At 67.5% G+C, this 56,675-nt stretch carries 55 protein-coding genes and 2 riboswitches (1 of these 57 running past the window's edge); of the genes, 33 read left to right on the top strand and 22 right to left on the bottom strand.

Annotation, left to right across the window (positions count from 1 at the left end; all coding sequences use genetic code 11):
• From A5784_RS37695 to A5784_RS20845, 3 genes are all read left to right on the top strand, one after another.
• Positions 1-228: 4-hydroxy-2-oxovalerate aldolase family protein (locus tag A5784_RS37695; RefSeq protein WP_502687530.1), on the top strand; the 228-nt coding region annotated here is incomplete at its 5' end.
• A gap of 9 nt (positions 229-237) precedes the next feature.
• Positions 238-3,522: an error-prone DNA polymerase gene (locus A5784_RS20840; RefSeq protein ID WP_064946801.1), complete on the top strand. Its 3,285-nt coding sequence runs from the start codon at positions 238-240 to the stop codon at positions 3,520-3,522.
• Positions 3,523-3,688: 166 nt separating this feature from the next.
• Positions 3,689-3,919 carry a hypothetical protein gene (locus tag A5784_RS20845; RefSeq protein WP_064946802.1) on the top strand — a complete coding sequence of 77 codons (231 nt, stop codon included), beginning with the start codon at positions 3,689-3,691 and terminating at the stop codon, positions 3,917-3,919.
• Positions 3,920-3,927: 8 nt separating this feature from the next.
• On the opposite strand, the gene A5784_RS20850 is transcribed toward A5784_RS20845, so the two are convergent.
• Positions 3,928-4,341: a TIGR03667 family PPOX class F420-dependent oxidoreductase gene (locus A5784_RS20850; protein ID WP_064946803.1), complete on the bottom strand. Its 414-nt coding sequence runs from the start codon at positions 4,339-4,341 to the stop codon at positions 3,928-3,930.
• A gap of 22 nt (positions 4,342-4,363) precedes the next feature.
• Between A5784_RS20850 and A5784_RS20855 the strand changes: the two genes are divergently transcribed.
• Positions 4,364-5,017 (top strand): nitroreductase family protein, encoded by a 654-nt coding sequence (locus tag A5784_RS20855; protein ID WP_064946804.1) that lies wholly within the window; start codon positions 4,364-4,366, stop codon positions 5,015-5,017.
• A 30-nt stretch (positions 5,018-5,047) separates the two neighbouring features.
• Here A5784_RS20855 and A5784_RS20860 read toward each other — a convergent pair whose 3' ends face one another.
• A complete protein-coding gene (locus A5784_RS20860; protein ID WP_064946805.1) occupies positions 5,048-5,512 on the bottom strand; it encodes a tRNA (cytidine(34)-2'-O)-methyltransferase in 465 nt (154 codons plus the stop codon).
• 293 nt (positions 5,513-5,805) lie between these two features.
• On the opposite strand from A5784_RS20860, the gene A5784_RS20865 reads away from it, so the two are divergent.
• From A5784_RS20865 to A5784_RS20885, 5 genes are read left to right on the top strand one after another with little or no spacing between them, the layout of a single operon-like run.
• Complete coding sequence (locus A5784_RS20865) at positions 5,806-8,661, top strand: HAMP domain-containing sensor histidine kinase (protein ID WP_064946893.1); 2,856 nt, start codon at positions 5,806-5,808, stop codon at positions 8,659-8,661.
• Positions 8,658-9,068 (top strand): roadblock/LC7 domain-containing protein, encoded by a 411-nt coding sequence (locus A5784_RS20870; protein WP_064946806.1) that lies wholly within the window; start codon positions 8,658-8,660, stop codon positions 9,066-9,068. The genes A5784_RS20865 and A5784_RS20870 overlap by 4 nt, the downstream gene beginning before the upstream one ends.
• Positions 9,069-9,075: 7 nt before the next feature.
• Positions 9,076-9,444 (top strand): DUF742 domain-containing protein, encoded by a 369-nt coding sequence (locus A5784_RS20875; RefSeq protein ID WP_064946807.1) that lies wholly within the window; start codon positions 9,076-9,078, stop codon positions 9,442-9,444.
• A complete protein-coding gene (locus tag A5784_RS20880) occupies positions 9,425-10,024 on the top strand; it encodes a GTP-binding protein (protein WP_064946808.1) in 600 nt (199 codons plus the stop codon). Before A5784_RS20875 ends, A5784_RS20880 begins: the two co-directional genes overlap by 20 nt.
• Before the next feature lie 4 nt (positions 10,025-10,028).
• Positions 10,029-10,595: a pentapeptide repeat-containing protein gene (locus A5784_RS20885; protein WP_064946809.1), complete on the top strand. Its 567-nt coding sequence runs from the start codon at positions 10,029-10,031 to the stop codon at positions 10,593-10,595.
• Positions 10,596-10,673: 78 nt separating this feature from the next.
• On the opposite strand, the gene A5784_RS20890 is transcribed toward A5784_RS20885, so the two are convergent.
• Positions 10,674-13,343, bottom strand: coding sequence for an FHA domain-containing protein (locus tag A5784_RS20890; protein ID WP_064946810.1), 2,670 nt, complete (start codon positions 13,341-13,343; stop codon positions 10,674-10,676).
• A gap of 77 nt (positions 13,344-13,420) precedes the next feature.
• Between A5784_RS20890 and A5784_RS20895 the strand changes: the two genes are divergently transcribed.
• The gene (locus tag A5784_RS20895; RefSeq protein ID WP_064946894.1) at positions 13,421-15,184 is read left to right on the top strand and encodes an outer membrane protein assembly factor BamB family protein; all 1,764 of its coding nucleotides are present in this window, start codon (positions 13,421-13,423) and stop codon (positions 15,182-15,184) included.
• Here A5784_RS20895 and A5784_RS20900 read toward each other — a convergent pair.
• Positions 15,169-16,083 carry a hypothetical protein gene (locus tag A5784_RS20900; protein ID WP_064946811.1) on the bottom strand — a complete coding sequence of 305 codons (915 nt, stop codon included), beginning with the start codon at positions 16,081-16,083 and terminating at the stop codon, positions 15,169-15,171. The genes A5784_RS20895 and A5784_RS20900 overlap by 16 nt on opposite strands.
• Positions 16,084-16,088: 5 nt before the next feature.
• Positions 16,089-17,300 (bottom strand): NADH:flavin oxidoreductase, encoded by a 1,212-nt coding sequence (locus A5784_RS20905; RefSeq protein WP_064946812.1) that lies wholly within the window; start codon positions 17,298-17,300, stop codon positions 16,089-16,091.
• A gap of 37 nt (positions 17,301-17,337) precedes the next feature.
• Here A5784_RS20905 and A5784_RS20910 point away from each other — a divergent pair, with 37 nt between their 5' ends.
• The 5 genes from A5784_RS20910 (at position 17,338) to A5784_RS20930 (ending at position 22,202) form a co-directional block, all read left to right on the top strand.
• Positions 17,338-18,189, top strand: a complete 852-nt coding sequence (locus tag A5784_RS20910) for a bifunctional methylenetetrahydrofolate dehydrogenase/methenyltetrahydrofolate cyclohydrolase (RefSeq protein ID WP_064946813.1) — start codon at positions 17,338-17,340, stop codon at positions 18,187-18,189.
• A complete protein-coding gene (locus A5784_RS20915) occupies positions 18,186-18,479 on the top strand; it encodes a DUF3017 domain-containing protein (protein WP_064946814.1) in 294 nt (97 codons plus the stop codon). Before A5784_RS20910 ends, A5784_RS20915 begins: the two co-directional genes overlap by 4 nt.
• A gap of 93 nt (positions 18,480-18,572) precedes the next feature.
• Positions 18,573-19,190, top strand: coding sequence for a TetR/AcrR family transcriptional regulator (locus A5784_RS20920; protein WP_064946895.1), 618 nt, complete (start codon positions 18,573-18,575; stop codon positions 19,188-19,190).
• Positions 19,187-20,722, top strand: a complete 1,536-nt coding sequence (locus tag A5784_RS20925) for an FAD-dependent monooxygenase (RefSeq protein WP_064946815.1) — start codon at positions 19,187-19,189, stop codon at positions 20,720-20,722. Before A5784_RS20920 ends, A5784_RS20925 begins: the two co-directional genes overlap by 4 nt.
• Before the next feature lie 37 nt (positions 20,723-20,759).
• Entirely contained in the window at positions 20,760-22,202 is a 1,443-nt protein-coding gene (locus A5784_RS20930) for a CYTH and CHAD domain-containing protein (protein WP_502687531.1), read from the top strand.
• 11 nt (positions 22,203-22,213) lie between these two features.
• Here the strand turns inward: A5784_RS20930 and A5784_RS20935 are convergent, their stop codons facing one another.
• The 3 genes from A5784_RS20935 to A5784_RS20945 are packed head-to-tail and all read right to left on the bottom strand — an operon-like array spanning position 22,214 to position 25,426.
• Entirely contained in the window at positions 22,214-22,945 is a 732-nt protein-coding gene (locus tag A5784_RS20935) for a class I SAM-dependent methyltransferase (protein WP_064946817.1), read from the bottom strand.
• Entirely contained in the window at positions 22,942-24,060 is a 1,119-nt protein-coding gene (gene metX / locus A5784_RS20940) for a homoserine O-acetyltransferase MetX (protein WP_502687532.1), read from the bottom strand. Before metX ends, A5784_RS20935 begins: the two co-directional genes overlap by 4 nt.
• 43 nt (positions 24,061-24,103) lie before the next feature.
• Complete coding sequence (locus A5784_RS20945; protein WP_064946818.1) at positions 24,104-25,426, bottom strand: bifunctional o-acetylhomoserine/o-acetylserine sulfhydrylase; 1,323 nt, start codon at positions 25,424-25,426, stop codon at positions 24,104-24,106.
• 150 nt (positions 25,427-25,576) lie between these two features.
• Positions 25,577-25,696, bottom strand: a riboswitch (SAM riboswitch).
• 209 nt (positions 25,697-25,905) lie between these two features.
• Between A5784_RS20945 and A5784_RS20950 the strand changes: the two genes are divergently transcribed.
• On the top strand, positions 25,906-27,126 hold the full coding sequence (locus A5784_RS20950; RefSeq protein WP_064946819.1) for an NADP-dependent isocitrate dehydrogenase: 1,221 nt from the start codon (positions 25,906-25,908) through the stop codon (positions 27,124-27,126).
• An 81-nt stretch (positions 27,127-27,207) separates the two neighbouring features.
• Positions 27,208-28,050: a COG4705 family protein gene (locus A5784_RS20955; protein WP_232006169.1), complete on the top strand. Its 843-nt coding sequence runs from the start codon at positions 27,208-27,210 to the stop codon at positions 28,048-28,050.
• A gap of 3 nt (positions 28,051-28,053) precedes the next feature.
• Here the strand turns inward: A5784_RS20955 and ephH are convergent, their stop codons facing one another.
• Positions 28,054-28,887 carry an epoxide hydrolase EphH gene (gene ephH / locus A5784_RS20960; protein ID WP_064946820.1) on the bottom strand — a complete coding sequence of 278 codons (834 nt, stop codon included), beginning with the start codon at positions 28,885-28,887 and terminating at the stop codon, positions 28,054-28,056.
• 88 nt (positions 28,888-28,975) lie between these two features.
• Between ephH and A5784_RS20965 the strand changes: the two genes are divergently transcribed.
• Positions 28,976-29,773: an exodeoxyribonuclease III gene (locus tag A5784_RS20965; protein ID WP_064946898.1), complete on the top strand. Its 798-nt coding sequence runs from the start codon at positions 28,976-28,978 to the stop codon at positions 29,771-29,773.
• On the opposite strand, the gene A5784_RS20970 is transcribed toward A5784_RS20965, so the two are convergent.
• Positions 29,764-30,387, bottom strand: coding sequence for a TIGR03086 family metal-binding protein (locus tag A5784_RS20970; RefSeq protein WP_064946821.1), 624 nt, complete (start codon positions 30,385-30,387; stop codon positions 29,764-29,766). The two genes, A5784_RS20965 and A5784_RS20970, sit on opposite strands and share 10 nt — an antisense overlap.
• 72 nt (positions 30,388-30,459) lie before the next feature.
• Here A5784_RS20970 and A5784_RS20975 point away from each other — a divergent pair, with 72 nt between their 5' ends.
• From A5784_RS20975 to yhjD, 3 genes are read left to right on the top strand one after another with little or no spacing between them, the layout of a single operon-like run.
• Positions 30,460-30,846, top strand: coding sequence for a MarR family winged helix-turn-helix transcriptional regulator (locus A5784_RS20975; protein WP_064946899.1), 387 nt, complete (start codon positions 30,460-30,462; stop codon positions 30,844-30,846).
• A 34-nt stretch (positions 30,847-30,880) separates the two neighbouring features.
• Positions 30,881-31,897 carry a tryptophan--tRNA ligase gene (gene trpS, locus A5784_RS20980; RefSeq protein ID WP_064946822.1) on the top strand — a complete coding sequence of 339 codons (1,017 nt, stop codon included), beginning with the start codon at positions 30,881-30,883 and terminating at the stop codon, positions 31,895-31,897.
• A gap of 21 nt (positions 31,898-31,918) precedes the next feature.
• Positions 31,919-32,938 carry an inner membrane protein YhjD gene (yhjD, locus tag A5784_RS20985; RefSeq protein WP_064946823.1) on the top strand — a complete coding sequence of 340 codons (1,020 nt, stop codon included), beginning with the start codon at positions 31,919-31,921 and terminating at the stop codon, positions 32,936-32,938.
• Positions 32,939-32,944: 6 nt separating this feature from the next.
• Here the strand turns inward: yhjD and A5784_RS20990 are convergent, their stop codons facing one another.
• Positions 32,945-33,445: a VOC family protein gene (locus A5784_RS20990; protein WP_064946824.1), complete on the bottom strand. Its 501-nt coding sequence runs from the start codon at positions 33,443-33,445 to the stop codon at positions 32,945-32,947.
• Between the two features lie 54 nt (positions 33,446-33,499).
• Positions 33,500-33,817, bottom strand: coding sequence for a DMT family transporter (locus tag A5784_RS20995; RefSeq protein ID WP_064946825.1), 318 nt, complete (start codon positions 33,815-33,817; stop codon positions 33,500-33,502).
• 11 nt (positions 33,818-33,828) lie between these two features.
• Positions 33,829-33,893: riboswitch (guanidine-III (ykkC-III) riboswitch) on the bottom strand.
• A gap of 50 nt (positions 33,894-33,943) precedes the next feature.
• Between A5784_RS20995 and A5784_RS21000 the strand changes: the two genes are divergently transcribed.
• The gene (locus A5784_RS21000; protein WP_064946826.1) at positions 33,944-34,759 is read left to right on the top strand and encodes a nitronate monooxygenase; all 816 of its coding nucleotides are present in this window, start codon (positions 33,944-33,946) and stop codon (positions 34,757-34,759) included.
• Here A5784_RS21000 and nagA read toward each other — a convergent pair.
• Genes nagA through A5784_RS21020 form a run of 4 tightly spaced genes read right to left on the bottom strand, consistent with a single transcriptional unit; the run spans position 34,734 to position 39,266 of the window.
• Complete coding sequence (gene nagA / locus A5784_RS21005; protein ID WP_064946827.1) at positions 34,734-35,897, bottom strand: N-acetylglucosamine-6-phosphate deacetylase; 1,164 nt, start codon at positions 35,895-35,897, stop codon at positions 34,734-34,736. The two genes, A5784_RS21000 and nagA, sit on opposite strands and share 26 nt — an antisense overlap.
• Positions 35,894-36,904 carry an SIS domain-containing protein gene (locus A5784_RS21010; RefSeq protein ID WP_197514826.1) on the bottom strand — a complete coding sequence of 337 codons (1,011 nt, stop codon included), beginning with the start codon at positions 36,902-36,904 and terminating at the stop codon, positions 35,894-35,896. Before A5784_RS21010 ends, nagA begins: the two co-directional genes overlap by 4 nt.
• Positions 36,905-36,945: 41 nt before the next feature.
• Entirely contained in the window at positions 36,946-37,857 is a 912-nt protein-coding gene (locus tag A5784_RS21015) for an N-acetylglucosamine kinase (protein WP_064946900.1), read from the bottom strand.
• Positions 37,854-39,266 carry a sugar porter family MFS transporter gene (locus A5784_RS21020; protein ID WP_064946829.1) on the bottom strand — a complete coding sequence of 471 codons (1,413 nt, stop codon included), beginning with the start codon at positions 39,264-39,266 and terminating at the stop codon, positions 37,854-37,856. The genes A5784_RS21015 and A5784_RS21020 overlap by 4 nt, the downstream gene beginning before the upstream one ends.
• A gap of 112 nt (positions 39,267-39,378) precedes the next feature.
• On the opposite strand from A5784_RS21020, the gene A5784_RS21025 reads away from it, so the two are divergent.
• Positions 39,379-40,080 carry a GntR family transcriptional regulator gene (locus A5784_RS21025; protein ID WP_064946830.1) on the top strand — a complete coding sequence of 234 codons (702 nt, stop codon included), beginning with the start codon at positions 39,379-39,381 and terminating at the stop codon, positions 40,078-40,080.
• Positions 40,081-40,169: 89 nt separating this feature from the next.
• Here the strand turns inward: A5784_RS21025 and A5784_RS21030 are convergent, their stop codons facing one another.
• Complete coding sequence (locus A5784_RS21030) at positions 40,170-40,742, bottom strand: TetR/AcrR family transcriptional regulator (protein ID WP_064946831.1); 573 nt, start codon at positions 40,740-40,742, stop codon at positions 40,170-40,172.
• A gap of 114 nt (positions 40,743-40,856) precedes the next feature.
• Between A5784_RS21030 and A5784_RS21035 the strand changes: the two genes are divergently transcribed.
• Positions 40,857-41,702, top strand: coding sequence for an alpha/beta hydrolase (locus A5784_RS21035; RefSeq protein ID WP_064946832.1), 846 nt, complete (start codon positions 40,857-40,859; stop codon positions 41,700-41,702).
• Here the strand turns inward: A5784_RS21035 and A5784_RS21040 are convergent.
• The 4 genes from A5784_RS21040 to A5784_RS21055 all read right to left on the bottom strand — a co-directional run bounded on the left by A5784_RS21040 (position 41,699) and on the right by A5784_RS21055 (position 46,002).
• Positions 41,699-42,955, bottom strand: a complete 1,257-nt coding sequence (locus A5784_RS21040) for a D-alanyl-D-alanine carboxypeptidase family protein (RefSeq protein WP_082944977.1) — start codon at positions 42,953-42,955, stop codon at positions 41,699-41,701. The genes A5784_RS21035 and A5784_RS21040 overlap by 4 nt on opposite strands.
• A 68-nt stretch (positions 42,956-43,023) precedes the next feature.
• Positions 43,024-44,010 (bottom strand): SMP-30/gluconolactonase/LRE family protein, encoded by a 987-nt coding sequence (locus A5784_RS21045; protein ID WP_064946833.1) that lies wholly within the window; start codon positions 44,008-44,010, stop codon positions 43,024-43,026.
• A gap of 85 nt (positions 44,011-44,095) precedes the next feature.
• Positions 44,096-45,481: an aspartate aminotransferase family protein gene (locus tag A5784_RS21050; protein WP_064946834.1), complete on the bottom strand. Its 1,386-nt coding sequence runs from the start codon at positions 45,479-45,481 to the stop codon at positions 44,096-44,098.
• The gene (locus A5784_RS21055) at positions 45,478-46,002 is read right to left on the bottom strand and encodes an Lrp/AsnC family transcriptional regulator (RefSeq protein ID WP_064946835.1); all 525 of its coding nucleotides are present in this window, start codon (positions 46,000-46,002) and stop codon (positions 45,478-45,480) included. The genes A5784_RS21050 and A5784_RS21055 overlap by 4 nt, the downstream gene beginning before the upstream one ends.
• A 124-nt stretch (positions 46,003-46,126) precedes the next feature.
• Between A5784_RS21055 and A5784_RS21060 the strand changes: the two genes are divergently transcribed.
• Together A5784_RS21060 and A5784_RS21065 are read left to right on the top strand one after the other, a co-directional pair.
• Entirely contained in the window at positions 46,127-47,614 is a 1,488-nt protein-coding gene (locus A5784_RS21060; protein ID WP_064946836.1) for a gamma-aminobutyraldehyde dehydrogenase, read from the top strand.
• The gene (locus A5784_RS21065; RefSeq protein WP_064946837.1) at positions 47,611-48,774 is read left to right on the top strand and encodes an FAD-dependent oxidoreductase; all 1,164 of its coding nucleotides are present in this window, start codon (positions 47,611-47,613) and stop codon (positions 48,772-48,774) included. Before A5784_RS21060 ends, A5784_RS21065 begins: the two co-directional genes overlap by 4 nt.
• A gap of 49 nt (positions 48,775-48,823) precedes the next feature.
• Here the strand turns inward: A5784_RS21065 and A5784_RS21070 are convergent, their stop codons facing one another.
• Complete coding sequence (locus A5784_RS21070; protein WP_064946838.1) at positions 48,824-50,164, bottom strand: NAD-dependent succinate-semialdehyde dehydrogenase; 1,341 nt, start codon at positions 50,162-50,164, stop codon at positions 48,824-48,826.
• A 366-nt stretch (positions 50,165-50,530) separates the two neighbouring features.
• On the opposite strand from A5784_RS21070, the gene A5784_RS21075 reads away from it, so the two are divergent.
• The 7 genes from A5784_RS21075 to A5784_RS21105 all read left to right on the top strand — a co-directional run.
• Positions 50,531-51,121 (top strand): cupin domain-containing protein, encoded by a 591-nt coding sequence (locus A5784_RS21075; RefSeq protein WP_064946839.1) that lies wholly within the window; start codon positions 50,531-50,533, stop codon positions 51,119-51,121.
• A gap of 72 nt (positions 51,122-51,193) precedes the next feature.
• The gene (locus A5784_RS21080) at positions 51,194-52,318 is read left to right on the top strand and encodes an ABC transporter substrate-binding protein (protein WP_064946840.1); all 1,125 of its coding nucleotides are present in this window, start codon (positions 51,194-51,196) and stop codon (positions 52,316-52,318) included.
• Between the two features lie 13 nt (positions 52,319-52,331).
• Positions 52,332-53,213, top strand: a complete 882-nt coding sequence (locus A5784_RS21085) for an ABC transporter permease (RefSeq protein WP_064946841.1) — start codon at positions 52,332-52,334, stop codon at positions 53,211-53,213.
• Complete coding sequence (locus tag A5784_RS21090) at positions 53,210-54,010, top strand: ABC transporter permease (protein ID WP_029370971.1); 801 nt, start codon at positions 53,210-53,212, stop codon at positions 54,008-54,010. The genes A5784_RS21085 and A5784_RS21090 overlap by 4 nt, the downstream gene beginning before the upstream one ends.
• The gene (locus A5784_RS21095) at positions 54,000-55,088 is read left to right on the top strand and encodes an ABC transporter ATP-binding protein (protein ID WP_064946842.1); all 1,089 of its coding nucleotides are present in this window, start codon (positions 54,000-54,002) and stop codon (positions 55,086-55,088) included. Before A5784_RS21090 ends, A5784_RS21095 begins: the two co-directional genes overlap by 11 nt.
• Positions 55,089-55,144: 56 nt before the next feature.
• Positions 55,145-56,563: an NAD(P)/FAD-dependent oxidoreductase gene (locus A5784_RS21100; RefSeq protein WP_064946843.1), complete on the top strand. Its 1,419-nt coding sequence runs from the start codon at positions 55,145-55,147 to the stop codon at positions 56,561-56,563.
• A 16-nt stretch (positions 56,564-56,579) separates the two neighbouring features.
• On the top strand, positions 56,580-56,675 hold the 5' portion of the coding sequence (locus tag A5784_RS21105) for a cupin domain-containing protein (RefSeq protein ID WP_082944994.1). 243 nt of this gene lie beyond the right edge of the window; 96 of the gene's 339 nt are visible here — the first part of the coding sequence; it begins with the start codon at positions 56,580-56,582; the stop codon falls past the right edge of the window.

The raw sequence follows: 56,675 nt of genomic DNA on the forward strand, positions 1-56,675 counted from the left end.
TCGAGTTTCCTCAAGCACGCCATCCGTCAGTCCGAGCGCTACGGGGTGCCCGCGCACCAGCTGCTGCACCGGGCCGGCCAACGCAAACTCATCGGCGGCCAGGAAGACCAGCTGATCGATATCGCGCTGGAAATCAAGCGCGAACAGGAGCAGGCAGGTAGAAGCGCTGAGGCCCAAATGCAGCACCGAGGTGTCGCTTTACTACCTATACGAACATATGTTCGATAAACTGGCGCAGTGGGTTGGCACAACGGGCCGCCGAGCTGGGCCGAGATGGAGCGGGTGCTTACGGGCAAGCCGCGTCGGTCCGGGCTCCCGCTGGAGGAATCCGGCGACGGCGGCGACAGTCCGGCCTGGTCGCGTAAGCGCGGGGTCTATCAACCGCCCGAGGTGTCCCGCGCGTCCGGCGCAGTGCCCTATGCCGAGCTGCACGCACATTCGGCGTACAGCTTCCTCGACGGCGCCAGCACCCCCGAGGAGATGGTCGAGGAGGCGGCCAGGCTGAATCTGCGGGCCATCGCGTTGACCGACCATGACGGGCTCTACGGGGTGGTGCGGTTCGCCGAGGCCGCGCGCGAACTCGACGTGGCCACGGTGTTCGGCGCCGAGTTGTCGTTGGGCAACACGCCGCGCACCGATGTCCCGGACCCGCCCGGCCCGCATCTGCTGGTGCTGGCCCGTGGGCCCGAAGGCTACCGGCGGTTGTCCCGGGAGATCGCCAGGGCGCATCTGGCCGGCGGTGAGAAGGGAAAACCTCGCTACGACCTCGATACTCTCACCGAGGCGGCAGGCGGGCACTGGCACATCCTCACCGGCTGCCGCAAAGGCCATGTCCGCCAAGCATTGTCCGACGGTGGCCCGGAGGCCGCCGCGCAGGCGCTGGCCGACTTGGTGGACCGGTTCGGGCGGAGCCGGGTCAGTGTCGAACTCACCCACCACGGCCAGCCGTGCGACGACGAACGCAATACCGCGCTGGCCGGCCTGGCGCCGCGGTTCGGGGTGAACATCGTCGCGACCACGGGTGCGCACTTCGCCGCCCCCTCCCGGGGGCGCCTCGCCATGGCCATGGCGGCGATCCGGGCGCGTAACTCGATGGAGGCCGCGGCAGGCTGGCTGGCGCCGTTGGGCGGGGCGCACCTGCGCTCGGGGGAGGAGATGGCGCAGCTGTTCGGTCCCGAAATCGTTTCGGAAGCAGCGGATCTGGGTGATCAGTGCGCGTTCCGGCTGGAGCTCATCGCCCCGCAGTTGCCGCCCTTCGACGTTCCCGACGGACACACCGAGGACACTTGGCTGCGACACCTGGTCATGGCGGGTGCGGCCGAACGCTACGGGCCGCCCGCGCAGGCGCCGAAGGCCTATGCGCAGATCGAGCATGAGCTGAAAATCATTGAGCAGCTGACATTTCCGGGTTACTTCCTGGTGGTGCACGACATCACCCGGTTCTGCCGCGAGAACAACATCCTGGCCCAGGGCAGAGGATCGGCGGCCAACTCGGCGGTCTGTTACGCGCTCAAGGTCACCAACGTCGACCCGATCAAGAACGAGCTCCTGTTCGAGCGGTTCCTGTCCCCGGCCCGTGACGGTCCACCGGACATCGATATCGACATCGAATCGGACCTGCGCGAGAACGTCATTCAGTACGTCTACGAACGTTACGGCCGGGATTACGCCGCCCAGGTCGCCAACGTCATCACCTACCGCGGGCGCAGTTCGGTGCGCGACATGGCCCGCGCGCTCGGATTCTCCCAAGGGCAGCAGGACGCCTGGAGCAAGCAGATCAGCCGGTGGAACGGCAAGGTCGACTCCCCGGAGGTCGAGGACATCCCGGAGCAGGTGATCGACCTGGCCACCCAGATCGCGAACCTGCCCCGCCACATGGGTATCCACTCCGGCGGCATGGTGATCTGCGACCGTCCCATCGCCGACGTGTGCCCCGTGGAATGGGCCCGCATGGCCAATCGTAGTGTCCTGCAATGGGACAAGGACGATTGCGCGGCCATCGGCCTGGTGAAGTTCGACCTGCTCGGGTTGGGCATGCTCTCGGCGCTGCACTATGCGATCGATTTGGTGGCCGAGCACAAAGGCATCGTGGTTGATCTGGCCAAGCTGGACCTGAGCGAGTCCGAGGTCTACGAGATGCTGCAGAAGGCCGATTCGGTCGGGGTGTTCCAGGTCGAGTCGCGGGCTCAGATGGCGACGCTGCCGCGGCTGAAACCGCGCGAGTTCTACGACCTGGTGGTCGAGGTGGCCCTGATCCGTCCCGGCCCGATCCAGGGCGGCTCGGTGCACCCCTACATCCGGCGGCGCAACGAGATGGAAGAGGTTACCTACGACCATGATTCGATGAGGCCCGCGCTGGAGAAGACCCTGGGCATTCCGCTGTTCCAGGAGCAACTCATGCAGCTGGCCGTCGACTGCGCGGGTTTCTCGGCGGCCGAGGCTGACCAGTTGCGCCGGGCCATGGGCTCCAAACGCTCCACCGAGAAGATGCGCAGGCTGCGTTCGCGCTTCTACGACGGTATGAGGGAGAAACACGGCATCACCGGTGAGGTAGCCGACCGGATCTACGACAAGCTGGAGGCCTTCGCCAATTTCGGTTTCCCGGAAAGTCATTCGCTGAGCTTCGCGTCGCTGGTGTTCTACTCGTCGTGGTTCAAGCTGCACCACCCCGCCGCGTTCTGCGCGGCGCTGCTGAGGGCGCAGCCCATGGGGTTCTACTCGCCGCAGTCGCTGGTAGCCGACGCCCGGCGGCACGGCGTGACGGTGCACGGGCCCGACGCCAACGCCAGCCTGGCCTACGCCACGTTGGAGAACCACGGGATGGAGGTCCGGCTGGGCCTCGGCAGTGTGCGGCATATCGGCGACGATCTGGCCCAGCGCATCGTCGACGAACGGGATGCCAACGGGCCGTTTGTAACTCTGCTCGACCTGACCGGCCGGATGCAGCTGAGCGTCCCGCAGACCGAGGCGCTGGCCACCGCGGGCGCGCTGGGGTGTTTCGGGATCACCCGACGGGAAGCACTGTGGGCGGCGGGTGCGGCCGCCACCCAGCGTCCGGATCGGCTGCCCGGGGTGGGGTCGTCGTCGCACATCCCGACCCTGCCCGGGATGACCGATCTGGAACTGGCGGCCGCCGACGTGTGGGCCACCGGTGTCTCGCCGGACAGCTATCCCACCCAGTTCCTGCGGGAGGACCTCGAGGCCCTGGGGGTCGTGCCCGCGAGCAGGCTGCTGGAGATCCCGGACGGAACGCGAATCCTGGTGGCGGGGGCCGTGACTCACCGGCAACGCCCGGCGACGGCGCAGGGTGTCACCTTCGTCAACCTGGAAGACGAGACCGGCATGGTCAACGTACTGTGCGCGCCGGGGGTGTGGGCGCGCCACCGCAAGCTGGCACAGACGGCCTCGGCGCTGGTCATCCGGGGGATCATGCAGAACGCCAGCGGCGCAGTCACCGTCCTGGCCGACCGGATGAGTCCCGTCGACCTCAAGGTGGCGTCCCGCTCCCGGGACTTCCGCTGACGGCCAGTCGGTAGGGGACTTCCTCCGATCGGAGGACACCACATTCATCGGGTATATCCACCACTAGGGCGACAGACCCGGACCGCGTTGGGCGGCATTCTTATCTCAACGGCGAAACAAGCCGAAGAGACAAACGAAAACCCAACTCATCCAAAGGATTACAGAAATGATCCGCATCACCAGCGCCATCGCTCTCCCGATCATCTCCGCAGGCATCATCGGCGGCGCCGCCCTCGGCCTGGCCGGTACCGCGTCGGCAAGCACCACCTCCACGGCTCCGTCCGGCTCGGGCCATTCCTACAGCCCGCACACCTACGCCCACCCGGCGCCCAACGCCCAGCCCGGCTGGCACAACCACCACGGGGCGTGGCATATCGCGGCCCGGCAGGCCAGCTGAGCCAGCGCTCATTCGCCGGTCGGAGTGGTCCACACCTTGTCGATGGTGATCCGCAGCCGCGTGCTGTACGTGGCCATTGCCTCGGTCAGGCCGAACCGCTCCGCATCGGTGGCGTACTTGGCCCAGTACGCGGTGTCCTCGCGCGGATCCACGTCGGTCGCGTCGACCGCAGCGCGACCCCCGAGGGCGATCACGCCGCCACCGTTTCCGTCCGAATCCAGATTCAGGCTCAATTGCGGATGCGCCGTCACATGGCGGACCTTGGCTGCGCCCGGCATCGAGTACACGACGACGTCGGTGCCGTCGAAGTAGAACCACACTAACCGTGGGACGGGCAGTCCGGATTTCGCGACGGTGGTCAACCAGCCGTAGTGATCGGAGGTCAGGCGTTCGGTTACTTCCGCTGTCAATTCAGCACTCATGGCCCGAATGTAGTCTCGCGCCATGACAGCCGATTCGAACCTGAACTTGTCCACTGATGAACTTCTGACCACCACCCGATCGGTTCGCAAGCGACTCGACTTCGACAAGCCGGTGTCGCGCGAGGTGATCATGGAGTGTCTTGACCTTGCGCTGCAGGCGCCGACCGGTTCCAATGCTCAGGGCTGGCAGTGGGTGTTCGTCACCGACCCGGCAAAGAAGAAGGCGCTGGCCGACATCTACCGCTCCAACGCCAACCCCTACCTCGACATGCCCGCACCCGAGCGCGGCGACATCCGCGACGAGCAGGTCGGCGCCGTGATGAGCTCGGCGAAGTTCCTCAACGAGAACTTCGAGAAGGCACCCGTGTTGATGGTGCCGTGCCTTGAGGGCCGCCCGGACGGAGCGCCTGCCGGCATGCAGGCCTCGTACTGGGGGTCGCTGCTGCCCGCGGCATGGAGCTTCATGCTGGCGCTGCGCTCGCGGGGCCTGGGTTCGGCGTGGACGACGCTGCACCTGCTGGGCGACGGCGAGAAGCAGGCCGCCGAGGTGCTGGGCATTCCGTTCGACAAGTACGCGCAGGCCGGGCTGTTCCCGATCGCCTACACCAAGGGCACCGACTTCAAGCCCGCCAAGCGGCTGCCTGCCGAGCAGCTCACGCACTGGGACACCTGGTGACCCGCCCGCGGCTCCTTATATAAGGAGAATTCAGACGGCGCCGCTGAAGCCGTGTTGCCGCCACGCCTCGTACGCGGCGACCGCGGCGGCGTTGGACAGGTTCAGTGAGCGCCTGCCGTCGAGCATCGGGATGCGCACGCGGCCCGTGATATGCGGGTCCGCGAGCGTCTCGGCGTCCAATCCGGTGGGTTCCGGTCCGAACATCAGCACATCGCCCGGTTGGTAGCTGACATCGGCGAACGGCGTCGAGGCGTGCGCGGTGAACGCGTACACGCTGGCCGGCATCAGCGCCGACCACGCGGTGGCCAGATCCGGGTGCACCGTCACCGACGCCAGGTCGTGGTAGTCGAGCCCGGCACGGCGCAGTTTGGGCTCCGACAGATCGAATCCCAGTGGCTCAACCAGATGCAATTCGCAGCCGGTGGCCGCGACCATCCTGATCGCGTTACCCGTGTTGGGGGCGATTCGAGGCGAGAAAAACAACAACCGGAACATGTCGAGGTCATCGTACGGCGGGCCGGTGCACCGTACTCCGAGCGACGGCGATCGACAAGATCAGCGATGGTTGCGAGGTTTGCTCAATTACCACACGACTGCGCTACGGCTCGGTCACGAACTCTGTCTGTTCAGTAAGAATTGTGGAAACGCTCGCCAGTGGCTGTCATACTCGTCGAATTGCCAGGCGTAGTGACGCCCGCCCAAGCGTGGGCGAAATTAGCAGGAAGCCTAATGAATCACGCCTCAGGACCGAAGTGCCGAGACGCGGCCGGTAGCAGGGTTGGATGCCGATGACCGCCTTTTCGCAGCTCAAACAGGCCGACGGAACGGTGGTCGAATTTGCGTCGACGCCACATGTGCCGGCAAAGCGCCCGTCTCGTTGGTCGCCTGCCAACTGGCCCGTCCGCGGGAAAGTGCTCGCCATCGTTCTGGTGCCGCTGATTCTCGCCATCGTGTTCGGCGGATTGCGCATCTACGGCAGCTCCGTCGAGGCCTCGCGCCTGCGCCTGGCGGCAGACCGCGCCGAGATGATCCCGGACATCGACAAATACATGGCGGCGCTGGAAAGCGTCATGGTGGCGGCTACCGAGGGTGGTGACGCCCAGGCCGCCATGGCGGAGTTCACCGCGCGCAAGAACGACCTGCGTCAGCGTACGGAGTCCACCCAGGTCGCCGACGACGTCGCACAATCGGTCAACAGCTTGATCGACAAGGGCCAGGAACTGGTCGGCGCGGTGACGGCCAACGCCGTCGACCTGCGCACGCGGGTAATGGGGTACGGGTCGCTGCTGCTCACCGCGGAGACCGCGATCACGGGATCGGCACGTACCGACGACCAGGACGTGCAGCTGAAGGCCGACGCGTTGTCGCGGGCCATCGGCGCCCGCGGGCAGATGATGATGCAGCGGCTGCTGGTCACCCGCGGCGGCGACCTGCCCGAACCGGTACTGCGCAGCTCGATGGTCGCGCTGGCCGGTACCGAACCGTCGACCGTGACGGCGATGGCAAAGGTTCTGGGTGGAGCCTCGGAGCAGGCGGCGACGCTGCGCTCGGAGATGGTCAAGCGGCTGGGCATGCTGTCCGATCCGACGGTTCCGCTCGTCGACAACCCCGATCTGCTCGCTTCGTTGCAGGCCACCGACAAGGTCGCCGAACAGATGATCGCGGACTTCACCCGGTCCATCCCGGCCGCCGTCGACGCCGAAGCCAACCATCAGCGCAGCGCGGCCATCCGCGACGCGATTCTGGTTGCCATCGCCATCGTCAGCGCATTGGTGATCGTGTTGCTCGTCGCGCGATCGCTCGTGCGTCCGCTGCGCACCCTGCGCGACAGCGCCCTGCGCGTCGCCCACGAGGATCTGGCGACCGAGATCGAACGCGTCCGCAGCGGCGGTGAGCCCGGCATCGTCGAGCCGCTGCCGGTGTACACCACCGAAGAGGTCGGCCAGGTGGCGCACGCCGTCGACGAACTGCACCAGCAGGCCGTCTTCCTGGCCGGTGAACAGGCGCAACTGCAGTCGCAGGTGTCCGACATGTTCGAGACCCTGTCGCGCCGCAGCCGTTCGCTGGTGGACCAGCAGCTGTCCCTGATCGACCGGCTCGAGCGCGACGAGGACGATCCCGAGCGGCTGGAAAGCCTGTTCAAGCTGGACCACCTGGCTGCCAGGATGCGACGCAACGGCGCCAACCTGCTGGTGTTGTCGGGCTCGAAGGTGACCCGCGAGCACAAAGACCCCGTCCCGATCGACACGATCATCAACGCCGCGGCCTCCGAGGTCGAGGACTACGCCCGGGTCATCACGGCCACCGTCGCCGAGGCCGAGGTGGTCGGATCGGCATCCGGTGACCTGATCCACCTGCTGGCCGAACTGCTCGACAACGCGCTGCGCTACTCGCCGCCCATCTCCCAGGTCCGCGTGTCGGCCGTGTATGCGGACACCGGCGGGCTGGTCATCGAGGTCAGCGACATCGGCCTTGGCATGACCGAGGCCGACCTGCGGGTCGCCAACACCCGTCTGCAGTCCGGTGGTGAGGTCAACCCGTACACCGCCCGCCACATGGGCCTGTTCGTGGTCGGGCGGCTGGCCACCCAGCACGGGCTCGTGGTCCGGTTGCGCAGCACCATCCCCGAGGAACCGAACTCCGGCACCACCGCCGGGATCTACATTCCGGCGGAGCTGCTGGTGCGTGACGGGGTGTCTCTGGCGCCCGCGCCGCGCCCGACGGTCAATACGTCCGGCGACGCCCCGATGGGGCTGGCCGCGGCGATGGGCCTCGACACCAGGCCGGGCGGTTCGGCGGCCGATGTCGCCGAACCGCTGCGCAACGGTCACGCCGACGGGCAGTTCGGACTGCTGCCGCAGCGCAGTCCCGGGGCCAGCGGTATTTCCGACCTGCCCCCGACGCTTGCCCCGATCACCTCGTCGGAGCCCGAGGCGGAGGAACCCGCAGCGGAGCCGGCCGCCGAGGCGCTGCCGGTCCGCGAACCGGCCGCCTCCTGGCCGCAGCAGTGGCCGACCGAGGAGGACGAGCATCCCACCCAGGACACGACGAACGGGGCGTTGACCAACACCGCGGTCACCAACACGTCGGCGTTCTTCGCCTCGCGGGCACAGGCCGCCTCCAACGGCGCGCCGCCGGAGTTCACTCCTCCGGCTCCTGCCGCCGCGCCGCAGCCCGCGACCGACGAACCGCAACCGGCGACGACCGCCGGGGACGGCGACGCGATCTACCAGTCGATGGTGACCGAGTGGGACATCGACCCGACGACGCACGTGCGCAGCGCCGACCTGGACTGGAAGACCGTCTGGGAGAAGGGCTGGACGGTCGCAGCCGCGGCGCAGGATGCGCCCGTCGAGCAGCACACCGAGGAAGGTCTGCCGATGCGTACGCCGGGTGCCCGCCTCGTCCCTGGCGGTGTTGCGGCGGTCGCCGGGCTCAACGGCCGGCACCGCAACGGCGGAGCACACCGGTATGACGACAGCGCTGAAGCGGTAGCATCGGCTGACAAACCTGACAGCGGCGTATTCGCGGCGTTCCAGCCGCGTGATCCCGAGGCCGTCCGCGCGAGCATCAGCAACCATTTCGGCGGCGTGGCCGCCGGCCGGTCGCACGCCCGAGAGACCAGAGGAACAGATAGCGAATGACCCGTGGAGGAGCGCAACGCGATTCTCTGGACTGGTTGGTGTCCAAGTTCGCCCGCGAGGTGTCCGGAGTGTCGCACGCCGTCCTGGTGTCGGCAGACGGCCTGTTGATGGCGGCCAGCGAGGACATGCCGATCGAGCGTGCCGACCAGCTCGCGGCGGTGGCATCCGGGTTGGCCAGCCTGGCCACCGGTGCGGCGCAACTCTTCGACGGCGGCAACGTGCTGCAGTCGGTGGTCGAGATGGACAACGGCTACCTGCTGTTGATGCGGGTCGGTGACGGTTCGAACCTCGCGACACTGGCCGGCCGATCCTGCGATATCGGGCAGATCGGGTACGAGATGGCGATCCTGGTGGAGCGCGTCGGCGCCGTTGTGCAGTCGTCGCGCCGGGCACCGCAACCTTCGTGAGCTGTCCATGGACGCATCTGATCCCGCCGAGCAACCGAGCCTGGTCCGGCCGTACACGCTGACCGCAGGCCGGACCGATTCGCGCGTCCACCTGCCGTTGGAGGCACCGGTGGAGGCATTGGAGTCCCCGGCGCGGGAGCCGCGCTGGTCGGCTCGTGATGTCCGTGGTCAAATCGTGGAGCTGTGCGTCGAGCGCCCATCTGTGGCGGAGATCGCGGCACATTTATCCCTGCCGCTCGGCGTGGCGCGCGTGCTAATCGGGGACCTGGTGACGCAGGGTTATCTACGGGTGCACACCACCCTCGACGACTCGGCGACCTTCGACGAGCGCCGCGAATTGATAGGAAGGACCCTGCGTGGTCTACGGGCACTCTGACCGCGCCGACGGCAAACCGCGGCGGCGGGCTGCGTCGACGAAGATCGTCATCTCAGGCGGCTTCGGGGCAGGCAAAACGACGTTCGTGGGTTCGGTCTCGGAGATCATGCCGCTGCGGACCGAGGCGTTGGTCACCAACGTCTCCGAGGGCGTCGACCTCCTTGACGGCACCCCGGACAAGCGGACCACCACTGTCGCGATGGACTTCGGCCGGATCACCCTCGACGAGGATCTGGTCCTGTACCTGTTCGGCACTCCCGGCCAGCGCCGGTTCTGGTTCATGTGGGACGACCTGGTCCGCGGCGCAATCGGTGCCATCGTGCTGGTCGACATCCGCAGGCTGCAGGACAGCTTCGCCGCGGTCGACTTCTTCGAGGCCCGCCACCTGCCGTTCATCGTCGCGGTCAACGAATTCGACGACGCGCCGCGGCACCCCACACAGGCCGTGCGCAAGGCGCTCGCGTTGGCCGACCACATCCCGGTGATCACCGTGGACGCCCGGGACCGCAACTCGGCCAAGGCGGCGCTGATCGCCATCACCGAATACTCACTGAGCAGCCTGACAGCGCTGCCGGGCTGAGCCCGTGGCGGACCTGACCTGGGCCGACGAGGAATTCGTCGGCGTCGATTTTCGTGCCGACGAATACGACGGAGCCCTGAGCCGGTTGCGCACCGAGCGCGTCGTCTTCACCGAATGCGATTTCAGCGGCGTCGACCTGTCGGAGTCCGAGCATTCCGGCTCGGCGTTCCGCAACTGCACGTTCCGCCGGGCCACGCTGTGGCACAGCACGTTCACCAACTGCAGCCTGCTGGGGTCGGTGTTCACCGAGGCGCGGCTGCGGCCGATCACCCTGGTGGAGTCCGACCTGACGCTCGCGGTGCTCGGCGGGTGCGATCTGCGCGGCGTCGACCTGTCGGACTGCCGGCTGCGGGAAACCAGCCTGGTCGGTGCCGATCTGCGCAAGGCAGTGCTGCGGCGTGCCGACCTGACCGGCGCCCGCGTCCAGGACGCCAAGCTCGAAGAGGCTGATCTGCGCGCCTCCCGCGTCGACCCCACGTTCTGGACGACGGCGAAGCTGCGGGGCGCCAAGGTCGACATCGAGCAGGCGTTGGCCTACGCGGCAGCCCATGGGCTCTCGGTCGGCGGGTAGCTTTCTTCCGCCGAGCAGACGTAGCGGTACCCGACACGCCGCGTTTGGCGCACCCGAGCGTCTGCTCGCGCGACAAACTCAGCCTTTGAGGCGGATCTTCCATCGGACGAAGCCGGTGTAGAAGATCGACAGCCCGGCGAGCATGGCCATGTTGAACAGCCATGCGCCTGCCGTGTGCTTCCACAGCGCGTCGTCGGGCATGATCGGCGGCTTCACCAGATCGGTGAGCCCCACGGTCGATGCCGTCGTCGCAAAACCCCAGCGAGCCGGGGTGATCCACGACAACTGATCCAACCCGGCGCGGCCGGTCACCGGGATCATGCCGCCCGAGAACACCAACTGGCTCATGACCGCGACCACCAGCAGCGGCATGATCTGCTCGCTGGTCTTGGCCATCGACGACAGCGCGAGGCCGACGGTGGCGGCGCAAACGGTACAAGCGGCCATACCGACGAACAGTTCGAACGACGCGTTGCCGAGCACGTTGGCGCCCTGGGTGGGCGCGCCGACACCGATGATCGTGATGGCGGTGACGATGCCCGCCTGGATCACCGCGAAGACGCTGTACACACAGATCTTGGCCAGTAGATACGCCGACGTGGACAGGCCGACGGCCTGCTCACGCAGGAAGATCGCGCGCTCACCGATCAGGTCGCGCACCGTCAGCGCGGTACCCATGAAGATGGCGCCGACGTTGAGCAGCACCAGCACCTGCCCGGGCTGGTTCGGCGCGTCGCTGGCCGGGTTCGGCGGTCCGAAGCCCGTCTCACCGGGCACCGACAGTGACAGCACGCCCATGATGAACGGCAGCAGCGCCAGGAAGATGAAGTAGCCGCGGTCGGAGACGATCAACCGCATCTGGCGGCGCGCGATGGTCGAGAACTGGCGCAGCAGGCTGGTGTGGACGGGCTCGCCGAGGTTGGCGGGCTTGTCGGCGGGTGGTCGCTGCGGAGGCGGGCCGTGGATGGCCAGATACCGCTGCTTGGCCGCTTCCGGGTCGCCTGCGACGGAGCTGAAGATGTCGGCCCAGTTGGTGGTGCCCAGCTCGGTGCCGATCTCGCTGGGCGGCCCGCAGAACGCGGTCTTGCCGCCGGGAGCCAGCAGCAGCACCTGATCGCACACGTCGAGATAGGTCAACGAGTGCGTGACGACGAGCACCACGCGGCCGGCGTCGGCCAGCTGGCGCAGCATGGTCATGACCTGCCGGTCCAGCGCCGGGTCCAGGCCCGAGGTGGGTTCGTCGAGGATCAGCAGTGACGGGCCGGTCAGCAGTTCGAGTGCCACCGACGCGCGTTTGCGCTGACCGCCCGAGAGCTTGTCGACGCGGGTGTCGAGGTGCTTGGTCATCTCGAGCTCTTCGAGCACCTGCATGACGACCTGTTCGCGGTCGGCCTTGGTGGTGTCGGGCGGCAGGCGCAGCTCGGCGGCGTACATCAGCGCCTGCCGGACGGTGAGCTGGCCGTGCACCACGTCGTCCTGCGGCACCATGCCGATACGGGACCGCAGTGAGGCGTACTCGGCGTGGACGTCGTGACCCTCGAACGTGATCGTGCCGCTGGTCGGATGGGTCAGGCCCGCGACCTGCTTGGCGAAGGTCGACTTGCCCGCGCCGGACGGGCCGATCACGGCCGTCAGCGTGCCGGGCCGCGCGTCCAGCGAGATGTTGTCCAGCAGGGTCTTGTTGCCCTCGATGGTCCACGTGAGGGCACGGACCTCCAACCCGCCGGTGCGGGTGTCGGCCTCGGTCTCGCTGCGCCGTACCAGCGTGCCGCCGGTGTAGGTCAGGTCGACGTTGCCGATGGTGACCACGTCACCGTCGTGCAGGATCGCCGAGTCCACCCGGGCGCCGTTGACGAACGTGCCGTTGATGCTGCGTTCATCACGGATCTGGGTGCCGCCGGGCATCGGCAGCAGGGTGGCGTGATGGCGGGAGGCCAGCACATCGGGGATGACGATGTCGTTGTCGGTGGCGCGACCGATCTTCACCGCGCCGGTGGCCGGCTCGGGTCCGCGGCCCGGCCGCAGGATCTTGAGCATGCTGGTCGCCTTATTGGCGATCGGCTCGTTGCCGCGCGGCGCCGACGCGGCGGGGCTCATGGTGGTCGGGGCCTGCGCCGAGGGCGGGCCTGCGGGCCGCGGCGGTGGCGGCGGTGTGTACGACTGCGGGCTGCTGGGATAACCGGTGTGCGGACCGTTCGGATACCCGGTCTGCGGGCCGCTCGGGTAGCCCGCCTGCGGACCGCTGGAGAACCCGGACTGCGTCCCGGTGGGATAGCGCTGCTGCGGGCCTGACGGATATCCCGGGCGCTGGGCGCCTGCCGGGGGCTGAGAGTGCGGCTGCTGCCAGCCGCCGCCCGTTGGCGCCTGCGTGGGCCAACTGCCGGATTGCCGCGTGGCGATGGGCACCGCGACCGTCGGCGTGCGACCCACGTTGCCCTGGTGGTGGCCGACCTCGAAGCTCAGCTGCGGGCCGTCCGGGTTGCCGATGTTGATGACCTGGCCGTCCTGGATGTCCACCGAGGGCACCCGGCGGCCGTTGACGTACATGCCGTTGAGGCTGCCGTTGTCGATCGCGACCCACCGGCCCTGATCGAACCGCAACACCAGATGGGCACGCGAGATCAACGGGTGGGCGATGCGAACGTCGGCGCGTAGATCGCGGCCTATGACGACATCGTTGCCTGCGGCGAAGGTACGGGTCGACCCGTCGTACCGAACGGTCAGCGCGGGTGGGGCTGGTCGGCTCATCGGCACCAACTCTAACCGTCCGGCCGCGTTAATTGCCGCGCCACGATCGTGTGGCGGCATGTGTGACGATGGCCCGCATGTCCCGGGATCAGGCGACCGAACGAATTCGTGCCGTGCTGCGGCCGGCGGTGACCGTGTGCGCCGGTGTGGCGGTGGGGTTGCTGGCATGCGCCGTCGTGCTGGGGTGGTGGAGCCGGTTGGGCCCGCAGCGCCCGCTCGGCCTCGACGCCTGGTTCATCGGTGGTTTGCACCGCTGGGGTGCGGATCTGCCGAGTCGCATACCGCTGGCTGTGACGGTCATCGCGCTGCTGCTGATCGCATCGATGGTCACTGTCTGGCAGCGTGGGCGCGACGGCCGGGATTTGCCAGGCATCCCCGTGGTGTTGGTGACGCTTGCGGTGCTGGGGTTCTTCGCCTACTTCAGCCAGGGCATCCCGGCGTTCTACCGCACCCTCACCCAGGCGTATCCGGTGTCGCCTGCACTGTCCGCGGGCGTGGCGGCGTGGCTGCTGTGCCTGGCAGGCGCGATCGCCACGCTGCTGGCGACCACTGCCTTTGGCCGGCTGGGCCGCGACAGTGTGCGGTTGGTCGTTGTCGGGGTGGTCATCGCGGTGGTCGCCGGCGCGGTCGTGACCGTGGGCGCGCTACGTGCAGGCAACGACGATCGCTTTGTCGACGGCTCCACGGCGGCGGCGGCCGACGTGCCCGCGCTGCCGTCGGAGCTGGGCACGCGCAAATTCGGCGTCACGGTCGCGGGCACGTTCGACGCCGAGGCCCCCGGCACGCTCGGCGGCAAACCGGGGCACTATCAGATCGCCGCTGCGGGAGCCGGTTTCGTCGTGTTCGCCAACCGTCGGGTGACGGCGTACGGCGCCGACGGCACCGAGCGCTGGCATTACGCACGCACCGGACAGAGCGACGTCGCGGCAGACGGCATGTCGGTCTTCGACAACGGAGCCACGGTCGTGGTGTCCCTGGGCCGGGCCTTGGTGGGCCTCGACGCCGTCACGGGGGCTCGGCTGTGGACGACCACCGACTCTCAAATGCTCGAAGCCGTCGGGCACGCCGCCGACCGCGACGTGCCGTACCTGGTCTCCCGGGACGCGGTGTCGTGGACGCGCTTCGACACCCGCACCGGCAAGCCGGCGTGGACGGTGTCGGACCCGAACCCCGCGGAGTGCGTCGACGGGCAGATCGATGCGGACACCCGCTCGTGGATGGTGTCGGTCGCCCGATGCCCGTCGGCCTCAGGCGTCGACATCCGGCTGGTCGCAGTCGACCCCGCCAGCGGGGGGACTCAGTGGGACACGGTCGTTCTTCACGCGGCACCCCCGCAGGATCCGCAGGCCAGACCGCTCGATGTCATCGCCGCCGCGGCCAACGCCGTCGGGGTGTTCGTGCAATTCGCCGGCTTCGGGGCGCCCGCAGCGCCGTCGTACGCGAATGTCGTGCAGAAGACGGTCACGGCGCTTCCCGAGCGCGGCTACCCGCAGCCGTCCCCGGGGCCCGGCGACGACTTCGTCGTCTCCGACCGGCAGATGACGCTGTTCGGTGCCGACGGCACGCCACGCTGCACGGTCAACGGGACGGTCAGCGGGTTGACCAACCGGGTGCCCGGTCGCGGCGCCGGGCTGTCCTATGTGGTCTTCCCGCACAGCTTCGTCGTCGCCGACCGCGGTATCCAACCCGCGCTGCGCACCTACGACACCGCGACGTGTGCGGAGTCGGGTTGGGCGGTGCCCGCAGCCGCGGTCGAGGGTATGGTCCCGGTTCCCGGCGCCGTGCTCGTGCTGCGCCGCGACGGGCAGAACTTGCTGATCGACGGTTACCGAGCAGGCTGAGGCGGGTTGGCCAGCGCGGGCACCGCCTCGGGCGGGTACTTGTCGCGCGGCTCCCACACGTCCCACGTCTGGACCGCCCAGAACAGCGCGAACTCGCCGATCAGGAGGAGTTCGACCAGCAGCAGGCCGAACTGGACATGCCTGACCAGCAGCACCACGGCGAGGACCACCGTGACGAGCATGAGCACCGCGATGACGGCATAGAACCGGGCCCGCTGCTGGCGGCCTGCGGCGCGGGCGTAGCAGGCGTGGTAGACCGCGACCATCGTGATGGCCAGGAACATGCCGACTGCGGCGAACGCGTGTGCCCGCGCCATGAACCAGTCCGAGAACAGTGCCAGGGCGCCGATGACGGTGATCGCGAACAAGGCCTTCGGCAACCAGGATTCGGTCTTCAACAAGGCCTTGGCCAACCACTTCCACAGGGCTGCTGCGGTGGCGCACTCGTCGTCTTCGGCGGTGGGCTCCGGCTGCGGCGGCCGCCATCGGCTCAATGCCAGATACAGCGCGATACCCGCGGCCGCGGCAACGAACAGGGCGATGATGTTGTTGGCGACGCCCCCGAGCGGATCGGCCACCGACGGCAGCCAGGGCTTGCACAGCCCGTCCGTTCTCGTCGGGATCAGGGCCACGACGAACGCCATGAACCCGGAGAAGTTCAGCAGTGCATCCTCGGCGGTGCGGCTGCCCTGGTAGGCGATGAGGCACACGCCGATGGCGCACAGCGCGGCCACGAACACCGCATGCGTGCGGGTGTAGAAGAACGCGCTGATCGAACCCTGCAGACATGTCCGGGTGGCCGTCAGCACGAGTGACACCACCAAGAACACCACGAGGGCGACCAGACCGACCCGCACGTAGCGGTAGGTCACCATGGCGTCGTCAGCGGTCTCCCGCATACCTCTCAGATTGACAGAGAATCGGGCGCTCCGGTGACCACACAGTGGGTGTGGCGGTAAATCGTCGGCATGCACTGGTTGCAGTGCGTGCACAGCGACGTGACCGATCCCGCAGTGTCCTCGTTCTTGATGCGGTTGATCAGATCGGGTTCGGCGAGCAGCGCGCGGCCCATGGCGACGAAGTCGAAGCCCTCGGCCATCGCGAGGTCCATGGTGTTGCGGTTGGTGATGCCGCCCAGAAGGATCAGCGGCAGCTGCAGTTCGGCGCGGAACAGCTTGGCGTCGCGCAGCAGGTAGGCCTCGCGGTAGGGGTATTCGCGGAAAAACTTATGGCCACTCATCCGGATGCCCCAGCTGATCGGCGGTTTGAAGTTGGCCGCGAACTCCTTGACCGGCGCGCCGCCGCGGAACAGGTACATCGGGTTCACCAGTGAGCTGCCCGCGGTCAGCTCGATGGCATCCAGTCCGCCGTCCTCCTCGAGCCATTTGGCGGTCTGCAGTGACTCCTCGGTCGAGATGCCGCAGCGCACCCCGTCGCTCATGTTGAGCTTGGCGGTCACCGCGATCCGGCGGTCGCCGTGTTTGTCGACGGCGTCGCGTACCGCGCGCACCACGCCGCGCGCCACCTTGGCGCGGTTCTGCAGGGAACCGCCGAACTCGTCGGAGCGGCGGTTGATCAGCGGGCTGAGGAACGAGCTGGCCAGATAGTTGTGGCCGAGATGTACCTCGACCGCGTCGAATCCGGCGTCGATGGCCAGCCGTGCGGCGTTGGCGTGGGCCGCCATCACGTCGCGGATGTCGTCGACGGTGGCCTTGCGGGCGAACCGCATGGACAGCGGGTTGAAGAACCGCACGGGAGCCAGCGCCGGGGCCTTGTTGGTGCGGGCGTTGGCCACCGGTCCCGCGTGGCCGATCTGGGCGCTGATCGCCGCGCCTTCGCCGTGGATCGTTTCGGTGAGCCGCCGCAGTCCGGGCAGGGCCTCCGGGCGCATCCAGATCTGCCAACCGTCGGTGCGGCCGCCGGGGGAGACCGCGCAGTAGGCCACGGTCGTCATGCCGACCCCGCCTGCCGCGGGCAGCTGGTGGTACTTGATGAGGTCGTCGGTGACCAGGGCGTCCGGTGTCGACGCTTCGAACGTGGCGGCCTTGATGACGCGGTTGCGCAACGTCACCGGGCCCAACTTGGCCTCACTGAACACATCCGCAGAACTGTGCATAGCGGGAGCCTGCCACGCGGCCTGCAAGAATGACAGTGTGGGTGCGATAACGCTGGATGGTAAGGCCACGCGCGACGAGATCTTCACCGATCTCAAGGAACGCGTAGCGAAGTTGACCGCTGCGGGCCGCACGCCCGGCCTGGGCACCGTACTGGTCGGTGACGACCCAGGGTCGCAGGCCTATGTGCGCGGCAAGCATGCCGACTGCGCGAAGGTCGGCATCAACTCCATCCGCCGCGACCTGCCCGCCGACATCTCGCAGGCCGAGTTGGACGCAACCATCGACGAACTCAACGCCAACCCGGACTGCACGGGCTACATCGTGCAACTGCCCCTGCCGAAGCATCTCGACGAGAACTCCGCGCTTGAGCGCATCGATCCGATGAAGGACGCCGACGGGCTGCATCCGACCAACCTTGGCCGGTTGGTGCTCGGCAAAGAGGCGCCGCTGCCCTGCACGCCGCGCGGCATCGTGCACCTGCTGCGCCGGTTCGACGTGCCGATCGCCGGGGCCCACGTGGTGGTGATGGGTCGTGGTGTGACCGTCGGCCGGCCGATGGGTCTGCTGCTCACGCGGCGTTCGGAGAATGCCACGGTGACGTTGTGCCACACCGGAACTCGCGATCTTCCCAGCCTCACCCGGCAGGCCGACATCATCATCGCCGCGGTCGGTGTGCCGCACCTGCTGACCGCGGACATGGTCAAGCCGGGCGCTGCGGTCGTCGACGTCGGCGTGAGCCGGGTGAACGACAAGCTAACCGGCGACGTGGCTCCCGACGTCTGGGAGGTGGCCGGGCACGTATCACCGAATCCCGGCGGTGTCGGGCCGCTGACGCGGGCGTTCCTGCTGACCAACGTCGTCGAGCTCGAAGAGTCGAAACTGGCGTGACCGCCCGGGAATTCGTCCGCAAGGTGTTCGCCGGGCAGTGGCCGATCCTCGTGGTCGGGCTGATCTTCGTCGCGGCGTTCGCCTTGGTCGTGGCGGGTTACTGGCGCCGTGGCGCGCTCGTCATCGGCATCGGTGTCGGGGTGGCCGCGGCGTTGCGGCTGACGCTGACCGACGATCGGGCCGGTCTGCTGGTGGTGCGCACCCGGGCGATCGATTTCGTCACCACCGCCACCGTCAGCGCGGCGGTGCTCTACATCGCGTGGACCATCGACCCGCTGGGCACCAGTTAGCGGTCTGTCCCCGGTGTGAGTCTCGGCGATCCGCCAAAACTTGCCCGATAGGAAATATTGCCCGACGGGCAAGATTGCGTTACCGTGGTCGGCGTGGGGCTGAGGGAACGCAAGAAACTCGACACCCGGCGGGCGCTCAGCGACGCCGCACTGAGACTCATGTTCGAGCGTGGGCTGGAGAACGTCACCCGCGAAGACATCGCCAATGTGGCGGGTGTCTCGTTGCGCACCTTCACCAACTACTTCGCGGGCAAGTACGACGCACTGGCATACCGTCAGGTCGAACGCATGCGGCGCAGCATCGAGACGCTGCGTAACAGACCGGCCGACGAGCCATTGTGGACATCGGTCATGGAGGCCGTGTTGGAGCCGCTCGACGAGGACTTCGAGGACATGTACGGCGCGGAGAATGTGCTGCCGACCCGTCAGCAGCTTGCCGAGGTCCGAAAACTGTTGATGGTTCCGGAGATCCGCGATGCGACGTTCCGCGCGATGTTCGACGAATGGGTGGCCGTCATCGCCGAACGCACCGGCACGGACCCCGTGCACGACATGTATCCACAGCTGGTGGTGGCCGTCGTCCGCGCCATCGGCGACGTCGCGATGGATCAATACGCAAACGCCGACCCACCGGTGTCATTTCCCGCACTACTGCGTCAGGGGTTCGCGGCCGTCACCGCCGGGCTGCCTGAACCCGAAAGGAAGAAATGAACGAGAAGACGGACGTCGTCATATCGGGTGCCGGGCCCAACGGCCTGTTGCTGGCGGGGGAGCTCGCGTTGGCAGGCATTCGTCCCGTCGTGCTCGAGCAGCTGCCCGCTCCGAGTACCGAACTGAAGGCCAACGGGATTGTCGGACAGGCGGTTCGGGCGCTCGACCTGCGGGGCCTCTACTCGATGCTCAGCGGCTCGGCCGACCCTCCGCAACCGATGCCCGGCTACATCTTCGCGGGTATGCGGCTGCCTTTCCTTGGCGTGTCCGACAATCCCATGTACGGCATGATGATTCAGCAACCCCGCGTGGTGCGCACCCTGGTCGACTGGGTGGAATCCCTCGGCGTGAAGGTCCGCTGGGGCCATGAGCTCACCGGAATCGATTCGCGCGCCGACGGTGTCACGCTGTCGGTGACCTCTGCCGGGGGCTCCTACCGGCTGGACGCCCGCTACCTCGTCGGCGCCGACGGCGGCCGCAGCTTCGTCAGGAAAAGCGTCGGCATCGAGTTCCCCGGGTTCACCACCGACGTGGTCGGCCGGATCGCACATGTCAGCGTGCCGGATGAGCTGCGCTCCGGCGACGGCGGTCTGAACCTCCCCGGGTTCGGGCATATCCCGTTCGGGCACAACAGGTTCGACGGTGGCGTGCTGATCTACGCCGAGTTCGAGCCGAGCCGGCCGATGGTCGGGACGATCGAGTACGGTGGCGTGCTGCCCGACGACGCTCCGCCGCTGACGCTTGCGGAACTGCGGGAGAGCGCGGCCCGGGTGATCGGGGTGGATCTGCCCCTCGGGCCGCCGCCCGGTGAGGGGCCACATGCGTTGCGGCGCATCAACGGCCAGAACACTCGGCAGGCCGACCGGTACCGGGCCGGCAACGTGTTCCTGGTCGGCGATGCCGCCCATGTGCACTCGGCGATGGGTGGTCCGGGGCTGAACCTGGGCATGCAGGACGCGATGAACCTCGGCTGGAAGCTGGCTGCCGAACTGAACGGCTGGGCTCCGCCAGGACTGTTGGACAGCTACCACACCGAACGTCACCCGGTCGGCCAGCGGGTGATGACGCAGTCGATGGCGCAGGCCGCGCTGATGGCGGCAGGTCCCGAAGTTGCCGCGCTGCGAACACTTTTCGCTGAACTGCTGGCGACACCGGACGGCTCGACGCACATCGCGAACGTGATTGCCGGCTCCGATCTGCCCTACGACATGGGCTCCGGGGGACACCCGCTCGGCGGGTCGATGGTGCCCGAGTTGGTTCTCGACGACGGGCGTCGGGTCGCCGAACTGATGCGAGCCGGCCGGTCGGTGCTGATCGATTCGTGGGGCGGCTACGCCGATACCGCGCAGGGATGGTCCGACCGCGTCGAGACCGTCCGGGCGCGGGTGGTCGACGGGCCGGTCGCGGTGTTGATCCGGCCCGACGGCTACGTCGCCTGGGCCGCAGACGGATCCGATGATGGTGGTTTGACCGACGCGCTGCAGCGATGGTTCGGCGCCCAGGACGCGGGCGCCGCCGAGCTCAGCGCCTGAGGCGACCTTCGAGAACCTGGTTTGACCGTGTGACCAGGTGGAAATCCCTCCGGGTATGCACGAGGTTCTCGAGCGGGAACGCAAGTGGGACGTCGATGACCAGTTCCAGTTGCCGGATCTCCCCAATATGTTCACGGATGTTCACGTCGAGCATGACGTCGTCGACTTGACCAGTGAGTACTACGACACCGCCGAGCGCGACCTGCAGACCCACGGCATCTTGCTTCGTCGTCGCACCGGTGACGACGACGTCGGATGGCAGGTGAAGGTGCCGGCGGCCGAGGGACGCGTGGAGCTGCATTGGCCGCCCACCGATGGGCTGCCTGAGGCCGTCAGTGAGCTGCTCACGGGGGTGAGCCTCGGCAAGCGTCTGGACAGCATCGCGACGGTCCACACCGTCCGCAACCGCTACCGGCTCCGCACGGCCGAAGACGGGGAACTCTACGCAGAAATCGCCGACGACTCGGTGCGTGCGTGGGCGGACGAGCGGCTGCTGGCGTGGCGTGAGGTCGAAGCCGAACTCGGTCCCCGGACCCGATCGATGCCCAAGCGATTGGCGAACCGGCTGGCGGCCGCGGGCGCTCGGCCGTCCTCCTATCCGTCGAAGCTGTCCCATATCGCGCCTCCGCTGCCGACGGTCGAGCCCGTGTCGCGGGCGGCGCAGGCGTTGTTGCGGTATGTGGGCACCCAGATCGACCAGATCGTCGCCGGTGATATCGGGTTGCGGCGCGGTCAGGACCCCATCCACGACACGCGGGTGGCGATCCGGCGGTTGCGGAGCACGCTACGGGTGTTCGGCAAGGTGTTGGACCAGTCGGCCATCGGTGATCTCGACGGCGAGCTGCGATGGTTCGCCGGGCTGCTCGGTGACGTGCGCGATTGCCAGGTCCAGCACCGCAGATTCATGACGGCGCTCGACGAGTTCCCCGAGGACCTGATCCTCGGCCCGGTGCGCACCCGCGTGCGAAGCGACCTGCAGGCCATCGAGCTTCCCGCGCGCGCCAAAATCACCGAGGCCATGGACTCTCCGCGTTACCTCGCGATCTTGGCGGCGCTGCGAACGTGGCGCACTGCGCCGCCGGTGGATCCTGAGATGACGACGAGGGAACTGATCAAGCGGGCGCGCAAAGCCCAGCGGAAAGCCGATCGACGACTGTCCGCTGCCCTCGGTGACGACGACGTAGACGACGCGCTGCTGCATCGCGCACGCAAAGCAGCCAAGCGCGCCCGGTACGCCGCCGAGCTGTGTGCAGATATCGGTGGCTCCACGAAAGCCAAGCGAACGACCAAGCACTACAAGCGCTTTCAGTCAGTTCTGGGCGACCATCAGGACACCGTGGTCGCGTCTGCCCATTTGCGCCGCATGGCACTGTCGGGTGGAACGACCGTCGGTGAAAACGGCTTCACCTTCGGCCTGCTGTTCGGTCGTGAGCAGCGGCTGGCCGACGAGTGTCGTCGGAAGGCACGCAGCTTGTTGTGATCCGCCGACGATCAGGACAGCGTCGACCGGATGGACACCGTCACGTACGGCAGCGCCAAACCGGAGCTGTTGGCCAGCGCCGGGTGCGTGGCCAGCAGCTCGCGGACCTGCCCCAGCGTGCGCGTGCGCACCTGCTCGGGCGAGGTGATGCAGTAGCTACGTGAGGCCACGAGATCGATAAGAGCTTGCGGCGTCAGATAACTCGTCCACTCGACCTGCTGACGTTCGGTATCGGCGAACGGCGCGGGCAGCGTCACCTCGTGGTTGAACGGATCATTTTCGTGACCGATGAGCTGCCCCAGGTCCTTGACCCAGCCCATCCGCTCGTCGCGGGTGTTCCACACCAGGCCCAGCCGCCCGCCCGGGCGTAGCACCCGGCTGACCTCGGCCGCCGCCCGCTCCGGATCGAACCAGTGCCAGGCCTGGGCGACCAGCACGGCGTCGACACTGTTGTCCGCCAACGGGATCTCCTCGGCGGTGCCCAGCAGCGCCGGCGTGTCGGGCAGCGAATTCGTCAGCAACTCCAGCATTTCCGGGATCGGATCGACGGCGATCACGTTCAGACCACGCTCGACGAGCCGGGTGGTGAGCTTGCCGGTGCCCGCACCCAGGTCGAGCACGTCCGTCGCGCCTGCGGGTAACAGCCAGTCGATCGCTTCTGGTGGATAGGACGGGCGGCCGCGTTCATAGGCTGCGGCCTCCGAGCCGAATGAGAGGGAACGCTGCGGACCCGACACGCTCACCTCGGTATCAGCTCCAGTGTTCGGCGCACCAGCTTGCCGACCACCTCGGTCTCGACAAGGAATCCGTCGTGCCCGTACTCGGAGTCGACGACGTCCAGTTCGCGGCACCCGGGAAGCAGTTCGGCGAGCTCCTCCTGCAGGCGGATCGGGTAGAGCCGGTCGGAGGTGATCCCGCCGACGATCACCGGAACCGGGCAACCGCGCAGCGCGGCCCGCACCCCGCCGCGGCCGCGGCCGACGTCGTGGCTGGACAGTGCGTCGGAGAGCACGACATAGGTGCCGGGATCGAACCGGGCGGCGAGCTTGCCGCCCTGGTACTCCAGGTAGCTCTGCACGCCGTAGCGGCCGCCGTTACCCGGATCTTCGCCCCCTTGCGCGTCGTTGCGGAACCGGGCGTCCAGTTCCTCTTCGCCGCGGTAGGTGAGGTGTGCGAATCGCCGGGCGATCTCCATGCCGGTCAGCGGTTCGCGGCCGGTGCCGTAGTAGTCGCCGCCCTGCCAGTCCGGGTCGGTCTTGATGGCGGCGACCTGGCTGCTCTGGGTACCGATCTGGTCGGCGGTCGCGCGTGCCCCGACCGCGAGTACCAAACCGGCGCCGACCTCGTCGGGATGGCCGACCAGCCACTCCAGCGCGCGGGCGCCGCCCATCGAGCCACCGACCACGGCCGCGACCTTGGTGATGCCGAGCGCCGCAAGCGCGGCCCGGTCGGCCTCTACCTGGTCGCGGATGGTGATCTGGGGAAACCTTGAGCCCCAAGGCTTTCCGTCAGGAGCAAGCGAGCCGGGTCCCGTGGAGCCTCGGCACCCGCCGAGCACGTTGGTGGAGATCGCGCACCAGCGGTCGGTGTCGATCGGGGCACCCGGGCCGGCGACACCGTCCCACCACCCGGGGGTGGGGTGGTCGGGACCGGCAGGACCGGTGATGTAGGAGTCTCCGGTCAGTGCGTGCAGCACCACCACGACGTTGTCGCGGTTCGGGGACAGCTCACCCCAGCGCTGCACGGCGATGGTGGCATCGGGTAGGACGGTGCCGTTCTCGAGGCGCAGCGCGCCGATGTTCACCAGACCCAGCTCGCCTTCGTCGGGCAGCTGGGCGGGGGAATGGTCAGGGGACACGGTGGGGATCTCGGTGATGGTCACTGTGCTGTTCTCACGTTCCTCACACCGTCGCCGTGGCCTGATCGGCGGCGCGGAACGGGCGGGCGGCAGCGAAACCCTGGTCCAGGTCGGCCAGGATGTCGTCGATGCCCTCCAGGCCGACGGCAAGGCGCACCAGCCCGGGGGTGACACCGGTGGCCAACTGCTCCTCGGGGTTGAGCTGCTGGTGGGTGGTCGATGCCGGGTGGATCACCAGCGAACGGACGTCACCGATGTTGGCGACGTGGCTGTGCAGGGTGAGCGCGTTGACGAAGGCTTTACCGGCTTCGATGCCGCCAGCCAACTCGAACGCCAGCACCGCGCCGGTGCCCTTGGGGGCCAGCTTGCGGCCCAGCTCGTACCAGGGGGAGCTGGGCAGCCCGGCGTAGTTCACCGAGATCACGTCGGGTTGCCCTGCGAGGTACTCGGCGACCTTCTGGGCGTTGGACACATGGCGTTCAACGCGCAGCGACAGCGTTTCCAATCCCTGCGCGATGAGAAAGGCGTTGAAAGGTGCGGCTGCGGACCCGAGATCCCGCAGCAGCTGTACCCGCGCCTTGAGCGCGTAGGCGGGTGCGCCGAGGTCGGCGAACACCACCCCGTGGTAGCTGGGGTCCGGCTCGGTGAACCCGGGGAACTTCCCGTTGGTCCAGTCGAAGTTCCCGCTGTCGACGATGACGCCCGCGATCGCCGAGCCGTGTCCGCCGAGGTACTTGGTGGCCGAGTGCACGACGATGTCGGCGCCGTGGGCGATCGGCTGGATCAGGTACGGGGTGGCGATGGTGTTGTCGACGATCAACGGCACGCCGTTGTCGTGCGCCACGGCGGCCACGTTCGGGATGTCGAGGATGTCGATCTGCGGATTGGAGATCGTCTCCGCGAAGAAGGCCTTGGTGTTGGGCCGGATGGCGGAACTCCAGGACTCCAAGTTATCGGGGTCCTCCACGAAGCTGACTTCGATGCCGAGCTTGGGCAGCGTGTAGTGGAAGAGGTTGTAGGTGCCGCCGTACAGCCGCGGGGACGACACGATGTGATCGCCTGCGCTGGCGAGGTTGAGGATCGCGAACGTCTCGGCGGCCTGCCCGGAGGACAGGAACAGCGCCGCGACACCGCCTTCGAGAGCGGCGATGCGCTGTTCCACTACGTCGGTGGTGGGGTTCATGATCCGGGTGTAGATGTTGCCCGGCTCAGCCAGTCCGAACAGCGCTGCCGCGTGGTCGGTGTCGCGGAAGGTGTACGACGTGGTCTGGTAGATGGGCAGGGCTCGGGCGTTGGTCGCGCTGTCGGGTGTCTGGCCCGCGTGGATCTGCTTGGTTTCGAACGACCAGGCGTCGGGGGTTGTCATGGTCGGTGTCTCCTATGAAGTCGGGTGAATCGGCTACCGGGCGTCAGGCCTGCACGTGCAGACGGCGGACGGACGCGAACAGTTCACGGACGACAGCACATGGGTGGCCTCCATCAGGTTTCCCTGTCTCTCTGGGGGCCCGTACCTTCGGACCCGCGCTTGCCTTGCAGCCGCGGACGGCTACTCAACCTGGTCATCACCCGGGGCACCCCACCGCGGTTGGAGGGTTGCCGGCCAGCAAGCCGGGGCTTATCGCTGGCACTCATGACCGCGTCCAAGAATATCTCATGACGGCGGGCGGGAACCAAGTGGTCGTTCTGGCGGGTCGGTGCCGAGGGCCACTGGAACGTGTTCCAATCGGGCTGCGGCGGGGCCGGCACACTACTTCCGGGTAACGGAAGCGGCCACGTCATCGAGGCTGCCCGCCCTTGTAGGGTGGCCGCGAGAGACGTTCGACGAGCAGGAGGGTGCGGGCTCACATGTCCAAGATCAAAGTCGAAGGCACTGTCGCCGAACTCGACGGTGACGAGATGACCCGCATCATCTGGCAGATGATCAAGGACCAGCTGATCCTGCCGTACCTCGACATCGACCTGGACTACTACGACCTCGGCATCGAACACCGCGACGCGACCGACGACCAGGTCACCATCGACGCGGCCAACGCCATCAAGCGCCACGGTGTGGGCGTCAAGTGCGCGACCATCACGCCCGACGAGGCCAGGGTCAAGGAGTTCAATCTCAAGAAGATGTGGCTCTCGCCCAACGGCACCATCCGGAACATCCTGGGCGGCACCATCTTCCGCGCCCCGATCGTGATCAAGAACGTGCCGCGCCTGGTTCCGGGCTGGACCAAGCCGATCATCATCGGCCGCCACGCGTTCGGCGACCAGTACCGCGCCTTCAACACCAAGGTGGACAAGCCAGGCACCTTCACCGTGACGTTCACCCCGGACGACGGCAGCGAGCCGATGGTGCACGAGGTCGTGCACATCCCGGAGGCCGGCGGCGTCATCATGGGCATGTACAACTTCAAGAAGTCCATCCAGGACTTCGCCCGTGCGTCGTTCTCCTATGGGCTGCAACAGGATTACCCGGTCTATCTGTCGACCAAGAACACCATCCTCAAGGGCTACGACGGGATGTTCAAGGACGAGTTCCAGCGCATCTTCGACGAGGAGTTCAAGGCGGAGTTCGACAAGCGCGGCCTGACCTACGAACACCGCCTGATCGACGACATGGTGGCCTCCTGCCTGAAGTGGGAGGGCGGCTATGTCTGGGCTTGCAAGAACTACGACGGGGACGTCCAATCCGACACCGTCGCACAGGGTTACGGCTCGCTCGGGCTGATGACCTCGGTGCTGATGACACCGGACGGCAAGACCGTCGAGGCCGAGGCCGCCCACGGCACCGTCACGCGGCACTACCGGCAGTTCCAGGCGGGCAAGCCGACCTCCACCAACCCGATCGCGTCGATCTTCGCCTGGACCCGGGGCCTGGAACACCGGGCCAAGCTGGACGGCACCCCCGAGGTGGCGCGCTTCGCCGAGACGCTCGAGCACGTGGTCATCGAGACGGTCGAGGGCGGGGCGATGACCAAGGACCTCGCGCTGCTGATCGGGCCGGACCAGGCCTGGCAGACCAGCGAAGCCTTCCTGTCCACCATCGCCGACCATCTCAAGGGCGCGTTGCAGGCGTAGCCGCGGCTCGCTGGCTGTGGGTTGGCTGTCGTCTCGTGCCAGCAGCATGTGCGGCGCGCCGACCTGTGCGATGGTTCGGCTGTGTCCCTGCCGCCCGGCCAGTATGTGATGCGCAAGCTGCCGCACATCACGGCGTTGTTCTGGGCGATCAAAATCCTGGCCACCACACTGGGCGAGACCGGCGGTGACTACTTCTCCCAGACGCTGGGGCTGGGCACTCTGCACGCCGCGATGGTGCTGCTCGCGATCTTCTTCGTCGCCGTGACCATCCAGTTGCGCGCCAGGCGCTTTCATCCGCCACTGTTCTGGCTTGTGGTGGTCCTTACCAGCACGGCAGGCACCACGATCTCCGACTTCATCAACTACACGTCCGGCTTGGGTCAGGCCACCGGCGCGCTGATCCTTGGCACTGGACTGGCAATCGTGCTGATGGTCTGGTGGCGCAGCGGTCAAACCCTCAACATCGAGAACGTCGCCGCCCTGAGCGGTGAGGTGCTGTTCTGGATCGCCGTCGTCTTCTCCAACAGCCTGGGCACCTCGACCGGTGACTACCTGGCGGGCGGGCTTGGGGTCGGTCTGCGCACCTCGGCTCTGGTGCTGACCCTGGCCATGCTCGTGCTGTTGGCCGCGCACTACCTCACCGACATCAACGGCACGTTGCTGTTCTGGATTGCTTTCATCCTGACCCGCCCGTGGGGTGCCGAGGTGGGCAACATCCTCAGCAGGAGCCCTGCCCGCGGGGGGCTGGGGTTGGGTAACGCCGGGGCCTCCGCGGTGCTCGTGGCCGCCATGGTGCTCCTGATCGGCTATCAGACGCTCGATATCCGCCGGCATCCCCTGCAGCCGTTGCCGCTCCCGATCGACCGCAACACCGGGCAGCCGCAACGGCCCAACGGGGAAGTGATCACCGTCGCGGCTGGTTGATCGCTAGCCGGTCGCGCGGGCCGTGTCGGTTTTGCGATCGATGAACTCGCTGATCACATCGGTGATCGTGGTGGGCGCCTCGAACATCGGCACGTGGCCGACGCCGTCGAGGCGCTTGATCACCGAGCCCGGCGCGAGGCTGTCGGTGAAATGCCGGGTGAACCGGGGTGCCGGCAGCACCCGATCCTTCTCGCAGATCACGAGCTGGGTCGGGGTGCGTGAGTGGGCGATCTCCAGCAGGCCCGGCGTGGTGAGAGCCCTGATCATCAGCTTGTAGTAGGCGCGGCAGTGGGCCACGTCGTCGACGAGGTCGCGGCGGTCCCCGTCGTTGAGGCCCTCGGGGGTGGCGCTGACGGCGGGGTAGGTGATCTGCCGTGCGAACGGCAGGCTCAGCACTCGCTGCCGGAGCAGCGCGGTGGCGACCACGATCGGCAGCGCGGCCATGAATTTGGCGATGATCTCGTACTTGACGGGCGTGAACCGGGCCCAGCCGCCCGCGGGCGCGATGCCGGTGAGGGTGCGCGCCCGGCCGCGGCGATCCAGTTCGAACGCGACCCAGCCACCCAGTGAGTTCCCGACGATATGTGCTGTGCCCCAGCCCAGCTCGTCGAGGCGGCGCTCGACGTCGTCGGCCAGCGACGCCACGTCGAGGAGCGCCGGCCCCGGGATGCCGCCGTTGTGCCCCGCCATGGTCGGGGCGAATACCTCGTAGCGCTCGGCGAGCCCCGGGGCGACGTACTTCCATACGCTCTGTGACAGCAGGAACGGGTGCAGGAGCAGGACCGGCTCGGCATCCGGGTTGTCGGCGCCAAGGTGGATCGGTGCGCGTTCGGCCATTCGCCCGACATTAAGGTGATACCGCCGGTACCGCAAGGGTGTGTCGGTGCGGGTCGGTAGGGTCTCGGCCGTGGCATCACCAGGCTCGCTGATCGTCAGCACCATCAACGTCAACGGCATTCGCGCCGCGGTCAAGCAGCGCTCCACCGACAACCTCGGCCTGCTGCCGTGGCTCAAGGAGACCGACGCCGAGGTGGTCTGTCTTCAGGAGACGCGTGCCGACGACGAGCAGCTCGCCGACGCGCTCGCCCCGGCCCTGGCCGACGGTTGGTCACTGGCCTCGGCCGAGCCGCATGTGAAGGGCCGCAACGGGGTTGCCGTGCTCTCCCGGCATCCCATCAGCGCCGTCCGGCTGCTGGAATCCGACGAGTTCAACGCGCACGGGCGCTATCTGGAGGCCGACACGGCAGGGGCCACGGTGGTCAGTGTGTACTTCCCGACCGGCGAGGCCGAGACCGACCGCCAGCGGGAGAAGGAGCGGTTCATGGCGACGGTCGCCGACCGGATGGCTGCGCTGCGCCGCAAACGTAGAGAAGCTGTCGTGTGCGGGGACTGGAACATCGCCCACACCGAGAACGACATCAAGAACTGGAAGGGCAACGTCAAGAAGGCCGGGTTCCTGCCCGCCGAACGCCAATGGCTGACCGAGCTGCTGGCCACCGGCTGGGTCGATGTGGTGCGTCAGCTGCACCCCGATGTCGCCGGCCCCTACAGCTGGTGGTCATGGCGGGGCAAGGCGTTCGACAACGACGCGGGGTGGCGCATCGACTACCACCTGGCCACCCCGGGGCTGGCCGCCAGGGCGGTCAGCGCCCGCGTCGATCGCGCTGAGTTGTATGCGCTGCGGTGGTCCGACCACTCCCCGGTGACCGTGCACTACGCCTGAGCCCAGTCGGGCCGCCGACCGAGATGTGCCAGGATTTTCTCGAAATCCGTTGTGCCGGAGGCGGTGACGGCCGGGCCGAACGGCGCGTCCGGAGTGCCGCGAAAGTCTCCGTCGGGAATCATCATCACCAGCGGCAGGACCGCCGCGACGACGTCGGCCGCCGGTTCGTAGGGCACGCCCAGGGTTGCGGCGACGTCCCAGCCGTGCACCACGTAGTCGACGAAATGAAACCCGATCGCCATCGCGCCCGGGAACGTCGCGCCCGGTCCGAAGTCGGGTAGTGCGAACTGCGCGTCGGTCACGCCGTCGGCGGCGAACGCGTCGAGCACGTCCTGTGCGGCGGCGGCGTACGTGCCTGCCGGATCGGCCCGCACGGCGTCGGTGACCGTCGTGGGTCGCCAGAGTTCGGCGTCGGCGCCGTTGCCGCGGGCGGCGGCCGCGAAGCCCCGGTGCTGCACAGTCATGTGATCGAGCAGGGTTCCCAGATTCCAGCCCACACACGGCGTGGGCCGGTCCAGGTCTGCGGGCGTGACGGTGTTGACGACGTCGACGGAGTGCAACACGGCGCTGCGGTGGTAGGGGCGGACATCGGCATTAATAGTAGGCATATGCATACGATAAGCGACAGCTTATGAATTGACAATGCCTACGATGGCGCGGTGGCGAAGCGTCCTGACCTGGCGGCGATGCTGGCCCCGCTGTTGCGCAAGCTGGCGGCCGCGGAGCTCCCCGTGTTGGCCGCGCACGGCCTGAGCATGTGGGGCTACGTCGTGCTGCTGGCACTGGACCGGGCGCCCGTGCGCACCCAGGCCGCGCTGGCCGAGGCCATCGGTGCGGACAAGACGCGCATCATCGCGACCCTCGACGAGCTGCAACAGCAGGGGTACATCGAACGCAGTCCCGACCCCGAGGACCGCCGGGTGCGGTTGCTGGCCATCACCGAAGCCGGGCGGGCCGTCAAGGACGCCGCGCAGGCCGAGATCCAGATCGGCGAGGAGCGTTGGCTGGGAGAACTCGCCGCAGGCGACCGGGAGGTGTTCCTGCGCGTGCTGCGTCAGCTGACCGGTGAATAAACCGGATGACGGCAGTGCGAAAATCGACCCCATCATGACTAGCGGAAGCAAACGCGTCGTGTTCTCCGGCGCCCAACCCACCTCCGACTCTCTGCACCTCGGCAACGCGCTGGGCGCGGTCACCCACTGGGCTCAGCTGCAGGACGGCTACGACGCGTTCTTCTGCGTCGTCGACCAGCACGCCATCACGGTCCCGCAGGACCCCGCGACGCTGCGCCGGCGCACGCTGGTCACCGCGGCGCAGTATCTGGCCCTCGGCATCGACCCGGCCCGCAGCACGGTGTTCGTGCAGAGTCACGTGGCCGAACACAGCCAGTTGGCCTGGGTGCTCGGCTGCTTCACGGGCTTCGGGCAGGCCTCGCGGATGACGCAGTTCAAGGACAAGTCGCAGAAGCAGGGCACGGACGCCGCGACCGTCGGCCTGTTCACGTACCCGGTGTTGATGGCTGCCGACATCCTGCTCTACGACACCGACCTGGTCCCGGTCGGTGAGGATCAGCGCCAGCACCTCGAACTGGCGCGCGACCTCGCGCAACGGCTCAACGGTCAGTTCCCTGGCGCCTTCGTGGTCCCCGAGGCGATGATCCCCAAGGCCACCGCCAAGATCTACGATCTGCAGGATCCGACCGCCAAGATGAGCAAGTCGGCGGCCACCGACGCCGGCCTGATCAGCCTGCTCGACGATCCCAAGGCCACCGCCAAGAAGATCCGCTCGGCGGTCACCGACAGTGAGCGGGAGATCCGGTTCGATCCGGAGAACAAGCCGGGCATCTCGAACCTGTTGACCATCCAGTCCGCGATCACCGGAACCGCGATCGACACGCTGGTGCAGGATTACGCCGGCCGCGGATATGGCGATCTGAAGAAGGACACCGCCGAGGTGGTCGTCGAGTTCGTCGCACCGATCAAGACCAGGGTCGATGAGCTACTGGCCGACCCGGCCGAACTCGACTCTGTCCTGGCGGCAGGCGCTCAGCGGGCCCGGGAGGTTGCCGGCAAGACCCTCGCCCGGGTTTACGACGCGATAGGGTTTCTTCAGCAAACGTCGTAGGCGCCCGGGGGAGGGTGGTGCGTGAACGATCAGGAGAAACCGGGATTCCTTGACCGGCTACGGACTCGCTTTCCGTGGTTCGACCGGGTGATGCGTGCGCAGGATCGCTATAACGACTGCAACGGCAACTTCTACGCCGCCGGAATCACCTACTTCACCATCTTTTCGCTGTTCCCTCTGCTCATGGTCGGGTTCGCGCTCGGCGGTTTCGTGTTGGCCAGCAAGCCCGACCTGCTCGCCGACATCGAGAACCGGATCCGGTCGGTGGTCTCCGGTGACCTTGGTCATCAGTTGGTCACCCTGATGGACTCCGCCATCGCGTCCCGTGGCACCGTCGGCGTGATCGGTCTGGCCACCGCAGCCTGGGCCGGGCTCGGCTGGATGGCCAACCTGCGTGAGGCGTTGAGCCAGATGTGGCTGCAGCACAAGACCGATGCCAGTTTCGTCGGCACCAAGCTGTCGGACCTGGTGGCCCTGGTGTCGGCGTTTCTGGCGATGGTGCTCACCATCGGGCTCACCGCACTGGGCGACCCGGAGTTGATGCGGAAAGTGTTGCGGTGGATAGGCTTACACGACTTCGCCGCGCTGGGTGGCGGACTGCGCGTGGCGTCCATCCTGGTTTCGGTGCTGATCTCGTGGGTGTTGTTCAGCTTGATCATCGCCCGGTTGCCGCGCGAGTCCGTGCACTTGCGCAGTGCTCTACGGGCCGGGTTGCTGGCCGCCGTCGGGTTCGAGCTGTTCAAGCAAGTGGCGTCGATCTATCTGCAGTCGGTCACCCGAGGCCCGGCGGGGGCGACCTTCGGTCCCGTGGTGGGCCTCATGGTGTTCGCCTATGTCACCGCACGGTTGATCCTGTTCGCCACGGCGTGGGCGGCGACGTCGGCGGAGAGCCTGGCCGAACAGACCGTGCCACCGCCCGACCCGGCGCAGATCACGACGCGCGTGCAAATCAACGAGGGGCCCGGCGCCTCCGGGCTGATCGCCGCTGCGGTAGCCGGTGCGATTGGCGCGCTGGGCATTTCACGGCTGCTGCGGCGCTAGCCGCCCTCAGAGGACCTTCGACCCGTACATCTCGCCCAGCGGATCGGCGATGAGCTCGATGCGCGCGCCGTCGGGGTCGCGGAAGTACAGCGACACCTCGCTGTGTTCGGCGAGGTCCACACCGGCGGCGGTGAGCTTGTCGCGCAGATGCTGCCAGCGCTGCGGTTCGACGCTTATCGCGATGTGGTGCAGGCCGCCGAGAACCTCCTGGTACGGGCCGACGTCGAGACCGGGAAAATCGAAGAACGCCAGCAGGTTTCCGTTGCCGATGTCGAAGAAGAAATGCGTCGAGCCCGGATAGTCCCGGTTCTCGATGATCTCGGTCAGCGGAAACTCCAGCAGCTCCTGGTAGAACCGGACGGTGCGCTCCACGTCGCCACTGACCAGTGCGGTGTGATGCAGTCCGCGCGCCGATGACGCCGGGCGGGCGTCGGCCGGCTTGAGGTACTCCTCGGCGATCCGGTCGCGGCGTTCCTTGAATTGTTGTACACGGTCGTCGGAACTCATATCCGAATCCTCCCGCCGCCCGCCGTCGGCCGGTGCGCTTTCGTCGAACCCGATCTAGTGGGTGACGACCTTGAGCCCGACGATGCAGCCGACCACGCCGAGCATCAGCAGCACCTTGATCACCGACGCGGATTCCGCCCCCGTCACCATGGCAAAAGCGATGGTCAGCACGGCCCCGATGCCGACCCACACCGCATAGCTGGTGCCCGGCGGCAGGCTACGCATCGCGATGGCCAGACCACCCATCGACAGCGCCAACGCGACGACGAAGATCGCGGACGGGACCAGACGGGTGAAACCCGCGGACTTGCTCAAGGCGGTGGCCCACACCGCCTCCAGCACACCGGAAACAACCAGAATCCACCAAGCCATGACCGACCTCCAAGGCCCGTCTTGTCGCTGTCCGGGTACGGTGCCACCCTCGTCCGGTGCCAGATCCTGGCAGGCCCGAGTGTAGCATCGGCCGGTGTGAGCAGGGTTACCGGCTGGGCGCGTGAGATGGGCCTGGATGTGCCAATTGTCAACGCGCCCATGGGCGGTGCGGCCGGCGGCCGGTTGGCGGCGGCCGTGTCGCGGGCCGGCGGACTCGGGATGATCGGCATGGGCAGCGCCGCGACGGCCGAGTTGTTGAAGCGCGAACTCGCCGCGCTGGGCTCCCTCGACCGACCGTTCGGCATCGGCCTCGTGCACTGGGTGATGAGCAATCAGCCGGAGCTGCTCGACGAGGCGCTGGCCGCTCGGCCCGCGTTGCTCAGCGTGAGCTTCGGTGAGGACTGGGAATGGGTGCGGCGGGCCCACGACGCCGGGGTGCGCGTGACGACGCAGGTTGCCACGGTCGACGCGGCGCGGCGCGCCGTCGACGCCGGGGTGGATGTGCTGGTGGCCCGCGGCGCCGAGGGTGGCGGGCACGGTAAGCCGCTCGTCGGAACCCTGCCTCTGCTCACCGAGGTGCTCGACACCGTCGAGGTACCGGTCCTCGCTGCCGGTGGTATCGCCTCGGCGCGCGGCGTGGCCGCGGTGCTGGCGGCAGGGGCCGCCGCGGCGTGGGTGGGCACCGCGTTCTCCACCTGTGTCGAGGCCATCACGCCGGAATCAGCGCGGGATGCGTTGCTCGCCGCCGATGCCGGGTCGACGACGCTGACCTCAGAATTCGACATCGCCTCCGGATACGGTTGGCCCGCAAGCATTCCCGAACGCGTACTGGTCGATGCCACAGGCCACGCCACACCGGTGAACGCCGGTGAGGGGGTCGGCATGGTGACCCGGTCCCTGACCGCCGCGGAGACGATTACCGCCCTGATGAGTCGAGGCTGATCGGCTCGTCCAGCCACTGACCGCTCGCCATCACGGCGTGCACGGCAAGGTCCGCGTCGAGCACCACGAGATCGGCGCGCAGGCCCGGTGAAATGCTGCCGACGTCGGTGAGCCCCAGGGTTCGGGCCGGTGTGGTCGCCGTCATCTGTACCGCGGCAGCCAGCGCATCGTCGGACGTCGAACGGTCAACGGCAGCCCGGAATATCCGGTCCATCGTCGCCGTGCTGCCTGCGATGGTCGACATGCCCCGCACGCGCGCGACGTGGTCGGCGACGTCGACGTCGAGCGTCCCGAGCCGGAACGACCCGTCGGCCAGCCCAGCCGCGGCCATGGCGTCGGTGATCAGCGCGACCCGTTCTGCGCCGGCGAACTCGATGACGTGGCGCAGCAGGGCGCGGTGCACGTGCACACCATCGGCGATCAGCTCCACGGTGACCCGCGGATCCTCCAGCAGGGCCATGGCGGGCCCGGGGTCGCGGTGGTGCAGCGGCCGCATGGCGTTGAAGAGATGCGTGCCGACCGTGGCGCCCAGTTCTACCGCCCGGTGGGCCTGCTGATAGCTGGCATCGGTATGGCCAACCGCGACAACGACTCCGGCGTCTACCAGCAGCCGGATCGCGTCGTCGCCGCCGGGCAGTTCGGGTGCGATGGTCACCATGCGGATGGCACCGTCGGCGGCGGCCAGCACGGCCTTGATCTCCGTCGGATCGGGCTCGCGCAGCTGCGCGGCATCCTGGGCGCCACAGCGTGCCGAGCTGAGCCACGGGCCTTCCAGATGGATGCCGGCCACCACACCGGCAGCGGTGGCTTCGGTGAGCGCCGCGACCTCGCGCAGCAGGTCGGCCGGCGACGCGGTGACCAGACTGGCGAGCGTGGTTGTGGTGCCGTGGCTGCGGTGAAACGTTGACGCACGGACGATTTCGTCGGCCACGCCGTCGGTGTAGGACGCACCGCCACCGCCGTGCACATGCATGTCGACGAATCCGGGCACCACGACCGCGTCCGGGTGTTCGACATCGGCGGGTCGTGGGGGAGCACCGGCGCCGCAGCCGATGATGCGGTCCGCGTCCATCTCGATCCAGCCGGGCCGGTGCACTGCGTCGGCGGCCACCACGGTGCCCGCCGCGACCAGTGTCACAGGGTCTCCGTAACCTTGCGCAGCCCCCGCGGCTGGTCCGGGTCACCGCCGCGGGCCAGTGCCAGATGCAGCGCAAGTTGTTGCAGCGGAAGGATTTCCAGCAGCGGGGACAGCTCGTCGGGCACCCCCGCGGGCAAGGCGATGCCGCCGGCCAGCCCGGCCAGTGCCGCCGGTGCGCCCACGCCGAACACGTCGGCGTGCCGCTCGGCCAGCCGCTCCAGCACCGGCAGCATGGCCTGCCCGCCTGCCCCGTCGGGCACGATGGCCAGCACCGGCACCTGCGGGTCGACGGTGGCCAGCGGTCCGTGGAGCAGGTCGGCACCCGAGAATGCCTGTGCCGAAAGGTACGACGTCTCCATCAGTTTGAGAGCTGCTTCCCGGGCGGTGGGGTAGGAGTAACCGCGCGCGGTGGTGATGAGTCGCTGGGCGAAGCGGTAGCGCTGCGCGACCTCGCGGACCTGCTCGCCCGCGGCCAGCACAGCCTCACCGAGTTCGGGCAGAGCCTCGGTGCTGCCCCCGTCGGCGCCGCTGAGCAGCAAGCGCAGGGCCAGCAGTTCGGCGGTGTAGGACTTGGTCGCCGCCACCGAGCGTTCCGCACCGGCGAGCACGTCGATGTGGATCTCGGCGGCCGCGGCCAAGTCGGATTCGGCGTTGTTGGTCACGGCGACCGTCAAGGCCCCCTGGGCCCGGGCCACCTCCACCGAGCGCACCAGATCGGGCGAACCGCCGGACTGGCTGACGGCGATGTAGAGCACGTCGCGCAGATCGGGGCGCGCGCCGTAGACCGTGACGGTCGACGGCGACACCAGGCCCGCGGGCAGGCCGTGTTTGATCTCGATCAGGTACTTGGCGTACAGGGCGGCGTGGTCACTGGTGCCGCGGGCCACCAACTGGGCGAAACGTGGTGCGGCCGTGGTGATCCGGTCGGCAGCGGCCCGGATCGCGTCGAGCCCTTCGGTGAGCAGACGGCGCCAAACCTGCGGTTGTTCGGCGATCTCGGCGGCCATCAGGTGGCCGGGGGCGCTCACGGGGCCGGCTTCAAGGTTGCTCACTTTTTCTCCTTCTCGGGATCACATGTCAGTAGTAGTCGTTGGGCCAGTTCCACCGCACCCCGTACGGGGTCGACGGACAAAACCCGCACGTCGGTGAACTGCTGTTCGGTCAATCGGGTGCGCACGGCCTTCTGCAGTGCGGGCTGATGCACGGCCAGGCCGCCGGCCAGCACCACCGGGCCGGGCGATCCGAGCCGCGTGCCGACCGACACCGCGAGCTCGGCCAACGCCGCGGCGGCGGCGTCGATGATGTCGCGGCTCGCCGGGTCGCCGTCACGGGCCAGCTCGAACACCACTCGGGCTCGTCCGGCCCAATACCGCCGGTCCGGCTGGGCGTAGAAGTGGTCGAGTAGTTGTTCGGGCAGTTGCAGGCCGCAGTCGGCGGCCAGCTGCTGGCCGAGCCGGTCTGCGGGCTCACCCCGGTCGGCGCGGATCAGGCTGCGCCGCAGCGCTTCCCGGGCCACCCAGTAGCCGCTGCCTTCGTCGCCGAGCAGGTAGCCCCAGCCGCCGGCCCGGCTCTGCTGATCGCCGTGGCGCCCCCAGGCCACCGAGCCCGTGCCGGAGATGACGGCGATGCCGTCCATGACGCCGGCGGCGGCCAGGATCAGCTGGCTGTCGTGCACCACCCGGATGCGGGCGCAGGGCAGGCGACGAGCCAGCAGATCACGCAGCCGGGCCTCACCGTCGGGGGTTTCGACGCCCGCCGCACCCGCACAGACTGCCTTGACGCCGTTGGTGCCCAACTGGTCGAGGATGACGTCGAGCTGCCGGCCGGCTTCTTCGAGCCCCACCGACGAGATGTTTGCGCTGCCGGCCAGGGCCTCGGCGACCACCGTGCCATTCTCCACCCGCAGGGCCTGGGTCTTCGATCCGCCGATGTCCAGACCGAGCACCGCTGCCGAGCTCATCGCCCGGTCGTCTCGGCCTCGGCGCCGCTGGCGGTCGCGGCAGGCCACTGGCCGCCGTTCTCCCAGAAATGCCGGATGTCCTCCAGTTGGCGGCCTTTGGTCTCCGGCGCGAATTTGTAGACGAAGGCGAAGGCCAGCAGGGCCAGGACGCCGAACACCATGAACGTGCCCGACCCGCCGAGCGTCTGCAGCATGGTCAGGAAGAAGCCCGCGACGATCGCGTTGGCCACGAGGTCAGAGGTGAGCATCGCGCTGGAGCCCATCGAGCGCAGCCGCGACGGGAAGCTCTCGCCCGCGTACACCCAGACCAGGGCGCCGAAGCCGAAGGTGAAGCCGACGGTGAACAGCAGCACCCCGACGAAGCCGAGCGCCGTCAGCGCCCCGCCGAAGTTCTCGCCTGCCATGAAGACTCCGATCAGCAGCACGTTGGCCAGCACCATCATGGCGATGCCACCGAGCAGGATCGGCCGGCGGCCCAGCCGGTCGACGAGCACCAGCGATACGAACACCGCGATCAGGGCGGCGACCTGGACCAGGGCGGGCAGGATCAGCAGCGCGAAGTTCCCGTGAAAACCCATGGCTTCGAACAGTTTCGGGCTGTAGTACACGATCGCGTTGATGCCGGTGATCTGGATGAAGAACCCGAGTACGACGACGAACACGGTGGCCCGCAGATACGGCGGACGCAGCATCTCGCGGAATGCCCCACCGCGTTCTTCGCGCAGTGCCTTGCTGATCTCGGCCAACTCGGCGTCGACGTCCGCTTCGGGTTCGACCATCTGCAGCGTGCGGCGCGCTTCTTCGGTGCGGCCTTTGAGCATGTACCAGCGTGCGGTGTCGGGCATGCGCATCAGGATGAGCGCGACCACGACGGCGGGCACGGCGGCCAGGCCGAGCATCCAGCGCCAACCGCCGGATCCGGCCAGTGCATAGGCGGCCAGATAGCCGATGATGATGCCGACCACGGTGGCCACCTGATAGGCGACCAGCAGTGACCCGCGGATGTCGGCGGGGGCAGACTCGGCGACGAACACCGGCACCACCACCACCGAGACGCCGATGGTGACGCCTAGCAGCAGCCGGGCGACCATGAGCATCGGCACCGATACCGACAACGCGCACATCAGCGCGAACACCGCGTAGGTGACTGCGACCAGCACCACGGACTTCTTGCGGCCGATCCGGTTGGCCAGCCACCCGCCGATGATCGCGCCGGCGATCTCACCGATCACCACCATGGTGGTGATCCATTGCACGCCCGCGGTGTCGAGGTCGAACTCCTTGGGGATGAACAGCATGGCGCCGGCGATGTTGGACAGGTCGTACCCGTATATGACACCGACGCTGGCGGCGGCGATGCCGACCAGCACCGCGAGCCGCGGGGTTTTTCGAGTTTCGGTAGAGCCCACGTGCGGTTCCTCTCGGGTGAATGTGACGGGGTCAAATTGGTATACGCCAATATGATGGAGGTAACATTGGCATACACCAATTTCGTCCGTCAAGAGGTAAGGGAAAACTGATATGGCCGAACCTGCCCCGCCGCGGTATTTCCAGGTCAAGCTCGCGCTCGCCGACCTCATCGCAGGACTCGACCGAGGCGCGTCGTTGCCACCGGAGCGTCAGCTCGCCGAACAGCTCGGCACGTCACGAACCACGCTGCGCAAGGCCCTGGCGGAGTTGGCGGGGGAGGGCGTCCTGCGCCGTACCCAGGGCAGCGGTAACTTCGTCGCGCCACCCAAGGTGGTCCACGTCCGGCAGCTGTCGTCACTCACTGACGATCTGAAAGCCGAAGGGATGCAACCTACTTCGCAGATCCTCGGGCTGGAGCGCGTGCGTGCCGAGCCCGCCGTCGCTGAGCATCTGGAGATCGCGCCCGGCGAGCGGATCCATCTCCTGACGCGGCTGCGCGAGGTCGACGGTGAGCCGTTGGCCATCGAGGAGGCGCATCTGCCCGGCGCGCTGCCGCGGCTTGAGGCGCGGCTGGCCGAGACCGGGTCGTTGTACGCAGCGCTGCGGGATTGCTACGACCGCGGGGTGCACTCGGTGGAGGACACCGTCGAGACCGCGCTGGCCAATCCCGATCAGGCGGAGCTACTGCGGATCGCGACCGGGCAGCCGCTGCTGCTGGTGCATCGCACCAGCCGGGACAAGACCGGCCGCATCGTCGAATGGACCAGGTCGGTGTACCGCGGCGACCGGTTCCGCTTCGTCGCGCGGGCCTGAGTTCTCCAGCCGAGCACTTTCCTCTGGCGAGCAGACGCTGCGGTTCGCGACACGCCGCGGTTGGCGAACCTGGCTGTCTGCTCGGCGGATCAATCCCGCGCCGGCAGCCCGGCCGCCTGACGTGCTGCGCGCACGAACGAGCGCTTGGTCGAATCGATCCCGTCGAGGTACCCGCCGACGAGCGCGGCGTCACGCAGCAGTACCAGTGACGCGGCGATGTCCGCCGGGTCGTCGCGGCCTGCCGCGGCCTGCTCGAGGGCGCCGCGAAACCAGCTCCGGTGCGACGCGATGAGCTTGCGGACCGAGCTGTCGGGGTCGGGGTATTCGGCGGCGGCATTGATGAACGGGCAGCCGCGGGTGTGGTAGCGCGCGATGTCTTCGGCGATCCCGTCGATCACGAGCTCGAGCATGTCGTCGTCCGGGCCGGCATGCATCTCTGCGTCGGAGAAGTAGCCGCGGATCGTGGCATCCTCCAGCGCGAGATAGGCCTCGACGAGACCTTCCTTGCCTGCGAAGTGCCGGTACATGGTGGCGCGGGTGACGTTCGCGTCGGCAAGGATGCGGTCCACGCCGACGGAGTGGATGCCCTCCCGGTAGAACAGCTGCGCGGCGGTGCGCAGGAGGCGTTCGCGGGCCTGGGAGACGGGCGTCGACGATTCCATATCCCGACGGTACGCCGCGAGGCAGAACGTTCTTTCTGGAACCGGGAACAGATCGGGAGGGTCGCTGGTTACAGCGAACAGAACGACCGTTCTTTCTATCGACAGGAGACCGTCATGACCACCACCATCACCCCGCGGGAACAGGCCGAGATCGACCGCGCCAACAGCTCCGGAGCGCAGCCCGTCGTCTTCGTCCACGGCCTCTGGCTGCTGCCGACGAGCTGGGACAACTGGCGCGCACTGTTCGAGGAGCAGGGCTTCGTGACCCTGGCCCCGGGATGGCCGGACGATCCGGCAACGGTCGCGCACGCCCGCCGCGAGCCCTCGGTGTTCGCTCGCAAGACAGTCGGTGAGATCACCGAGCATTACGCCGAGGTGGTCCGTGCCCTTGACCGCAAGCCCATCGTGATCGGGCACTCGTTCGGCGGGCTGATCACCCAGAAGCTCGCCGGCATGGGGCTCGCCGCGGTGTCGGTCGCCATCGACCCGGCGCCGTTCCGCGGTGTGCTGCCGCTGCCGCTGTCGGCGCTGCGGGCCGCATTTCCGGTCCTCGGCAATCCGCTCAACTACGGTCGCGCGATCGCCTTGACCCGCAAGCAATTCCGCTTCGCCTTCGGCAACGCCGTGTCCGAGGAGGAGTCGAACCGGCTCTACGACGAGTACTCCGTCGCCGGTTCGGGAGCGCCGCTGTTCCAGGCTGCCATCGCGAACTTCAACCCGGCTTCGGAGACGAAGGTCAACACCAAGAACCCCGAGCGGGGTCCGCTGCTGGTCATCTCCGGCGAGAAGGACCACACCGTCCCGTGGGCGATCGCCAACGCCTCCTACAAGCTGAACAAGAAGAACCCCAATGTCACCGAGATCGTCGAAATCCCCGGTCGCGGACACTCATTGGTGATCGACAGCGGCTGGCGTGACGTTGCCGAGCAGGCGCTCGGCTTCATCAAGCAGAACGGCTAAAGCTGAGGGCGGCGATTCAGCGACCGGGCACCCATGATGAGCAGGAACACGATGATGCCCCCGACGATCGCCACCCCCACGCGCACCGGTAGCGCGTCGGCCGCGGGCAGGACCGACGCCGCTTCCGCGGCCGACGGCGCATCGGGCTGCTTGGGTGTCGTCAGGGACGGGTCGGGGTCCACCAGGGTGCCGATCTTGGTTCCCTTCGAGGTGGCGAAACCGTAGTCGAGCAGATGTGCTGCCTGCTCCCACGGGGCGATCGGCAACCGCGTGCCGTGCATCAGGATCGCCACCAGGCGGCGGCCGTCGCGATTGGCTGCGCCGACGAAGGTCTGGCCGGCGTCGTCGGTGTAGCCGGTCTTGCCGCCGAGCGCGCCAGGGTAGTTGTCCAGCAGCTTGTTGTCGTTCTCGATCGGATACGTCGGATTGCCGTCGCGCCCAGGGAAATCGAAAGACTTGGTGGCGACGATGTCGGCGAACACCGGGTTCTGCCAGGCGTAGCGGTAGAACAGTCCGATGTCGTAGGCCGAGGTGCTCATGCCGGGGCCGTCCAGCCCGGACGGGGTGGCCGCGCGGGTGTCACGGCCACCCAGCTTGCCCGCCAACAGGTTGATCTTCTGCAGTGCGGTGTCCATGCCGCCGAGTTGCATGGCCAGCGCGTGGGCGGCGTCGTTGCCCGAGTGCATGAGCAGGCCGTGCAGCAGGTCGTTGATGGAATACACGCCACCGGGTCCGACGCCCACGCGGGTGCCCTCGGCGTTGGCGTCTTCCTGGGTGCCCTGGATGCGCTTGTTGAGATTCAGTTCGTTGAGTGCGGCCGTGGCGACGAGCACCTTGATGATGCTCGCGGGCCGGTGCCGGGCGTGCGGGTCGCGCGCGGCGATGATGTCGCCGCTGTCGAGGTCGGCCACCACCCAGGCGTCGGCGGAGATGTCATTGGGCACCGGCGGGGTGTCGGGTGCGGTGATGATGCCGCAGCTCGAAAGTGCTTCGCCCCCGATGGTTTTCGTCGGTACCGGCAGTGGTAGCGGAGGATCGCCTGCCTTCGGTACCTCAGATGAGTCCACCGCGGGCGGCGTCGTCACCTTGAACGGGCAATCCGGTGGCGGCGGTGCCGGGGCCGGTGCTGCGACCGGGTCCGCCGTTGCCGTCGGCGCGATCACCAGGGCCGGTGCCGCGAGCATCGTCAACGCCGCAAGCACCGAAGATCCGCGCATGAGCGCGCGCGTCGAGATACTCCGCAAGGTCGCCATCGTGTCCGAAGGTTAGGCGATCCGGGACCCGATTCCGGGGAGCCACGCTGTGACGTATGTGACTCGTGTTAAAGCTGGGTATTAGCCAGAGCAGGGAACTCGATGGTTGACATCCACAGTCTTCCGCCCGTTTCGACGACGCCGGTGACCGCCCCGAAGGCCGGGTGCTGAGTCCGGATGCCCGCGACGGCCGCACCGGTCTCGGCGTCGAACGCCACCACCCACACCTCGGGCTTGATCTTCGGCAGCAGGGCGTCGGGCAGTCGCCACACCACTTTGCGCAGCACCGGTGGCAGCGGGGCCAATCGCTCGGCCGCGGGAACGATCGGGCTCACCAGCGCGACCCAGATCCGGCCATCGGGCGCGGTGGAGATGTTGTCCGGCATGCCGGGCAGATGCTCGGCAAGCGGTGTCACGGTCCCGGCCGCAGGCCCGCTCAGCCAGTATTTGGACAAGCGGCGGCCCTGGGTTTCGGCGAACACCAACGCCGATTCGTCGGCGGTAGGGGTCACCCCGTTGGCGAAATAGAGCCCCTCGACCAGCGTGGTGACCGTGCCGTCCGGTGCCAGCCGAAACAGGCTGCCGCTGCCGCGGGCCTCCAGGATCGCGCCCTGGTAGTACTCGAAGTGGAACCGGCTGGTCGACTCCGTGAAATAGATTGTGCCGTCCGATGTTTCGGTGACGTTGGAGCAGAACATCAGCGGACGCCCCTCGATCGAGTCGACCAATGTCGACAACGCTCCCGTCGTCGGATCCAACGCCAGCAGCCCGCGGTGGCTGTCGCAGATCAGCGCCCGGCCGTCGCGCGCCACGTGCATGCCGAGCGGACGCCCGCCGGTGTCGGCCACCACCGTCGCAGACCCGTCGGGAGTCACGCGCACGATGCGGCCGTCGACCAGCCCGGTCCACAGCTGCCCGGTGGCGTCGACGACGACATCCTCGGGGCCGTCGCCGGGCATCGGCACGACTGTCAGCTCGGCCGGTGGGAAGTCGGGGAGCGCGCCGACGGGCGGCGGGGTCCAGCGAACGGGATCGATGGGTGGCTTGCGCGGCACAAACCGACCGTACGCGCTCGCGGGCCGCTCCCGTGAACGACAAACGGCCGGGCGGTTTCCCGCCCGGCCGCTGCGTCGTCGAACGCTACAGCAGGTTGCTCGCCTCGCTGAGCACGCGGTGCAGGATCTCGTAGATCGCGTCGAACTCGGCCTGCCCGCTGATCAGCGGCGGGGCCAGCTGGACGACTGGGTCGCCACGGTCGTCGGCGCGGCAGTACAGCCCGGCATCCCACAAGGCCGGCGTGAGGAACCCGCGCAGCAGTCGCTCGCTCTCCTCGTCGTTGAACGTCTCCTTCGTGGCCTTGTCCTTGACCAATTCGATGCCGTAGAAGAAGCCTTCACCACGCACGTCGCCGACGATCGGCAGGTCGTAGAGCTTCTCCAGAGTGGCCCGGAACGCCGGCGCCAGCTCCTTGACGTGATCGTTGATCTTCTCGCGCTCGAAGATGTCGAGGTTGGCCAGCGCGACGGCCGACGAAACCGGGTGTCCGCCAAAGGTATAGCCGTGACCGAAGACGGTCTTGCCGTCGTCGAACGGCTCGAACAACCGGTCGCTGGCGATCATCGCGCCCAGCGGGGAGTAACCGGATGTCAGGCCCTTGGCGCTGGTGATGATGTCCGGTACATAGCCGAAGTCGTTGCACGCGAACATCGAACCGATCCGGCCGTATGCACAGATCACCTCGTCGGAGACCAGCAGCACGTCGTAGCGGTCGCAGATCTCGCGGACGCGTTCGAAGTATCCGGGCGGCGGCGGGAAGCAGCCGCCCGCGTTCTGCACCGGCTCGAGGAACACCGCGGCGACCGTGTCGGGACCCTCGAACTCGATGGCCTCGGCGATGCGGTCGGCGCAGTAGCGGCCGAATGCCTTTTCGTCATGGGCGAATTCGGCAGGTGCCCGGTAGAAGTTGGTGTTCGGTGCGCGGAAACCGCCCGGGGTCAACGGCTCGAACGGAGCCTTGAACGCCGGGATGCCGGTGATCGCCAGCGCGCCCTGCGGCGTGCCGTGATAGGCGATCGAACGCGAAACCACCTTGTGCTTACCGGGTTTTCCGGTCAGCTTGAAGTACTGCTTGGCCAGTTTCCAGGCGCTCTCGACGGCCTCGCCGCCGCCCGTGGTGAAGAAGACCCGGTTGAGATCGCCCGGGGCGTAGCCGGCGACGCGCTCGGCCAGTTCGATGGCCGGCGGGGTGGCGTAGGACCACAGCGGGAAGAAGGACAGCGTCTCGGCCTGCTTGGCCGCCGCCTCGGCAAGTTCCTTGCGGCCGTGGCCGACCTGAACGACGAACAGCCCGGAGAGCCCGTCGATGTAGCGCTTGCCCTTGTCGTCGAAGATGTAGACACCTTCGCCGCGGGTGATGATCGGCGGCGTGATGCCTTGCCCGTGTCGGGCGAAGTGGCCCCACAGGTGCCGGTTGGCCTTGGCGCCGAGATCGGACGCTGTTGCCTCAGTGGTATCGGTAATTGTCATCGTGTACCCCAATTGTATTGCTGTTTAACGAGTTTCAAGTAGACAAGGGTTTCGGTTGATATCACTCCCGGCAATGAGCGGATCTGCGTGTTGAGCAGTTCGAGCAGGCTGTCGTCGTCCTCGCAGACGACTTCGACGATGATGTCGAACGATCCCGCGGTCAGCACGACGTAGTCGACAGAATCCATGGCGGCCAGCTTCTCGCCAAGCTTGGTGGTGTCACCGGTGCAGCGGATGCCGATCATCGCCTGGCGGGCGAAGCCGAGTTGCAGCGGATCGGTCACCGCCACGATCTGCATGACGCCAGCGTCGACCATCCGTTGCACCCGCTGACGCACGGCGGCCTCGGACAGCCCGACGGCCTTGCCGATCCCCGCGTAGGAGCGGCGGCCGTCCTGCTGGAGCTTCTCGACGATCGCTTTGGACAGTTCATCGAGCTGGAAGGCGGCTCCCGGCCGAGAATGGTTGACACGAAACGGGACGGGGGCGGGCGCCAGCTCGTGACCATCGGGGTTGGTCATACTGTCGATTCTGCACGGAATTCGTTGTTTGGGGCAACTATTTCGATGAAATCCCTTGTTTTGGGGGTTTCCCGCTGCGGTATCCCGTAGAGATCGGTGCCCTCATCCGATACCGTATGGCTCCATGAGTGTGGTAGTGAACGTGGCGGGCAGTTGGATCAATGGTGCGGCAGTGGCGACCGGTGGGCCGGCGCACACCGTCATCAGCCCGGCAACTGGCGAGGCCGTCGCGGAGTACACCATGGCCACCCCGGCCGATGTGGACATCGCCGTCGCCTCGGCACGGGCGGCGTTGCCACAGTGGTCGGCGGCAACGCCCGCGGAACGCTCCGCCGTGCTGGCCAAATTGGCGAAATTGGCTGACGAACGAGCCGACGACCTGGTCATCGAGGAGGTCAGCCAGACCGGCAAGCCCATGCGGCTGGCCCGCGAGTTCGACGTGCCGGGCAGTATCGACAACATCGACTTCTTCGCCGGGGCGGCGCGACACCTGGAGGGCAAGGCCACCGCGGAGTACTCGCCCGATCACACGTCGAGCATCCGCCGTGAGGCCATCGGCGTCGTCGCCACCATCACGCCGTGGAACTATCCGCTGCAGATGGCGGTGTGGAAGGTGCTTCCCGCGTTGGCGGCGGGCTGCGCCGTCGTCATCAAACCCGCTGAGATCACCCCGCTGACCACGCTCACCCTGGCCGGGCTGGCCAGCGCCGCCGGGCTGCCCGACGGGGTGTTCAACGTCGTGACCGGCGGCGGCGCCGACGTCGGCACTGCCCTGGCCGGGCACCGCGACGTCGACCTGGTCACCTTCACCGGGTCTACGCCCGTCGGCCGCAAGGTGATGGCAGCCGCGGCCGCGCACGGCCACCGCACCCAGCTCGAGCTGGGCGGCAAGGCCCCGTTCGTGGTCTTCGACGACGCCGATCTGGACGCCGCGATCCAGGGCGCGGTCGCGGGCGCGCTGATCAACACCGGCCAGGACTGCACCGCGGCCACCCGGGCCATCGTCGCGCAACCGCTCTACGACGACTTCGTCGCCGGCGTGGCCGAGGTGATGAGCAAGGTGGTGGTCGGCGATCCGCACGATCCCGACACCGATCTGGGACCACTGATCTCGATCGCGCACCGCGACAAGGTGGCGGGCATGGTGGCACGCGCCGCGGGGCAGGGCGGCCGCGTGGTCACCGGCGGCGTGATCCCGGATCTGCCGGGCTCGTTCTACCGGCCCACGCTGATCGCCGACGTCGCCGAGGACTCCGAGGTGTACCGCGACGAGATCTTCGGTCCGGTGTTGACGGTCCGTGCGTTCAGCGACGACGACGACGCGCTGCGCCAGGCCAACGACACCGACTACGGCCTGGCCGCCTCGGCGTGGACCCGCGACGTCTACCGGGCGCAGCGGGCCTCACGTGAGATCAACGCAGGCTGTGTGTGGATCAACGACCACATCCCGATCATCTCCGAGATGCCGCACGGCGGCGTGGGAGCCTCGGGCTTCGGCAAGGACATGAGCGACTACTCGTTCGAGGAGTACCTCACCATCAAGCACGTCATGAGTGACATCTCCGGGGTGGCTGAAAAGGGTTGGCACCGGACGGTTTTCACGAAGCGGTGAGCAGCTCCCCGAGGCACTGCGTGGTGGTCGGTGCCGGGGCCTGGGGGCTGCCTGCCGCGGCCGAACTCGCTCGCCGCGGGCACCGGGTGACGCTGATCGACCGCTACGGCCCGGGCAATGCGCTGTCGTCGTCGACGGGCACGACGAGGTTGTGGCGGCTCGCCGACCCCGACCCGCTTCGCGCCCGGGCGGCCCAGCGCGGCGTCGAGGCGATGCGGCGGCTGACCGAACGTGCGGGCAGCCCGGTGTTCCTCACCTGCGGCCTGCTGTGGCGTGACGACGCGTCGATACCCGACGTGGTGTCGACCCTCGACGGGCTCGGGATCCCGTATACGAGCGTGCCTTCCGGCGACGTCGACCGATTCTTTCCTGGTCTGCGTAACGACGGACGGGATGCGCTCTGGCAGCCGGAGGCGGGGGTGGTGCTCGCGGCAGTGTCGCTGCGGGCGCAGCTGACGAGCTTCCAGAGTGCCTCCGGTGCAACACTTCTCAAGCGGGAGGTGGTTTGCGTCGAGCGGACGTCCAACGGCGTCCGGGTCGTGCTGACCGACGGTGACACGGTTGACGCCGACGTGGCGGTGCTCGCAGGGGGTCCGGGAGCCCGCGCGTTGCTGTCGCCACTCGGCGTCGACGTTCCGCTGCACCCCTATCTGGAGCAGGTGGTGCATTTCGGCGATCCCGCCAATCCCGGTGCCACCGACGGCTTTCCGTGTCTGTTCGACGGGCCGGACGGTGACCGTCCCGGCATCTACGCGATGCCAGCGCCCGGTGCGGGTTTCAAGGTGGGGTTGGACCAGCCGCTGCGGGACTACCGTGCGGATGACCTCGACCGGACGCCCGACGCCGGCCGGACCGCCGTCATCGGCGACCGGGTACGCGCCGACCTGGGTTCGGTGGTTCCCACGGTGCTCAACGCCCAGGTCTGTAGCTGGACGGATTCGCCCGACGGCAGTTTCATCGTGGACCGGCTCGACGGCGGGATCGTCATCGCGTGCGGCGATTCGGGGGAGGGCTTCAAATACTCCGCCCTGATGGGAGAGGTACTCGCCGACCTGGCCGAGGGCCACACGGTGGATGCCGACGTGGCGTCGTGGTCACTGGCACGCTTCGCCCGGGGTGTCCCCGAGCGGAGCGGACCGCACGTGCTCGGCAGGCACTGACTCCGAAAGCCAAGCGCCGGCGGGACGTTGGTCCCGCCGGCGCCACGGATCAGACGATCCTGATCAGCTTCTTGTTGACGAATTCGTCGATCCCGTAGCGGCCCAGCTCGCGGCCGTAGCCGGAGCGTTTGACACCGCCGAAGGGCAGTTCGACACCTTCGGCGCCGACCGCGTTGACGAACACCATGCCGGCGTCGATCTTGTCGGCGACCCGGCGGGCCTGATCGATGTCGGTGGTGAACACGTAGGAGCCCAGCCCGAACGGCGTGTTGTTGGCGAGCTCGACGGCCTCGTTCTCGTCGGCCACTTTGTACACCGAGGCGACCGGGCCGAACAGTTCCTCACCGAAGTCGCCGGCCAGGTTGGTCAGCACGCCGGCCGGGAAGAACGCGCCGTTGCGTTCGCCGCTGGAGGTCAGCTTGGCGCCACCGTCCACGGCACGTTTGACCTGGTCGTCGAGGCGTTCGGCGGCGGCCGCCGACGACAGTGGCGCCAGGCCATCGGCCTTGGCGAGCACCTTCTCGGTGAACTTCTCGACGAACTCGTCGTAGATGTCGGCGACGACGATGATCCGCTTGGCGGCGTTGCAGGCCTGGCCGGTGTTCTCGAATCGGCCGTCCACGGCCGCATCGACGGTGGCATCCATGTCGGCCGTGCTCAGCACGATGAACGGATCGGAGCCGCCGAGCTCCAGGACGACCTTCTTGAGATTGCGCCCGGCGATCTCGGCAACGGCAGCGCCTGCGCGTTCCGAGCCGGTCAGGGACACGCCTTGGATGCGCGGGTCGGCGATCACGTCGGCGATCTGCTCGTTGGTGGCGTAGACGTTGACGTAGGCGCCCTCGGGGAAGCCTGCGTCAAGGTAGATCTGCTGCAGCGCGGCCGCGGATTCCGGGCACTGCGGGGCATGCTTGAGCACAATGGTGTTGCCCAGCACCAGGTTTGGGCCGGCAAAGCGGGCCACTTGGTAGTACGGGTAGTTCCACGGCATGATGCCGAGCAGCACGCCGACCGGGCCGCGCTTGATGACGGCCGAACCCTCGCCGTCGAGCAGTTCGATCGGTTCGTCGGCCAGGAACTTCTCGGCATTGTCGGCGTAGTACTCGTAGATCGCGGCGCTGAACTCGACCTCACCCACGGACTGATCCAGCGGCTTGCCCATTTCGCGCTGGATGATCCGGGCCAGCTCGTCCTTGCGCTCGTCGTGCAACTCGGCAACCCGGCGGATCAGTGCCGCGCGCTCGGCGATGGTCGAAGACTTCGACCACTGGCGAAACGCCGTGGCCGCCGCCGCGACGGCCTGCTCGATCTGCTCGTCGGTCGCGGTCGGGTACTCCTCGACCAGCTCGCCCGTCGACGGGTCGACCACTGCATACAGGGACGCACTCATGTGTTCTCTTCTCCTCGGTCGGGCCAGCGTGGCCCGACTCGTCGCTGATCGTTCGGTGCTCTCGTGCCATGGGGCGGCCTACGCGCACCCCGCAAATCCTCCACGAAATCAGTCGCGTAACGCAATATTTACGACGATATTCGTTGTGTTTGACCATGTCATATGACGATCCCGATTGCCGTCTGAATGCCGCCTGTCCTGCGAAGATGCCACTTTCCGGGGCTGTCGTGACGGGTGTTACGGCGCGCGGCGACTGTGATCGACGTCTTGCGCTCCTGGCTCGCCAGGCCTAGGTTCGTCCCAAGCGAACAAAGTGTTCGTTATCACGGATCTTCTTGTTCATGTTGAGCGAACGGACATTTCGATATGGGTGCACCGGTCGAGCCTGATCCCGCTGCCACGGCCAACGCCGCGGTCGGCGACCGGATCCGCCAGTTCCGGATGGCGCGGAAGATGTCCCTTCGGCAGTTGGCGGATCGAGCCGGTATCTCAGCCGGCTTTCTCAGCCAGGTGGAGCGTGGGCAGGTCAACGCGAGCGTCGGAACGTTTCGCCGGCTCGCCGAGGCGCTCGGCATCGTGCTGCCCGACCTGTTCACCGACGACGAGGTCACCGATGTCCGCATCCTCAGAAAGGCGGCCCGTCCGGCGATCGAAGTGTCGGAGCTGAGTGCGAAATACCTGTTGTCGCAGAAGCCGCTTCGCAACCTCGAGGTGTATGCGGGGGAACTGGCGCCGGGATCCAGCGCGGGCGAGGCCTATGTCCACGGCGATGCCCAGGAGATCCTCATCGTCACCTCCGGCAGCCTGACTCTCGAACTCGACGGTGTGCGTTACACACTCGACGCCGGAGACAGTGCCGAATACCGCACCTCGAAGCCACACACCGTGCACAACACGAGCGACACGTTCGCCGAGCTGCTCTGGATCGTCAGCCCTCCGACCGAGTGGTCGACGTGACAGATCGGTTGCCGTCACGGCTATGTCCCGATTCCTGTAACGCCCTGTCGCACAGATCAAAAGGAGATTTCCATGCCGATGTCACCTGCTGCCCGCTGCGTGTCTGCGGCGTTGGCCGCCGGCGTTCTGCTCACCGCGGCGTGTAGCCCGGCGGGGCCCGGCAACGCCGCCGAGGTCGACCTCGGCAGCGGGCCGCCGCAGGCAGGCACCGTGAAGAAGGACGCGCTCAAAGGCGTGACCCTGACGTTCGTCTCGTACGGCGGTATCTTCCAGGACGGCCAGACGAAGGCGGCGATCGAACCGTTCGCCCAGCAATCCGGCGCAAAAGTGTTGCAGGACGGGCCAACCGAGAACTCGAAGATCAAGGCCCAGGTCGACACCAAGAACGTGACGTGGGACGTGGTCGACAGCACCAACGTGTTCACGGCCAAGAACTGCGGCAAGCTGTTCGTGCCGCTCGATACCAGCATCGTGGACATCAGCAAGCTTCCGGCGGGGACCAAGACCGACGACTGTTCGGTTCCGGCAATGGGATACGGCCTCATCGTGGTCTACAACACGAAGAAGTACGGCGCGAATCCGCCGAAGACCTGGGCCGACTTCTACGACACCGCGAAGTTCCCCGGTAAGCGGGCCATCGAAGGCGTGCCGGGTGAACTCGACCCGGGCGTACTCGAAGGTGCCCTGCTGGCCGACGGCGTCGCGCCCAACGCGATCTACCCGATCGACCTCGACCGGGCCATGGCGAAGATGAACACCATCCGCAAGGACACCATCTTCTGGACCACGGGCGCGCAGTCCCAGCAACTCATCGAATCCGGCCAGGTCGACATGGCGCTGGTGTGGAGCGGTCGCGCATACTCGGCCGTCAGGAACGGGGCGCCGTTCGCGCCGATGTGGAACCAGTGGATGCCGGAGGCCGACACCATCGCCGTGCCGGTGGGCGCCAAGAACCCCAAGGCGTCGATGGCGCTCATCAACTTCTACCTCGGGGCACAGCAGCAGGCCAAGCTCGCCGAGTTGACCTCCTACAGCCCGATCAACGTGGACGCCAAGCCCCAACTCGACGATCTCGCACGGTCGTATCTGACCACCACACCCGAGCGGGACAAGGACAAGTTCCCCCTCGACCTCGGGTACTGGGCCGAACACCAGGAAGAGATCGCTGCCAAGTACACCACCTGGCTCGCAGGCTAGGAGGGTTCGACGCATGTCGATGGTCGACGTTCTCGCGGGCGCGCCCGCGCAGAAGACCCAGCCGACGACCGCGGGTCGGCGGCTGGGTGGAGTCGGTCTGCTGTTGCCGTCGATACTGCTGATCGTCGGGGTGTTCGGCCTTCCGCTGGCCATCATGTTCTGGCAGGCGTTCAGCGATCCGGTGCCCGGCTTCGGCAATTTCCATTGGTACCTTGGCGATTCCGTGCAGCGCGAGGTGTTGCTCCGCACGTTCACCACGGGTCTCGAAGTCACGGCGATCTGCCTGCTGCTCGGCTATCCCTATGCCTACGCCATGGTCGCGTTCGGGCCCACCGTGCGCATCGCGCTGACGCTCATCGTGCTGGTTCCGTTCTGGACGAGTCTGATGGTGCGCACCTTCGCGTGGGTGATCCTGCTGGAAGACGGTGGGCCGATACACACTGTGCTGTCCGTCGTCGGGCTGGGCGGTGTGCCGCTGCTGCGCACCAATCTGGGCGTGGTCATCGGCATGAGTCAGATCCTGCTGCCCTTCATGGTGCTGCCGCTGTATGCCGTGATGTCGGGCATCGACCGTCGTCTCGTCCTCGCGTCGTCGAGTCTCGGTGCGAGGCCGGTCATCTCGTTCGTGAGGATCTGGGCTCCGCTCTCGTTGCCCGGCGTCGGAGCAGGGTGCCTGATGGTCTTCATCAGCAGTCTCGGCTTCTACGTGACGCCTGCACTGCTCGGCGCGCCGGACGATGCACTGATCAGCCAGCAGATCTATGTCCAGGTCACCAGCCTGCTGGCCTGGGGCAGGGGAGGAGCCATGGGCGTGGTTCTGTTGCTCATCACGTTCCTCGTGCTCGCGGTGCTGATGTACCTGTTGCGCCGGAATCGTAAGGAGCGCACGGCATGACGCGACGGGCCAGGACGTTCTGGCGTGTTCTGCTCGGCGTGTTCTGCGCAGGGGTCGCGTTGTGGCTCGTCGCCCCGTCGCTGATCGTGGTGCCGCTGAGCTTCACCGACCGACCGTCGTTCACCTTCCCGCCGACCGGCTGGTCGACGCGTTGGTACCAGGCGTTCTTCGCCGACCCCGCGTGGCTCGCAGCCCTGCAGGCCAGCCTTGAGGTCGGCGTCCTGGTAGTCATCGTCGCCACCACGTTCGGCACCGCCGCGGCTGTGGCGCTCAGCCGCACCGGACTGGCCGGCCGGCAGGGCATCCGGGCATTCCTGTTGGCGCCCATGGTCGTTCCGGTGATCGTGGTCGCTGTCGGCCTGTACGCGTTGTTCCTGCGGCTCAATCTGCTCGGCACCCTGTTCGGCTTCGTCGTCGCGCACAGCATGTTGGCGCTGCCGTTCGTCATCGTGCCGGTGATGGCGAGCCTGCAGGGATTCGACAGGCGCCTTGAGGACGCGGCCGCGATCTGTGGTGCCAACCGCTGGACTACCTTCCGTACCGTCACGCTGCCGCTGGTGGCCCCGGGCGTGCTCTCGGGTGCTCTGTTCGCGTTCGCGACGAGCTTCGACGAAGTGGTGTTGTCGTTGTTCATCCAGAATCCGTACCTGCAGACGCTGCCGGTGAAGATGTACGCCTCGGTCACGCGCGACACCGATCCCACGATCGCTGCCGCTGCCACGCTCATCCTCGTCCTCACGACGTGTCTGACCGTCGTTGCGGGCGTCTACTCGCGCAGGAGGAACCGTGTCCACTGACCACACCCCACACGGCGCATCGATCACGTTGCGGCGCTTGACCAAGCGCTACGGATCGGTGACCGCTGTCGACGCTGTCGACCTCGACGCGCGGCCGGGTGAATTCCTCACGCTGCTCGGGCCCAGCGGTTCGGGGAAGACCACCACCCTCAACATGATCGCCGGATTCGTCGACGTCACCGAGGGTGCCCTGCTCATCGACGGCCGGCCGGTCGCCGATCTGCCGCCGTATCGCCGAAACATCGGCATGGTGTTCCAGCACTACGCGCTGTTCCCGCACATGACGGTGACCGACAACGTCGAATACCCGCTGCGCCAGCGCAAGGTCGCCAAGCAGCAGCGCCGGGAGAAGGTGACCGCGGCGCTGCGAACGGTCGGCCTCGACGGCTACGGCACCCGGATGCCCAAGGAGCTGTCGGGCGGTCAGCAGCAGCGAGTCGCGCTCGCGCGGGCCATGGTCTACGAACCGAGCGTGCTGCTTATGGACGAACCACTCGGCGCACTGGACAAGAAGTTGCGTGATTCGCTGCAGCTCGAGATCAAGCGCATACACGGCGAACTGGGCACGACGTTCGTCTACGTCACTCACGATCAGGACGAGGCGCTCGTGCTGTCGGACCGCATCGCGGTCTTCAACAACGCTCGCATCGAGCAGATCGGGTCGCCCACCGAACTCTACGAGTGCCCCAACAGCGTGTTCGTGGCGCGCTTCCTGGGTGAGTCGTCGCTGTTCTACGGGACGCTCAAGGACGGGCTGGTGGTCAACGCCTATGGCCGGAGGATCGTGGCCGGCCGCGGCGACGTACCCAGCGGTGCCTCGGTGGCAGTCGTCGTCCGACCGGAACGGCTTCGCATCGTCACCGGTGACGAGGAGCCCGACGTCGTCAACGCCGTGCCCGGCACGGTGATTCAGGACATCTACCTCGGGAACTCTCGCAAGGTCGAGGTCCGGCTACCCGACGACACTGTCGCACTGGTTCGCGAGAGTGCCGGAAGCATCACGGAGGCCCAAGCCGGGCAACGGGTCTGGCTGACGTTCGATCCGGACGTCGCGGCCATCCTCCCCGCCGACACATGATGCGGGCGGCCCACCATATTTCACCAACCAGTATCGATGAATGCAGGAGAATCTAGATGTCCCCCGATGGTCGCAGGCCCAGCAGTCTTGCGAATGACTTCGTGAACGGCAGTGTGTCGTTCTGGTACCGCGCGGCGGGCTGGCCCAAGTCGCGGCCGCCGCTGCCGAACTCGCTCGATGCCGACGTGTGCATCGTCGGAGCGGGCCTGACCGGCTTGTGGGCCGCGTACTACCTCAAGCGTGAACAACCTGATTTGCGAATCGTCATGCTGGAGAAGGAGTTCGCGGGGTTCGGCGCTTCCGGTCGCAACGGCGGATGGCTGTCGGCCGAGCTGGCTGGATCTCGCGATGCGTACGCCTCGACGCACGGCCATGACGGTGTCGTCACGCTCATGCGGGCCATGCGCGGAGCCGTCGACGAGGTCATCGGCATCGCCGAGTCCGAAGGGATCGACGCCGACATCGTCAAGGACGGCGTGCTGCACGTGGCCCGAAACCAGGCCCAGATGGGCCGGTTGCGCGAATCGCTCGACTTCGAACGGAGTTGGGGCGCGACCGAAGACGATTTCGTGGTGCTCACCGGTGACGAGTCGAACTCCAGGATCCGGGTCGAGGGTGCCATGGGTGCGCTGTTCAGTCCGCACTGCGCCCGTGTGCAGCCCGCGAAGCTGGTCCAGGGCCTGGCGCGCGTGGTCGAGGGCATGGGCGTCGCGATCTATGAACAGACCGAGGTGACCGACATCAAGGCGGGCCGCGCACTCACCGCTCGCGGCGATGTCCGGGCACCCGTCATCCTCCGTTGTCTCGAAGGCTTCACCGCGACGATGCCCGGGCAACGCCGGGAGTGGCTGCCCATGAACTCGTCGATGGTGGTGACCGAACCCCTTCCCGAATCCGTACTGCGGCAGGTCGGTTGGCAGGGTGCCGAACTGCTGGGCGACTACGCGCACGGGTACATGTACGCCCAGCGCACAGCTGACAATCGAATCGCGCTGGGCGGCAGAGGCATTCCCTATCGCTACGGGTCGAAACTCGACCATCGGGGTGCCACCCAGCAGTGGACCATCGACGCTCTGACCGCCCTGGTTCGGGACATGTTCCCTGCCACGCGCGACATCCCGATCGCACACGCGTGGTGTGGCGTGCTCGGGGTGCCGCGGGACTGGACGGCCACGGTCGACTTCGACCGGGCAAGCGGCTTCGGTACCGCGGGCGGCTATGTCGGCAGCGGGCTGACCACCACGAATCTGGCAGGCCACACGCTCGCCGACCTGGTCCTTGCGCGTGACTCCGATCTCGTCGGGCTGCCGTGGGTGGGCCGGCGGGTCCGTAAGTGGGAACCAGAGCCGTTGCGCTGGTTGGGAGTTCAAGCCATGTATGCGCTATACCGAACCGCGGACCGGCGCGAGGCCACGAACGGCATGACCGGAACAAGCCATCTAGCACGTATCGCCAACAAGATCACGGGACGCTGACGCAATGGAGACGAGTGTGAACCTGAGGCATGTAGACACGACCACGGTCGAACTCTCTGAGCCGCAACCGAAACCGACCAGCCGCACCGGCCAGCTGGAGTCGGCCGTCGAG

This window comes from Mycobacterium sp. 852013-50091_SCH5140682 (assembly GCF_001665685.1).
Lineage (GTDB): Bacteria > Actinomycetota > Actinomycetes > Mycobacteriales > Mycobacteriaceae > Mycobacterium.

Bases quoted from the DNA above. Each gene is read 5' to 3' on its own strand.
- A5784_RS20845 (WP_064946802.1), top strand. From the start codon at position 3,689: ATGATCCGCATCACCAGCGCCATCGCTCTCCCGATCATCTCCGCAGGC.
- A5784_RS20850 (WP_064946803.1), bottom strand. From the start codon at position 4,341: ATGAGTGCTGAATTGACAGCGGAAGTAACCGAACGCCTGACCTCCGAT.
- A5784_RS20855 (WP_064946804.1), top strand. From the start codon at position 4,364: ATGACAGCCGATTCGAACCTGAACTTGTCCACTGATGAACTTCTGACC.
- A5784_RS20860 (WP_064946805.1), bottom strand. From the start codon at position 5,512: ATGTTCCGGTTGTTGTTTTTCTCGCCTCGAATCGCCCCCAACACGGGT.
- A5784_RS20865 (WP_064946893.1), top strand. From the start codon at position 5,806: ATGACCGCCTTTTCGCAGCTCAAACAGGCCGACGGAACGGTGGTCGAA.
- A5784_RS20870 (WP_064946806.1), top strand. From the start codon at position 8,658: ATGACCCGTGGAGGAGCGCAACGCGATTCTCTGGACTGGTTGGTGTCC.
- A5784_RS20875 (WP_064946807.1), top strand. From the start codon at position 9,076: ATGGACGCATCTGATCCCGCCGAGCAACCGAGCCTGGTCCGGCCGTAC.
- A5784_RS20890 (WP_064946810.1), bottom strand. From the start codon at position 13,343: ATGAGCCGACCAGCCCCACCCGCGCTGACCGTTCGGTACGACGGGTCG.
- A5784_RS20895 (WP_064946894.1), top strand. From the start codon at position 13,421: ATGTCCCGGGATCAGGCGACCGAACGAATTCGTGCCGTGCTGCGGCCG.
- A5784_RS20900 (WP_064946811.1), bottom strand. From the start codon at position 16,083: ATGCGGGAGACCGCTGACGACGCCATGGTGACCTACCGCTACGTGCGG.
- A5784_RS20905 (WP_064946812.1), bottom strand. From the start codon at position 17,300: ATGCACAGTTCTGCGGATGTGTTCAGTGAGGCCAAGTTGGGCCCGGTG.
- A5784_RS20925 (WP_064946815.1), top strand. From the start codon at position 19,187: ATGAACGAGAAGACGGACGTCGTCATATCGGGTGCCGGGCCCAACGGC.
- A5784_RS20945 (WP_064946818.1), bottom strand. From the start codon at position 25,426: ATGACAACCCCCGACGCCTGGTCGTTCGAAACCAAGCAGATCCACGCG.
- A5784_RS20950 (WP_064946819.1), top strand. From the start codon at position 25,906: ATGTCCAAGATCAAAGTCGAAGGCACTGTCGCCGAACTCGACGGTGAC.
- ephH (WP_064946820.1), bottom strand. From the start codon at position 28,887: ATGGCCGAACGCGCACCGATCCACCTTGGCGCCGACAACCCGGATGCC.
- A5784_RS20970 (WP_064946821.1), bottom strand. From the start codon at position 30,387: ATGCATATGCCTACTATTAATGCCGATGTCCGCCCCTACCACCGCAGC.
- A5784_RS20975 (WP_064946899.1), top strand. From the start codon at position 30,460: ATGCTGGCCCCGCTGTTGCGCAAGCTGGCGGCCGCGGAGCTCCCCGTG.
- trpS (WP_064946822.1), top strand. From the start codon at position 30,881: ATGACTAGCGGAAGCAAACGCGTCGTGTTCTCCGGCGCCCAACCCACC.
- A5784_RS20990 (WP_064946824.1), bottom strand. From the start codon at position 33,445: ATGAGTTCCGACGACCGTGTACAACAATTCAAGGAACGCCGCGACCGG.
- A5784_RS20995 (WP_064946825.1), bottom strand. From the start codon at position 33,817: ATGGCTTGGTGGATTCTGGTTGTTTCCGGTGTGCTGGAGGCGGTGTGG.
- A5784_RS21000 (WP_064946826.1), top strand. From the start codon at position 33,944: ATGGGCCTGGATGTGCCAATTGTCAACGCGCCCATGGGCGGTGCGGCC.
- A5784_RS21010 (WP_197514826.1), bottom strand. From the start codon at position 36,904: ATGGCCGCCGAGATCGCCGAACAACCGCAGGTTTGGCGCCGTCTGCTC.
- A5784_RS21015 (WP_064946900.1), bottom strand. From the start codon at position 37,857: ATGAGCTCGGCAGCGGTGCTCGGTCTGGACATCGGCGGATCGAAGACC.
- A5784_RS21025 (WP_064946830.1), top strand. From the start codon at position 39,379: ATGGCCGAACCTGCCCCGCCGCGGTATTTCCAGGTCAAGCTCGCGCTC.
- A5784_RS21030 (WP_064946831.1), bottom strand. From the start codon at position 40,742: ATGGAATCGTCGACGCCCGTCTCCCAGGCCCGCGAACGCCTCCTGCGC.
- A5784_RS21035 (WP_064946832.1), top strand. From the start codon at position 40,857: ATGACCACCACCATCACCCCGCGGGAACAGGCCGAGATCGACCGCGCC.
- A5784_RS21040 (WP_082944977.1), bottom strand. From the start codon at position 42,955: ATGGCGACCTTGCGGAGTATCTCGACGCGCGCGCTCATGCGCGGATCT.
- A5784_RS21050 (WP_064946834.1), bottom strand. From the start codon at position 45,481: ATGACAATTACCGATACCACTGAGGCAACAGCGTCCGATCTCGGCGCC.
- A5784_RS21055 (WP_064946835.1), bottom strand. From the start codon at position 46,002: ATGACCAACCCCGATGGTCACGAGCTGGCGCCCGCCCCCGTCCCGTTT.
- A5784_RS21060 (WP_064946836.1), top strand. From the start codon at position 46,127: ATGAGTGTGGTAGTGAACGTGGCGGGCAGTTGGATCAATGGTGCGGCA.
- A5784_RS21070 (WP_064946838.1), bottom strand. From the start codon at position 50,164: ATGAGTGCGTCCCTGTATGCAGTGGTCGACCCGTCGACGGGCGAGCTG.
- A5784_RS21075 (WP_064946839.1), top strand. From the start codon at position 50,531: ATGGGTGCACCGGTCGAGCCTGATCCCGCTGCCACGGCCAACGCCGCG.
- A5784_RS21080 (WP_064946840.1), top strand. From the start codon at position 51,194: ATGCCGATGTCACCTGCTGCCCGCTGCGTGTCTGCGGCGTTGGCCGCC.
- A5784_RS21085 (WP_064946841.1), top strand. From the start codon at position 52,332: ATGTCGATGGTCGACGTTCTCGCGGGCGCGCCCGCGCAGAAGACCCAG.
- A5784_RS21090 (WP_029370971.1), top strand. From the start codon at position 53,210: ATGACGCGACGGGCCAGGACGTTCTGGCGTGTTCTGCTCGGCGTGTTC.
- A5784_RS21100 (WP_064946843.1), top strand. From the start codon at position 55,145: ATGTCCCCCGATGGTCGCAGGCCCAGCAGTCTTGCGAATGACTTCGTG.